Here is a 42,909-nt window from a genome sequence, read left to right as displayed (position 1 = left end):
CCCCCCCCCCCCCCCCCCCCCCCCCCCCCCCCCCCCCCCCCCCCCCCCCCCCCCCCCCCCCCCCCCCCCCCCCCCGGGGGGGGGGGTTACCCCTGCGACGGCGTGAACCGCGCGACCAGCGTGTGGCTGTCGGCCGCATAGGTGAAACGGACATGGGTGACCGGGTGCTCGGCGCTCCATGTCCGTCGTTCGACCACTAGGCAGGGGGCGCCGGACTCGATTTCGAGTGCGGTCGCAATGTGTCTGTCGGCGGCGACGGCGCGGATGCGGTGCTCGGCGGCACTCCATGGCACGCGGGCGATCAGCCACGGCCCAGGCGCGACGGCAAAAAATTCCTCGTTGGCAGCCTCGGCCACAGCGGCCAGGTTGATCAGCCGCTGTTCGTGGGCGAACGGCCGCTTGCCAGCGAAATGCCTGCATTCCAGCGCCAGCACCGGCCCGTTGGAGTCGAGTTCCAGCAAGGCGCGATCCTCGGCGCTGCTGCGCCTTTTATATCGCGCCACACGCTCATAGCGATAGGGCAGGCCGAGCGCCTCGACCTCGATCCTGATGTCATGGATTTCCAACACCGCGGCTTGCGACTGCGGCCGCCGGACAAAGCTGCCAGAGCGGCGGCGGCGCTCTATCAGCCCCGCCTTGGCAAGCTGCGACAGCGCCTTGTTCACCGTCATGCGCGAACATTTGTACTCGGCCGTCAGTTCGTGCTCGAACGGGATGCGGTGGCCGGGCGCCCAGGCGCCGGACAGGATTCGTTCGCTGATGTCGGACAGGATGCGTTGATGCAGCGAGAGGGGCTCGCCGCCGTCCGCATCCATTGTCTGGATCATGCTCATGGCGAAAGCGCCGTCATCACCTTGCGAAAACGCTCGGCAATAAAATCGCGCCTTGCATGCCTGCCACTGCTGACGAGTTTCTTGCCATGCACCCAGACACAATCGACCTTGGACCCGTTGGCGAAGATCCAGGTGTCGAGCACTGCATCGCCCGTCTTGCCGGCAAGCGACGGGTGCTTGCCATCGAGCGAGATGAAATCGGCTGGGGCGGCAGCGGCGATCCGCGAGGGGCTTGCGGCGAGCGCTGCGCTGCCGCCGTCGAGCGCGGCATCGAACAGTGCGCGCCCGGTCGAACCGCCGGCGACCGCCAGCAGGTTGCGGGCACGATGGGCGAGGCGCTGCGAATATTCGAGCTGCCGCAATTCGTCCGGCAGGCCGATCAGCACGTTGGAGTCGGAGCCGACGCCGAAGCGGCCGCCATGCTGTTTGAACAAAGGTGCTGCAAAGGTGCCGTCGCCGAGATTGGCCTCGGTGATCGGGCAGAGGCCGGCGATTGCTCCGCTTTTCGCCAAGGCCGCCGTCTCGGTCTCGGTCATGTGGGTGGCGTGGATCAGGCACCAGCGACTATCGACCCTGGCATTGGCGAGCAGCCATTCGACCGGCCGCGCCCCGGACCAGGCAAGGCAGTCCTCGACCTCCTTCACTTGCTCGGCGATGTGGATGTGGATCGGTCCGCCGGGTGCCATTGTCGCGATGTTTTCCAACTGCTTCGGTGTCACGGCGCGCAGACTGTGCGGGGCGATGCCGACGACCGCGTGATTCAAGGTGCGAACGGTTTCGTGACATTTCTCAACAAGCCGCGAGAACCGATTCATATCGTTGATGAATCGCCGCTGGCCTTCATTCGGCGCTGCGCCGCCGAAAGAGGAATGTGCATAGAAGACCGGCAGCAGCGTCAGCCCGATGCCGGTGTCGGCAGCCGCGGCGGTGATGCGGTCGGCCATTTCGGCGACGTTGGCGTAGGGCTGGCCGTCGCGGTCGTGATGCAGATAGTGAAACTCGCCGACGCGTGAGAACCCAGCCTCCAGCATCTCGACATAGAGCTGCGCGGCGACCGCCTCGACCTGATCCGGCGTCATCGACAGCGCGAAGCGATACATCACCTCGCGCCAGCTCCAGAAACTGTCGGCTGAAGTGCCGCGCAACTCGGCTAGACCGGCCATGCCGCGCTGGAAGGCGTGGCTGTGCAGATTCGGCATGCCTGGCAGCAGAATGGCATGGCGTTCGTCACCGGGCTGGGATGCGGTGTTCGGCTCGACCGTGGTGATGTGGCCATCACTGAGGACGATCCGGGCATTGGAATGCCAGCCGTCGGGCAGAAGCGCCTGTTCCGCAAAGATCGCCGTCACGTTTTTCTCTCCGATTCCCAGTGTCCCGTGCAATGATACCACTTGCAGTGCGTTTCAATATGTATATACATAACCGCGGCCGATTGAAACGGAAAAGATGATGGCTGGAGAGAGCAAAAGCCGGGCAGGGGAGATCCGCCTCTGGCGCAATGCGCGACTGGCGACCATGGCCGACAGCGCCGCCGGACTGGGTATCGTCGAAGACGGCGCGATCGTCGCGCGCGATGGTCTGATCGTCTATGCCGGCCAGGAAGCCGACATGCCGGCAGCGTTCAGCCAGAACGCCGAGATTGTCGATTGCGAAGGCCGCTGGATCACACCCGGCCTGATCGACTGCCATACTCATCTGATCCACGCCGGCAATCGCGCCAACGAATTCGAGATGCGGCTGGCCGGCGCCACCTATGAAGAGGTCACCAGGGCGGGCGGCGGCATCGTCTCGTCGGTCAAGGCGCTGCGCGCTGCCAGCCAGCAGGAATTGGTTGCGCAGTCGCTGCCGCGCCTCGACGCGCTGATCGCTGAAGGCCTCACCACCATCGAGGTCAAGTCGGGCTACGGACTCGATCTCGAAAACGAGAAGAAATCGCTGCGCGCCGCACGGCTCTTGGGCGAAAACCGTCCAGTAACGGTTACAACGAGCTTCCTCGGCGCGCATGCTCTGCCGCCTGAAGCGAAAGGCGACAAGGACTCGTTTATCGATCTGGTCGCAAACGAGATTTTGCCGGCCGTCACCGCCGAGGGCCTGGCCGACGCGGTCGATGGTTTTTGCGAGGGCCTCGCCTTTTCGCCAGAGCAGATTTCTCGCGTGTTCGACGCGGCGAAAGCAGCAGGCCTGCCGGTAAAACTCCACGCCGACCAATTGTCCAACCTGCACGGCGCAGAACTTGCGGCGCGCTATGGCGCCCTGTCGGCCGACCATCTCGAATACACTGACGAGGCGGGTGCGGCGGCAATGGCGAGGGCCGGGACCGTGGCGACGATCCTGCCCGGCGCATACTATTTCATCCGTGAGACTAAGAAGCCGCCGATCGGCCTGTTTCGCCAGCATGGCGTCAAAATGGCGGTCGCCACCGACTGCAATCCCGGCACCTCGCCGCTGACCTCGCTGCTGCTGACCATGAACATGGCGGCGACTTTGTTTGGTCTGACTGTTGACGAATGCCTTGCCGGTGTCACCCGCGAGGCCGCCCGCGCGCTCGGACGGCTCGGAAGCACCGGCACGCTGGAGGCTGGAAAATCGGCCGACCTGGCGATCTGGGACATCGAGCGCCCGGCCGAACTCGTCTACCGCATGGGCTTCAACCCGCTGCATGCCCGCATCTGGAGGGGACAATGAGTGAACTCAAACTCAAGCCGGGCAACACGACGCTGGCCGACTGGCGCGAAATCTATCGTGGCGCGATGCCGAAGCTGGACGCGGCCTGCTGGCCAAAGATCAAGGCCAGCGCCGAGGCCGTTGCCCGCATCGTCGCCAAGGGTGAGCCGGTCTATGGCATCAACACCGGTTTCGGCAAATTGGCCAGCGTCCGTATCCCCGCCGCCGATCTCGAGACGCTGCAACGCAACATCGTGCTGTCGCATGCCGCCGGCGTCGGCGAACCGATGCCGGTCGGTGTTTGCCGGCTGATGATGGCACTGAAGCTGGCCAGCCTGGCGCAGGGCGCCTCCGGCGTGCGGCCGCAGACCATTGAGCTGCTCGAAGCGATGCTCGCCAACGACGTCATTCCGGTGGTGCCGGCGCAAGGCTCGGTCGGCGCATCCGGCGACCTCGCGCCACTGTCGCACATGACAGCGGTGATGATCGGCGTCGGCGAATGTTTTACCCCGCATGGCCGGTTCCCGGCCAAGGTCGCCTTTGTCTCGCACGGGCTGGAGCCGGTCACGCTTGGCGCCAAGGAAGGGTTGGCGCTGCTCAACGGCACGCAGTTCTCGACCGCCTATGCGTTGGCCGCCTTGTTCGACGCCGAAGTGCTCTACCAGTCGGCGCTGGTCGCCGGTGCGCTCTCGACCGATGCCGCCAAGGGTTCCGACGCCCCCTTCGATCCGCGCATCCACCTGCTCAGGAGGCATCCTGGCCAGATCGAGACGGCAGAGGCGCTGCGCAACCTGATGGCCGGCAGTGCCATCCGTGAATCGCACCGGGTCGGAGACGAACGCGTGCAGGACCCGTACTGCTTGCGCTGCCAGCCGCAGGTGATGGGTGCAGCGCTCAGCGTGCTGCGCCAGGCCGCCGGCACGCTGGGCATCGAGGCCAACGGCGTCACCGACAATCCGCTGATCTTCGCCGAGGACGACACAGCACTTTCCGGCGGCAATTTCCACGCCGAGCCGGTCGCCTTCGCCGCCGACATGATCGCGCTCGCCGTCTGCGAGATCGGCTCGCTGTCGGAACGGCGCATCGCCATGCTGGTCGATCCGGCGCTGTCGGGCATGCCGGCCTTCCTGACGCCGAAGCCAGGCTTGAATTCCGGCTTCATGATCCCGCAAGTGACGGCGGCGGCACTCGTCTCGGAAAACAAGCAAAAGGCCTATCCGGCCAGTGTCGATTCGATCCCGACCTCGGCCAATCAGGAAGACCACGTCTCGATGGCGGCACATGGCGCGCGCCGGCTGATCGGCATGATCGAGAATGCGACGGCCGTCATCGGTATCGAATTGCTGGCCGCCACGCAGGGCTGCGATTTCCATGCGCCGCTGGCATCGAGTGCGCCGCTCGAAGCGGTACGCAGGCTGGTCAGGGCCGAAGTGCCGCATCTCGACAATGACCGGCATTTCCACCCGGACATGGAAAAGGCCATCGCCATGGTGCGCAGCGGCGCTGCCGTGAAGGCAGCGGGCGCGGTGGCGCTGCCGGGAATCGCGTCGTGAGGGCGCACACCTCGATAGGTCGCGATCCTTCGCGCCGTAGAGCGCCGGCGCAGGGAGACCATTCATGACTTTACCCTCCTGGCTCACTGTAACGCCCGGCACCGCCCCGCTGCTGGTCTCGATCCCGCACACCGGCATCGATCTCGTCGGCCTTGAGAACCGGCTGGTGTCGCCTTGGCTCGGCCGCCGCGACGCCGACTGGTGGATCGACAAGCTGTATGACTTTGCCGAAGACCTCGGCGCGACGGTGGTGCATACCGCGATCTCGCGCACCGTCATCGACGTCAATCGCGATCCGTCTGGAGTCTCGCTCTATCCCGGCCAGGCAACCACCGGCCTGTGCCCGACCGAGACCTTCGACGGCGATCCGCTCTATCGTGTCGGGGAAGAGCCTGATGCCTCGGAGGTCGACGAGCGCCGCGAAAAGTACTTTGTGCCTTACCATGCCGCCATGCAGGCCGAGATCGACAGGCTGCGCGCCGTGCACCGGAAGATCGTCCTCTATGACTGCCATTCGATCCGCTCGATGCTGCCGCGGCTGTTCGAAGGCACGCTGCCGGTGTTCAACCTCGGCACCAATGACGGCAAAAGCGCCGACCCGGGCTTGCAGGCAATGGTTGGCCAGATCCTCGCCGAGACCGGCGAGAGTTTTGTCGTCAACGGCCGCTTCAAAGGCGGCTGGATCACGCGCCATTTCGGCCAGCCGCACAACAACGTCCATGCGCTGCAGATGGAACTGTCCAACCGCGGCTATATGCGCGAGCCCGAGGGCAAAGGTACGCCCGACAATTGGCCGGTGCCTTACGACCCGGCATTCGCCGCGCCGATCCGCGCCACACTGAAGCGGATCCTGGAAAGCGCGATTGCCTGGGCCGGGCGCTGATGCATCGTCGCGCAGCTCATTCGAAAGGAAAAGTGACGCCATGACCGATCCTCGCCACAACCTCCGCGAAGTCCGCAGCCCGCGCGGCAGCGAGCTCAACGCCCGCACATGGCTGACTGAAGCGCCGTTGCGCATGCTGATGAACAATCTCGATCCCGACGTCGCCGAAAACCCCAACGAACTGGTCGTCTATGGCGGCATCGGCCGCGCGGCGCGCACCTGGAACGACTTTGATCGCATCGTCGCCTCTCTGAAGACGCTTGGAGACGACGAGACGCTGCTGGTGCAGTCGGGCAAGCCGGTCGGCGTGTTTCGTACCCACACCGATGCGCCGCGCGTGCTGATCGCCAATTCCAACCTCGTGCCGCACTGGGCGACATGGGAGAAATTCAACGAGCTCGATAAGAAGGGCCTGATGATGTACGGCCAGATGACGGCCGGCTCGTGGATCTACATCGGCACCCAAGGCATCGTGCAGGGCACCTACGAGACCTTCGTCGAGGCTGGCCGCCAGCATTACGACGGCAATCTCAGGGGCAAATGGCTCCTGACCGGCGGCCTCGGCGGCATGGGCGGCGCCCAGCCGTTGGCCGCAGTGATGGCCGGCGCCTGCTGCCTGGCGATCGAATGCGATCCCGACCGCATCGATTTCCGGCTGCGCACTCGCTATGTCGACGAACGCGCCGACACGCTCGACGAGGCACTGGAAAGGATCGAGCGCTGGACCAGGGCCGGCGAGGCAAAATCGGTCGGCCTGGTCGGCAACACCGCAGACATCGTGCCGGAACTGGTGCGGCGTGGCGTGCACCCCGACCTGGTCACCGACCAGACATCGGCGCATGATCCGCTCAACGGCTATCTTCCCAAGGGCTGGTCGCTCGCCGAATGGCGCGAGAAGCGCACCAGCGACCCGAAGGCGGTCGAAAAGGCGGCGCGCGCGTCGATGCGCGAACATGTCGAGGCGATGGTGGCGTTCTGGAATGCCGGCGTGCCGACGCTCGACTATGGCAACAACATCCGCCAGGTGGCGAAGGAGGAAGGGCTCGACAATGCCTTTGCCTTCCCGGGTTTCGTGCCGGCCTATATCCGGCCACTGTTTTGTCGCGGGATCGGTCCGTTTCGCTGGGCAGCCCTCTCCGGCGATGCCGAGGACATCTACAAGACCGACGCCAAGGTGCGCGAGCTGACGCCCGGCAACACCCACCTGCACAACTGGCTCGACATGGCGCGTGAGCGCATCGCCTTCCAGGGTCTGCCGGCGCGCATCTGCTGGGTTGGTCTCGGCGACCGCCACCGGCTCGGCCTCGCCTTCAACGAGATGGTGGCGAAAGGCGAGCTCAAGGCGCCGGTGGTCATCGGCCGCGATCATCTCGATTCAGGCTCGGTTGCCTCGCCGAACCGCGAGACGGAATCGATGAAGGACGGCTCGGACGCCGTGTCCGACTGGCCGCTGCTCAATGCGCTGCTCAACACCGCCTCCGGCGCAACCTGGGTATCGCTGCATCATGGCGGTGGCGTCGGCATGGGCTTTTCGCAACATGCCGGCATGGTCATCGTTGCCGACGGCACACGCGAAGCGGCCAAACGCCTGGAGCGGGTGCTATGGAATGACCCCGCAACCGGCGTCATGCGCCACGCCGATGCCGGCTATGACCTCGCCATCGACTGCGCCAGGGAGCACCAGCTCAACCTGCCAGGCATCCTCGGCTGAACCGCGCCTTGCGCATCCTCCGGGCAGCCGAATACCGGTCCATGCCGTGGAAGAACGGCGGCGGGGTGACGACGGAAATCGCCGTCTCGCCCGCAGGTGCTGCGCTCGACGATTTCGACTGGCGCGTCTCCATGGCGCGCGTCGAAAGCGGTGGGTCATTCTCCGAATTTGCCGGAGTCGACCGGAGCTTGGCCGTGCTGGAAGGCGAAGGGATCATCCTTGATTTGGCCGGCCGCCCGGCAGCTACGGTGACCAAAACGTCCGCCCCGCTTTCCTTTCCGGCCGATGTGCCGACGGAAGCGGCGCTGATCGCCGGTCCGATCGCCGATCTCAACGTCATGACACGGCGTGGACGGATGACCCATGCCGTCGAACGCCTGGTGATTTCAGCCGCGACGGACATCCAGTCAGCCGCCGATGCGACCCTCATCCTGTGTGTTGACGGCGAGATCTCGGTGGCCGGCGCGGCGCCTGTCCACATCGGACCGCGCGACGCGCTGTTGCTCGGGCCGGACGACGCTCTGTCACAGCGCCTGGAGCCTGCGCGACCAGCGACGCTGTTCGTGATCCGCATCGATCGCGTTTCGGCAAACGATTAACGCCTGTTTCGAAACATGATCACAACACCGGCGAAATATGCCGTAAGCTCAAGCCCAGATCACGAAAAAGCCTGAATCCTTCCGTCGATCAACTCCCGGCGGGAGGGAGGTGGTTCGTCTGCAGGTCTTGGTGCGAAAATAAACTTTCGGCCCTTGTTTCGATGCAACTAATTCCATTTCAATCGGTTCTAGGGACATTGCCGTGGCGGTGACGCCGCTAACGCGTCCCCCATGCGGAATTTTCAATGAATATCCAGACAGACCCCACCCAAATGGAAAAGACAAGCGCGAGCTTTCCGGCCATCACGGAAGAGCCGATACGCTCCAATTTCCTGCCGGAAGAGCGCCTGCGCACGCTGGGTGCAAGCCTCGCCAAGGGTGACGTCAAGGATCTGTTCGGCCTGGAGCCGTTCGATTTCCAGCCACGCGTCCGCGACAGCGCCAGCAAGATTCTCGAAGTCTACCGTTCGACCAATGCCGCGCAGGCGAGAGGCGAGACGATCACGCCGGCGGCGCAATGGCTGCTCGACAACAATTATCTGGTCGAAGAAACCATCTTCCAGGTCAAGCGCGACCTGCCACGCCGCTTCTATCGTCAGTTGCCGACCCTGAAACTGTCCGACGGCGCCAGCGTGCCGCGCGCCCTTGCGCTGGCCTGGACCTATGTCGCCCATTCGGACAGTTCGGTCTCGGCGACCATGTTCAAGGCGATCGTCGAAGGCTTTCAGGCCGTCGAGCCGCTGAAGATCGGCGAACTCTGGGCGCTGCCATCGCTGCTGCGCTTCGTTTTGATCGAAAATCTTCGCCGGATCGCGGTTCGGGTCAGTCGTACCCGGCAGATGCGCCAGATTGCCAACGAGGTCGCAGACCGCGTGCTGGCACTCGATGAAACCGCCGACCGTCAGGCGATCCTGTCGAACTACGTCGCCCATGCACAAGACACCACCTTTGCCACCCAATTGCTCTACCGCCTGCGCGACGGGTCGCAAAATGCCGGCAGGGCGCTGGAATGGCTGGAGGGCGAGCTTGAAAGGTCCGGCTCCGATGCCGAGGAAATCATCATCAGCGAGCATCGCACGTTGTCCAGCGGCAACGTAACCACCGGCAACATCATCCGCGGCCTCAGGCTCATCAACGATATCGACTGGACGGTTTGGTTCGAAGACGTCAGCCGCATCGACACCTTGCTGCGCGAGCGGACCGATTTTGCCGCGCTCGATTTCTTCTCGCGCGACCAGTACCGGACCGCGATCGAGGAAATGGCGCGCCGCTCCGATCGTTCCGAATTCCGCGTTGCTGAAAAGGCGATCGAACTCGCCGGCCATGCCGCTGTCGCCGATACCACCGTCACCGGTCCGACCGCTCACACGGACGTCGGGTTCTTTCTGGTCGGTCCGCGCCGGCTGGAACTGGAAAAGGCGATCGGCTATCGGCCGACGGTCAGCGTCACGATCAAACGGGCGTTCCACAAGACCGGATGGCTGGGCATTGTCGTGCCGGTGTTCGCGCTGACGGTCCTGCTTCTTGTCCTCTCCGGCAACGCCCTTGCCAGTCTCGGCCTGTCCATACCGTCGATCGTCCTGATGCTGGCGCTGTTTGCCGTGCCGGCCAGCGAAGGCGCGCTTGCCTTCTTCAACACCGTCGTATCGTTATTCCTGAAGCCGACGCGCCTCGTCGGCTACGACTATAAACGCAGCATGCCGCCCGAGGCGCGCACGCTGGTGGTGGTGCCGTCGCTGATCGGCTCGCGCGACGACGTCGAGGAGAACATCCGCAACATCGAAGTGCACCACCTGGCCAACACGGCGGACGAAATCCATTTCGCTCTGCTTTCGGACTGGCCGGACAGCAAAACCGAAATCGATGCGGCGGATATCGAGATCCTCCAATATGCTCGCGACGAGATCGCGCGGCTGAACGCCCGCTATCCCAGCGAAGGCGCGCCGCGTTTCTATGTCCTGCACCGCCGGCGGCTCTACAATGAATCCCAGGGCGCCTGGATGGGCTGGGAACGCAAGCGCGGCAAGCTCCACGAACTGAATCTTCTGCTGCGTGGCGACAGCGACACCACCTTTCTGCCGCTGGACGTGCCGTTGCCGGAAAAGGTCATCCATGTGATGACGCTGGATGCCGATACGCGCACCACCCGCGATGCCGTCGCCAGTTTGGCTGGAAAGCTTTGCCATCCGCTCAACCGCCCGCATTACGATGCGGCAAAGCGCGTCGTCACCGCCGGCTACACCATCCTGCAGCCGCGCATCACCGCTCCGCTGACCAGCGGCGACGACGCATCCTTCTTTCAGCGGGTCTTTTCTGCCAATCGCGGCCTCGATCCCTACGTATTTGCCGTCTCGGACATCTACCAGGACGTCTTCGGCGACGGCTCCTTCACCGGCAAGGGGCTCTATTACGTCGACGCCTTCGAGGCGGCGCTGAAGGGCCGCATCGAAGAAAACACCGTGCTCAGCCACGATCTGCTCGAAGGCGCGTTGGCGCGCGCGGCACTGGTCACCGACGTCGAACTGGTCGAGGACTATCCGACCCGCTATTCGGTCGACGCGTCGCGCCACCATCGCTGGGCGCGCGGCGACTGGCAGCTTCTGGGCTTCATTCTCAATCCGCGTTCCGGCGTGCCGGCGCTGTCGCGCTGGAAGATGGTCGACAATCTGCGCCGGTCGCTGACGCCGATCTTCTGGGTGATGGCCGCGATCGCCGGCTGGACGCTGCTGCCCTTCACCCAGGCGGCGCAATGGCAGGCGCTGCTGATCCTCACACTTTTCATGGCGCCCACATTCGACATCGTCCACGCCATCCTGCCGAAAAGCGGCGACCAGACGCCGCGCGGTCATTTCTCGGCGCTGGCGCGCGACGTCGTCTTCGGCACCGCCCTGGTGGCTCTGAAGATCGTGCTGATGGCGCATCTGGCCTGGATGATGGGCGATGCCATCATTCGCACGCTCTACCGCCTGTTCGTCAGCCGGAAGAACATGCTCGAATGGCGCACTGCCTCGCAGGCTCACAAGATCGGCGACAACGATCTCGGCTCCTATTACGGCATGATGTACGGCGCTGTGATCGTCGGCGTCGTCGGCCTCGCCATCCCTGTTGTGGCCGATTCCACCGGAGCTTTCGTCGCCTTCTTCTTCGCGCTGTTCTGGATCGGCTCGCCGGCCTTCGCCTTCTTTATCAGCCGCTCGGCCGAAACCGAGGACCGTTTGCGCATATCGGCGGCGGACATCCATGTGCTGCGCACGATTGCGCGGCGCACATGGCATTATTTCGAGACCTTCGTGACGGCCGAGCATCACAATCTGCCGCCCGACAATTTCCAGGAAAGCCCGGCGCCTGTCGTGGCCCCCCGCACCTCACCGACCAATATCGGCGTCTATCTCCTGTCAGTTGTTTCGGCGCGCGATTTCGGCTGGATCAGCCTGTCCGACGCCACCACCCGCATCGACGCGACGATGTCGACTATCGAGAGCATGCCGCGTGAGCGCGGCCATCTCTTCAACTGGTATGACACGACGACGCTGAAGCCGCTCTATCCGCTGTACATTTCCGCTGTCGATAGCGGCAATCTCGCCGGCCATCTGGTGGCGGTGGCGGCAGCCTGTGCCGAATGGGCGGAAGCGCCTGCAGTCCACCTTCAGGGCGACTTCGAGGGTATCCTCGATACGGTGACGATCCTCGACGAAAGCCTGGCGGAGTTGCCTGACGACCGCCGTCAGTTGCGGCCGTTGCGCCAGCGACTTGCCGATCGCCTCGATGGCATGCGACGCGCGGTCGAATCGATCAAGGCACAGCCCGAGATGGCTTCGATCCGCACCATCAATCTGGCCGTTCTGGCCGGCGAGATCCGCAAGCTCGCCATCGCCATCCATACTGAGGCCGCATCGACGCAGAGCGACACCATCGCCGACTGGGCGGCGAGACTGGAAGCCACCTGCGAAGCGCATGTCCATGACGCGCATAGCGACGACACTGCCGTCGAGGCGCTGCGGGCCAAGCTTCTGTCGTTGCGCGAGCGTACGCGCCGCTTTGCCTTCGAGATGGATTTCTCCTTCCTCATGCGCAAGGAACGCAAGCTTCTGTCGATCGGCTACCGGGTCGAGGAGCATCAGCTCGACGAAAGCTGCTACGACCTGCTGGCTTCCGAGGCGCGGCTGACCAGCCTGTTCGCCATAGCTAAGGGCGATCTGCCGACGGAGCACTGGTTCCACCTCGGCCGGCCGATCGTCGAGATCGGGTTCAAGGGCGCGCTGATGTCCTGGTCCGGCTCGATGTTCGAGTATTTGATGCCGCCGCTGGTGATGAAGGAGCCGCAAGGCAGCATCCTTAACCAGACCAGCAAGCTCATCATCAAGCGCCAGATCCAGTACGGCCGCTCGAAGGACGTGCCCTGGGGGATTTCGGAAGCGGCCTACAACGCCCGCGATCGCGAACTGACCTACCAGTACACCAATTTCGGCGTGCCCGGGCTGGGCCTGAAGCGAGGTCTCGGCCAGAACACGGTGATTGCCCCTTATGCGACCGTGCTGGCGGCGCAGTTCACCCCGCGTGAATCGGTGCAGAACCTGGCCAGGCTGCGGCGGCTCGGCGCCCTTGGCCGGCACGGCTTCTACGATGCGGTCGATTTCACGCCGCAACGCGTGCCGGAGGGCACCGACCATGTCGTCGTGCTGAACTACATGGCCCACCATTCCGGCATGTCGATCGCCGCCGTCGCCGACGCCATCTTCGAAGGACGCCTGCGCGACCGCTTCCACAGCGATCCGGTGATCGAGTCGGCCGAGTTGCTGCTGCAGGAAAGAGCGCCGCGCGACATCCCGACCGCCACCGTCAGGACCGAGGCCGACGAACGGTCGAAGGACGAAACGGAAGCCGAAAGCCCCGATACGCGCATCGTGCTCAACCCGCTCAAGGCGCTGCGTTCGACCAGCGTCATGTCCAATGGCCGCTACTCGGTCATGGTTACCGCGACCGGCTCCGGCTATAGTCGCTGGGGCGAGCTTGCCGTCACGCGCTGGCAGCCGGACCCGACCGAGGATCGGCTTGGCTCCTACATCTTCCTGCGCGACTCCGGCACCGGCGACTGGTGGTCGGCCACCGCCGAGCCGAAGCGTGCCACCCACGAAGAGGTGCGGACGCTGTTCTCCGACGACAAGGCGAGCTTCGTCAAGTCAGTGGGATCACTGCGTTCGGAGGTCGAATGCATCGTCATTTCGGAAGGAAATGGCGAAGGCCGGCGGGTGACGCTCTACAATGACGGCCCGGTCGACCGGCATATCGAAGTGACCTCGTTCGCTGAACTGGTGCTGGGCTCCGAAGCATCCGACAACGCGCATCCGGCGTTCTCGAAAATGTTCGTGGAAACCGAAATCGCTGCGAATAACGCAGCGATCTTCGCCACCAGACGTAAGCGGGAAACGGACGAGCCTGATGTCGCCATGGTGCATTTCGTCACCGACCCGTCTGGGTCGACGCGCGACGCCGAGGCCGAAACCGACCGGCGCGCCTTCATAGGCCGCGGCCGCACCATTACCGAGGCCGCCGCCTTCGATCCCGGCGCCAAGCTTGGCGGCCATTCCGGCTTCACGCTGGATCCGGTCGCGGCACTTCGCCGACAGGTGCGCGTGCCGGCCAACAAGAAGATAGCGCTGACCTTCTGGACTGCCGTCGGCGCCAACCGTGCCGAACTCGAAGAAGCCATTGCGCGGCTTGATCATCCGGAAGCCTTCGCGCGCCAGGCGATGCTCGCCTGGACCCGCTCACAGGTGCAGACCCGGCATCTCGGTCTCAGCCTTGCCGATGCCGCCAATGTGCAGAATCTGGCGCGCTACCTGATCTATCCGGATCCGTTCCTGCGGCTTCCGGCCGAATCGATCGCTTCCGGGCTCGGTAGGCAATCGGGCCTATGGCCGACCAGCATATCCGGCGACTTTCCGATTTTCCTGGTCAGGATCGGCGATGTCGCCGATCTCGAAATCGTTGCTCAGGCGCTCCGCTTCCAGGAATACATGCGCGCCCGAGGCATGATGATCGACTTTGTCGTCATCAACGAGCAGGCTTCGTCCTACGTGCAGGACCTGCAACGGGCGGTCGAGACGCTGTGCGAAAACAGCCGCCTGCGCGGCAAGGAGCTAGGACCCCGCCAGCACATCTTCGCGGTGCGCCGCGACCTCATGGACGAGGCGACCTACAAGACGCTGCTGGCCACTGCTCGCGTCGTTCTGCACACGCGCAACGGCACCATCTTCGATCAGATCGAGCGCGCCGAGGCCGCTGCGCTGCAAGCGCGGGACGCCTTGCAGCCGGCGGGTGCAGCAGCGCTTCGTGAACCGTCTCCGCCGGCGCCACAGACGTGGGCCCAAGCCTCGTTCGACGGCAGTGCCGACGGCAGCGGGCTCAACCAGTGGAACGGTTTTGGCGGTTTCGAGGGCGACGGACGCCACTATGTCGTGCGCCTTGCTGGCCGCCGCACGACGCCGCAGCCCTGGATCAACGTCGTCTCCAACGCCTCGTTCGGTTTCCACGTTTCGGCTGAGGGCGCTGCCTTCAGCTGGAGCCGAAACAGCCGCGACTATCAACTGACGCCGTGGGCGAACGACCCGGTCACCAACCGGCCAGGCGAGGGCATCTATATCTACGATCATGCCAGCGGCCGGGCGTTCTCGCCGCTGGCCGCCGTGGTCCGCGATCCCGCCATGACCTACGAAACATGGCACGGGCAGGGGTTTTCGACCTTCCGTTCGAAGCGCGGGCCGCTGTCGATGGACCTTACCCATGTGGTGGATTCCGTCGATCCGGTGAAAATCTCCCGGTTGCGCATCCAGAATTCCGGTTCGGGGCCGGCGCGCCTGCGCGTCTATGCCTATGCGGAATGGGTTCTTGGCAGCCATCGTTCGCGCACGGCGGCGACCATCGTTCCCTCGAGGGATGCCGCGACGGGCGCGTTGCTGGCGCAAAATCCCTACGGGCTCGATTTCAGCGAGCGGGTCGCCTTCCTGGCCGCCGACGGCGCGGCACACTCGGTGACGGCCGACCGCGGCGAGTTCATCGGCCGAAACGGTACCAGCGAACTTCCGCAAGCCGTGCTCAGCGGCGCAAGCCTGTCGGGCCGCGTCGAGGCGGGCGACGATCCTTGTGCGGCAATTGCACGCGACGTCGACATCCCTGCCGGCGGCGACGTGACGCTGCTCTGGCTGCTCGGCGATGCAGCCTCTGCCGAGGAAGCCAGCGCGCTGGTACAGCATCATGGCAGCAAGGATTTCGATCAGCGGCTGACTGACAATGAACGCACCTGGCGAGGGTTTCTCGACACCATCCAGGTCGAGACGCCGGACAGGGCGCTCAACGCGATGGTCAACCACTGGCTGCCCTATCAGAGCCTTGCCTGCCGCATCCGCGCCCGCTCGGCGTTTTACCAGGCGAGCGGCGCCTTTGGCTTTCGCGATCAGTTGCAGGACACGCTGGCCCTGCTTCTCCATGATCCGAAACTGGCGCGCGACCAGATCCTCAACGCGGCACGGCGGCAATTCCCCGAAGGCGACGTGCAGCATTGGTGGCTGCCGCGAACCGAGGCAGGCGTCCGCACCATGATTTCCGACGACGTGGTCTGGCTCGCCCACGCCACGGCACACTACTTGCTGGTGACCGGCGATACCGCGATCCTCAGGGAACAATTGCCCTTCATCGAAGGGCCGTCGCTGGAAGAAGGTGAGCACGACGCCTTTTTCACGCCGGAGATATCGAAGAAGACCGCTTCACTCTATGATCATTGTGCGCGCGCACTTGACCTTGCCATCAAGCGCAGCAGCCCCGCCGGACTGCCGCTGATCCTCGGCGGTGACTGGAACGACGGCATGAACCGTGTCGGCGAGCACGGTAAGGGCGAGAGCGTCTGGCTGGGTTGGTTCCTGCTGAAGACGCTGGGCGACTTTGCAGCTGTCGCCAAGGCGGAAGGCGACGCCAAGCATGCGCAAGCCTGGACAAAACACGCGGGCGTGCTGAAGCGGGCGCTGGAAAGCACGGCTTGGGACGGTGAATGGTATCGTCGCGGCAGCTTCGACGACGGCACGCCGCTGGGGTCGCGCAGCTCGCAGGAATGCAAGATCGACTCGATTGCCCAGTCGTGGAGCGTGCTGTCGGGCGAGGGCGATCCGGCGCGATCGACGACGGCGATGCAGCAGGCGATGAAAATGCTCGTCGATGACGAGCTCAACATCGTCAAGCTTTTCACGCCGCCCTTTTCCAGGACGGAACAGAACCCAGGCTACATCAAGAGCTACCCGCCGGGTGTCCGTGAAAACGGCGGCCAGTACACCCACGCGGCGACATGGTTCGTCATTGCGCTCGCCGAAATGGGGCGCGTCGACGACGCCTACCGCTGCTTCTCGATGCTCAACCCGGTCAACCATGCACCCGACGAAGCCGCTGCCGAGCACTACCGCGTCGAGCCTTATGTCGTCGCGGCAGACGTCTACGCCGGGCAAGGCAAGGGCGGCCGCGGCGGCTGGACCTGGTATACCGGCTCGGCCGGCTGGCTTTATCGCGCGGCGGTCGAAGGCATCCTCGGCATCGAGCGCAGGGGCGAGCGCATCCAGTTCAGGCCGAAACTGCCCAGCCATTGGGATGGCTATGCGGCAACGCTCAAGGTGCTGGGGGCCGAGCTCAGGGTTCAGGTTGTCCGCGACAAGAAGGCCAAAGCCGTCTCGCTCGAGGTAAATGGTAAAAAGACGAAGGCTTCGTCTTTCGAACCGAAAGCCGGCGACAAGGCCGATCTGGTCGTCAGGATACCGGCGTAGCTCCAAGGATTTGGAGCGTCTTTGTACATCTTGAGGATGTGCGTTATTTAAAGTTGCTCGAGCAATTCTATTGCGCATGAGATTTCCCAAAAGCCGATGCAGGTTTTTGGGATTCGTACATAACCAGTTGCTGATTAAAATTTCGGCAGTGCTTGCAGCCTGCCATGATTTTGCCGCAAGGCTGACATTTTACCTTTCTTGTCAAACCGTTAGCTGATCACGACAGATTTCGCAGCGTCGCCATCTTTTGTTCGCGAATTGGGAACTGAAGGGGTACGAGGGCATTGTTTCGCGACACGTCAACGAGTACGAGTCAGAAAATGATGCAGTGCACAAATAACAATTTGCCGGAGTAGCTGAAGTGTCCCTTCTGCAAATCTACTGGAGAGCGCTCGGTTATCTCGCTGCCGACAGAAAACGCGTCGCGTTTATCTGTGGGGCGAATGTCGCGCTTGCGATTATCGCCATCCTTGAGCCGATCATGTTCGGACGGGTGATCGATGCCATTTCGGATAGCGGCTCGGTCTTTTCGACGCTCGGCCTATGGGCCGGTATCGGCGTCTTCAACGTCATCGCCTTCGTTCTGGTGGCGCGCGGCGCGGACCGTTTTGCCCATGCGCGGCGCAGCGAGGTTCTTTGCCAATCATTCGAGCGCGTGATCACCATGCCGCTTGCCTGGCATCATCAGCGCGGCACCTCCAATTCCCTGCATACGCTGCTGCGCGCGGTCGAGACCTTGTTCAGCCTCTGGCTCGAGTTCATGAGGCAGCATTTGTCGACGGTTGTCGCGCTGGTTCTGCTGGTGCCGACGGCGCTCAGCATGGATATTCGCATGTCGATGGTCCTGCTGGCGCTGGGCGCGCTCTACGTCGGAATCGGCCGGCTGGTGATGCGTCGCACCAGGGAAGGCCAGGCGTCCGTGGAGCGGCACTTTCATCAGGTGTTTGCGCATGTGAGCGACTCGGTCAGCAATGTCGCCGTGCTGCAGAGCTACAATCGCATCGGCCACGAGACCGACTCCTTGAAGCGCTATGTCAAGAATCTGCTTGATGCCCAGTATCCGGTGCTCGACTGGTGGGCGATGGCCAACGCTCTGCACCGTCTGTCGTCGACCATTTCGATGATGGTCGTGTTGTTGATCGGCTCCTATCTGGTCATGCATGGCCAATTGCGTATCGGTGACGTCATCGCGTTTACCGGCTTTGCCACGCTGCTGATCGCCCGGCTCGATCAGATGTCGGCCTTCGCCAACCAGATTTCGGAAGCCAGGGCCAAGCTCGAGGAATTTTATCGCCTTGAGGACTCCGCGGCCGAGGCCGCCGAGCCGGACGGGTTGCGTGACCTGGTCAACGTCACTGGTCATGTGCGTTTCGAAAACGTCAACTTCGAATTCGCCAATTCGGGGCAGGGCGTGAACGACGTGTCGTTCGAGGTCCATGCCGGCCAGACCGTGGCCATCGTCGGCCCGACGGGCGCAGGCAAGACCACGCTTATCAATCTCCTGCAGCGGGTCTTTTCGCCGTCCAGCGGCCGTATCCTGATCGATGGCATCGATACGCGCACGGTGACCCGCAAGTCGCTGCGCCACTCGATCGCCACCGTGTTCCAGGATGCGGGCCTGCTCAACCGCTCGATCGAGGACAATATCCGCGTCGGGCGCGCCGAGGCGACCTATGATGAGGTCCACGCCGCCGCCAATGCCGCTGCCGCGCAGGATTTCATCCTGTCGAAGAGCAACGGCTACGATACGGTCGTCGGCGAACGCGGTGGACAGCTTTCGGGCGGCGAGCGCCAGCGTATTGCAATCGCGCGCGCCGTGCTGAAGGATTCGCCCATCCTGGTGCTCGATGAAGCGACCAGCGCGCTCGACGTCGAGACGGAAGACCGCGTCAAGGAAGCGATCGACGAATTGCGGCGCGGCCGCACCACCTTCATCATCGCGCACCGCCTGACCACTGTTCGCGATGCCGATCTGGTCGTTTTCATGGACAAGGGCAAGGTGGTCGAAATGGGTGGCTTCGCCGAATTGTCGATGCGCAATGGCCGCTTCGCCAGCCTGCTGCGCGCCGGCGGCCTGCTCAACGACGAGGAAGTCCGCCGCCTCAGCCGCACCATCACGGACGCGGCCGCCTAAGTTCTTCCCTTCTCCCCTTGTGGGAGAAGGTGTCGCCGAAGGACGGATGAGGGGTGCTCGCTTGGCGCCGGCCTCGCTCCGTCCAGCACCCCTCAACCGTCTTGGCGCTGCGCGCCGATCCACCGCCCGGGGCGAGTCACGGGCCTCGTCCGCCCTTCGGGCCCACAGGGGGAGAAGGGAACGCGCGCCTGCGACACGGTGCTGTAGTTGCCCCAAGCCCATCACCGGTTTATGTAAAGCCGCATGAGTGACCTGACTTCACGCCTCAGCGGCTGGATGGATTTCGCCAACCCGACGCGGTTTGTCGGGTTGGCCGACAAGGTGGTGCCGTGGCTGGCAACCATCGCCACACTCCTCCTGGCCGCCGGGCTCTACATGAGCTTCACGGCGCCGGAGGATTTCCAGCAAGGCCTCACCGTGCGTATCATGTACATCCATGTGCCGTTCGCGTGGCTGGCCATGATGTGTTTCACGCTGATGGCGGTTTCCGCATTGGGCACGCTGGTGTGGCGCCATCCGCTGGCCGACGTCGCGCTGAAATCGGCGGCACCCATCGGCGCCGTCTTTACAGCGCTCGCGCTGATCACCGGTTCGATCTGGGGCAAGCCGATGTGGGGCACCTGGTGGGTGTGGGATGCGCGGCTGACCTCGGTGTTCGTGCTGTTCCTGATGTATCTCGGCATCATCGCGCTGACGCGGGCCCTCGACGATGCCGCGCGCGCCGCCTGGGCCGCCGCAATCATCACCCTGGTCGGCTTCATCAACATCCCGATCATCAAATTCTCGGTCGACTGGTGGAACACGCTGCATCAACCGGCTTCGGTGTTCCGGCTCGGCGGGCCGACCATCGATCCCAGCCTGTTGCGGCCGTTGCTGGTGATGGCTCTGGGCTTTACCGTGCTGTTCTTCGCGCTGCATCTGATGGTGATGCGGACGGAAATCCTGCGTCGCCGGGTGATTGCCATGCGGCGGGTTGCGGCTAGGCAGGCCGAACGGCAATCAGCCTGACTCATTTCAACTTTGCCCGGCCCTTCGCAGGCTCAGGCCGTTCGAAGCTCGAAAGCCAGCAATTGGCTTTCTGTCCGCTCCGCGGACCGCTTCTCACCCCATGCGGCCGCGCGCCGCCACCGGCAGCGTCTCCAGCACCCGTTCTCCGGCGATCAGGTGGACCTCGTCGAACAGATTGGTGACGACGCAGCAATGGTCGGGCACGACGCGCACGCGCTCGCCGATACGCAGCCTGGCGTCGCCGGAAAGCGTGATGTTGCCGTGCTCCTCGCTGAGGCTGGTGACGGTGGCGCCCGGCATACCCAGCAACTCGCCGAAATCGGGCAGCCCCAGCGTGTCGCTGGACAAGGCCTTGCTGCCGGCATCGAGGATGGCCCGTGTCGACGTCGGATGGCTGATCACCGTCGACAGCACCGTCAGCGCGCAGTCGTCAAGGCTTCCGACACCTTTGGCGACCTGGTAGCGGTCGAGATAGATGTAGGTGCCGGGGCGGTACTCGGTGACGACGGAAGCCTCGCCTGCGCGCCACATATCCGGCGTGCCGCCGCTGGAGATGCGTTCGCAGGCAAGGCCGGATGCGGCGAGCGCCTGGCGCGCATCGGCGAGCCACGCCTCGGCCTCGGCGGCGCGGCCTGCCGCCGGATAGGTCATCAGCCCGCCGAAGGCGAGCCCCCTGGCCTTGTCGATCTCTCTGACCAATGCGACCGCCTCGCTGGCCGACTGGACGCCGCAGCGGCCCATGCCGGTATCGCACTCCACCAGTACCTGTAGCGGCTGGCCTGGATCGGTGAAGGTGGCGGCGAGACCCGCAAGCGTCTCCATGCTGTCTGATGTCACCGACAGCGTCACGCGGCCGTGCAGCGCCTTGAGACGCTCCAGCTTGGCCCGGCCAACAATGTTGTAAGGCAGAAAAATGTCGTTGAGGCCGGCATCGGCCATCACCTCGGCTTCACCGATCTTCTGGCAGGTGATGCCGACCGCACCGGCTGCAATCTGCTTCTTTGCCCAGTAAGGCAGTTTGTGGGTCTTGATGTGCGGCCTGAGCTTCAGCCCGTGGCGGTCGGCGTGGGCCTGCGCCCGCGCGATGTTGGCTTCGGCGCGGTCGACATCGATCAGGATCGCCGGTGTATCGAGGTCGTCTATGCTCAGCATGGATTTTCACCCTCGGATTTGCCTGGACTTATGGACCCGATCGGCCGGGATGTCATGAGGCCAGCACGCGGTTTACGTCGACACCGGATCGGTGTTCGGCTATTCGGTTTGGAGATCGCCCAAGCCGACGGGAAGGAACCACAACCATGAAACGCTCCGCTATCAACGACATCATCCGCGACGCCGATGCCTTCATCCGTTCGTTCGGCTACATCATGCCGCCCTTCGCCTATTGGACACCGGAACAGATGAAGGCGCGCCGGCAGGATTCGTCGGCCATCTTCTCCTCGCGGCTCGGCTGGGACATCACCGATTACGGCCAGGGCAAGTTCGACGAGCTCGGCCTCTTCCTGTTCACCGTTCGCAACGGTCGCTACGAGGACATGAAGAAGGGCATGGGCATGCTCTATGCCGAGAAGATCATGATCTCGCGCAAGAATCAGCTGTCGCCGATGCATCGTCACAACATCAAGGCCGAGGACATCATCAACCGCGGCGGCGGCAAGCTGGTGCTGGAGCTGTTCATGCACGATCGCGATGGCGGCATCGACCCGAAGGCGGAAGTATCGGTGCCGGTCGACGGGACCATTCACCGGCTGCCGGCGGGCGGGCTCTTGAAGCTCGATCCGGGCGAGAGCGTCACGCTGCTGCCGGGCGTCTGGCACGCGTTCTGGGCCGAGGGCAAGGACGTGCTGATCGGCGAGGTTTCGACCGTCAACGACGATCTCACCGACAATGTCTTCCGCGAGCCGATCGGCCGCTTCGCCGACGTCGACGAGGACGTCGCGCCGCTGCACCTCCTGGTGTCGGACTACGAGAAGTGGGTGGGGTAAGGCAGCCCTTCGGTCCTAGCGCTGATGCTTGTCTTCCTTTCGCTTGCCCAGCAGCAGCTTTCGCTCGAGATGGGCTCGCAGGTCGCCGTAATACGCGGTCAGGAACGGGCGGGCATCATACGCCTGCGGCGTTGCGCCGATCTTGCGTCCGATCGTCTCAGCCACCGCCCGCAGCGCGAAATAGTCGTCGCGGCGCAGCACCTCCTCCAGCTTGTGCAGTTCGGCGATGCCATAGGCATCGAGCTGCGCGTGGCTGAACTGAAAAGTTCTGGCGACCGGATCTTTTCGTGCCGACAGATCCTCCATCAGCGTGCGCTTAGGCGCCTCGACGACCCAGGTTCCCGCCAGGAGGTCGCCAATCCGCAACCGGTCGCGATTGAAGAGCGGGAATAAGGCGAACAGCAGCGCCCATATCAGTCCGAAGACTGTCGTCAGCGTATCGGCGACGCCCATTCCACTCCGTCCGGCGATAATCGACAGCGGCAGAAAGACTTCGATCTCGCGCATCAGATTGCGGGCGATGACCTGATCGACCGACAGGCCGGCTCCGTTGCGTGATGCCACCCTGATGCCGATGATCCGCTTGCCGGGCGTGGACGCACGCCGGCCCGCCTCGAAGGCGATGAAGTAGACGTTTCGCAGAAAAAAGATCACGATGATCCAGACGATGAAAAGCGGCTGCAATTTATCGGTGCCGAAACCTGTTACTCCGAACAGCGCAACTATCGTGACCGCGATTGCAGCCGTGGCGATAAACACGACATCGAGCAGGAAAGCGGCAGCGCGGGTGCCGGCGTCGGCCAGCTTTATCTGGAGATCGACACCTTCAGGCGTGATCAGCGAGCGCATCGTCGCCAGCGCAGCGCGCCTAGCGGTCGCCATTGCGCACCACCTGGAACAGGTAGAAGTAGCCGATCCACAGTGCGAGCATGCCGGTGCCAATGGCATAGCGGGTGACGTCGCTGGTGATCGTCTGCCTGCCGATGCCCTCGAGCAGTCCGGCAAACAGCAGCATGACCGAAACGCCAACCATCGCGGTCGCCGCTATGCGTCCGGCATGGGCGGCTGCCGTCATGCGGGTCAACTCGCCGGGAAAGGCGATGCGCGTGCCGATCCGCATGCCGGCAGCGCCGGCCAGTGCGATGGCGAACAATTCGGTGGTGCCGTGAATGGCCAGCCAGCCGCCAAGCTCCATGCCAAGCCCCTTTGCCCAATAGACCTGGAACAGCGCACCCAGCATGCAGCCGTTGAACAGCATCAGCAGCACCGTCGGCACGGCGAAAGCAAATCCAAGCGCGAAGGCGAGGATTGCGACCTGGACGTTATGGGTGAAAAGATAAGCGGCAAAGCCTGAGAGAAAGCCATTGTCGCCATCATAAAGCATGCTGCGCAGTATCTCGGCCGAAGCGTCGGGACCGCGGCCGGCAGCCAGGCCTGACGGGATGATCGCGTCGAACCAGCCCTTGTCGGACGCTACCAGCCAGGCGCCGGCGCCGATGCCGACAATCATCAGCGCCACCGACACCAGCGTCTCGCGCCACAAATCGCGGATGGCACCCGGCCAGTCGTGCAGGAAAAAATCGGCGATGCGCTGGCGCAGCCCGCGGCGTGCCCCGTAGAGATAAAAATAACCCCGCAGCGACAGGGATTCGAGATAGGCGATCAGTGCGCTGTCGAGGGATGTCGCTCTCGCCACCGAAAGCGAAGATAATGCCGACCGGTAGAGCAGCGGCAGCGACAGCAGCTCTTCTTCCGACAGTGTTCGCGGCGCGCGTTTCTCGACGCGGGCGAGTAGCGCCTCGAACGCCTTCCAGTCGGCCTCGCGCTCCCGACGGAAGCTGGCCAGCGACTGGCGTACGGCATCACCGCGTCCAGCATCGCCGGGAACTGGCGCAGTCACAACAAATCCTCGCGCTTGAACTGCAGGTAGCGCTCGACCAGCGCCGGCCCCAGCCTGTGATGGTCGGCTTCGATCACATGCGCGCCGAGCAGCCGCAACCGGCCGATGACGACCTGCCTTTCGCGCAAAAGCCCGCCGGCGACGACGGCGCGGGCGACATCCTCGCCTGATGAAGGCGGCATGTCGGCCAAGCTCTCCAATTCGACATCTCTGATCATCATGAACAACACCAGATGCCGCTCGGTGAGCCGGCCGACGGTACGCAGCATCAATTCCGCGCTGATCGGATCGACGAAGTCGGTGAAGATGATCACCAGAGAGCGCCGGTCGAGCCGTGCCGCAAGCGTGGTCAGCGCTAGGGTGAAATTGGTCTCCTCGTTGGAATAGTCGATCTCAACCGCCCGCTTCTGGATCATTGCAAAGCTGGCCGAGCCGCGCACCGCGCCGCTGGCGACGCGCGGCCGCGCATCGAAGCTGAACAGGCTGACCATGTCGCCGCCCTTGAGCGCAATGAACGCCGACAGCAAGGCGGCAGCCACCGCCCGGTCCACCTTCGGGAGGCCGTCGACCGGCTCGCACATCAGGCGTCCGCTGTCGATGGCCAGCACGATGTTGTTGTTCTCCTCGATACGGAACTCGCGCGCCAGAAGCCTGCCGTGGCGGGCGCTGCGCTTCCAGTCGATCATCCGCCGGCCCATGCCGGGCTGATAATCCTTGAGCGCCTCGAATTCCCGGCCGTGGCCGGCCCGGCGCTGCGCATGCCCGTCGGGCAGGGCGTTGCGCTGCAGCAGCGTGATCGCCTGGTCGCGGGCGCTGCGGACGTCGGGCAACACTGCCACCTTGCTTTCCATCGGCAGGACGACCTGGTTCCAGACCAATCCGAACGGCCCGCGCCAGCGCAGCCACAGACGATCGAAGCTGGCGATGCCGCGCCGCAGCGCCTGGAACCGCAGGTCGAGAGATCCGCCATCTCCGGTGGCAGCCAGGGGACCGCCGGTACCGCCGATCGGCGCCAGGCGCGCATCATGACCGACGCGCGCCTCCAGGGTTGGCATCCGGCCTGAAAAACGGGCGGCGACGTGGACGGTGAACTGGCCGCCGACGCCGACCTGCGGCGGCGCGTGGAGGCTGGCGGCCAGCGATTTCCGCCCGCGTCCCGCCGCGGTGTCCACCGCCAGGAAGGCCAGCAGCAGGCAGATCCACAGCAATCCGAGATACCACAGCGACGGCAGCGCCAGCGCGACCAGGAAGGCCGGCACCGCGCCCGCCGCTGCCGCCCACACCGCTCGGCCGCTGGGATAGATCAACGCGGCGCTTCCGTCTGGTCGACCAGGTCGGAGACGATCTGCTCGACCAGCCGGCCATCGATCTGCGCGGCCGGCGACAGGATGACGCGATGGCGCAGCGCCGGCACCGCCAGCGCCTTGACGTCGTCTGGGATCACATAGGCGCGCCCGTCGAGCGCTGCCCGCGCCCGCGCCGCCCTGGCCAGCATGGCGCCCGCGCGTGGACTGGCGCCAACCTCCAAATCGGCGGTGTCGCGTGTGGCGCGCACCAGCGCCGCGATGTAGCCGACGACGTCGTCGACGAGGGTGACGGAGCCGACGGTTTCGAGTGCCTTCTCCAGCGTCTTGCGATCCGTCTGGGCCTTGATGCCGTATTGCGCGATGTCGTGCGAGGCGGAGCCGCCGCCGTGATGGATGATGATGGCCCGTTCCTCCTCGGGACCGGGATAGCTGACCCGATGCTTGAACAGGAAGCGGTCGAGCTGTGCTTCGGGCAGGGGATAGACACCCTGATGCTCGATCGGGTTCTGGGTCGCGACCACCATGAAGTTGCGGCCCAGCGAATGCGTGGTGCCGTCGAAAGTGACCGCATGCTCCTGCATCGCCTCCAGAAGTGCTGCCTGTGTCTTGGGCGGCGTGCGGTTGATCTCGTCGGCAAGCAAAAGATCGCAGAAGATCGGACCGCGCGTCAGCGTGAACTGTCCAGTCTGGAAATTGTAGATGTTCGATCCGACGATATCGCCAGGCATCAGGTCCGGCGTGAACTGGATGCGCCCGTAGGCGACACCCAGAGCCTGCGCGAAGCAGCGAGCGGTCATTGTCTTGGCCGTGCCCGGAGGGCCTTCCAGCAGGATATGCCCGTCGGCGAACAGGGCGGTCAGCATCAGGTCGACCGTGTCGTGCTGTCCGGTGATCGCCTTGGCCACTTCTTCCCTGATCCGTGTCGCCAGGGCCTTCACATCACCGACGTTCACCGAGCCTCCTTGCCGTCCAATCGTGCAGCCGCTCGGCTGCCTCGTGCATTTGTGTCAGGTTTTTCGCCTCGCCGGCGGCTTGCGCCCGCGCGGTGAATCCGCTGACTTCGTCCTTATCGCGAGAATCGAGCCAGCGGTCGAGCGCTTCGCCTTGCAGCCCCTGCGGCGCTCCCAGCAGTGCGCCGGCGCGCACCCGCATCAAGGCCGCGTAACGGCCTCCCAGTTCCTCGAGCCGCCCGGCGCGCCGCAACAGCATGGCCGTCGTATCCACCAGCGCACGCTTGCCGAAGGCAATGGCGCGCTGCTCGGCGCGCGGCGGGCCGAAACGGCCGAGGCCGCGCAGGAAAGCCAGCGCCGCCGCGGCCAGGATCGTCAGCGTCAGCGCCAGAAACGGCGGTTCGACCAGGAGCTTGGCAAGGTCGTATTTTCGCCCCGCGCCATGCAGCGTGAGATCGAACATGACCTGGCCCTTCTCGGGTTGCAGCAATGCAATCAGGTCGAGCGCGGCTGCCGCCTTGTCGGGATTCCCAATCGCGGCGTTGTTGATCAGGTCGGGGTCAGTCAGGACATAAAAGGGCTTGCCGTCCACTTCGGTGAGCACAGCCTTGTTGTTGCCGGCTACTATGATTGGATGCTCGTCCGCCACCCACTGCAATTCATCGGGGGCGGCAACAAGCTGGCCCTCGATGTCGAGTTGCTGCACCGTGCTTTGGCCGACGCCGATCTTTGCATTGGCGATCCGGCCGAGCCATTGGTTCACCACGGGATCGGGCAATCGCCCGAATTTCATCTTCCAACCTTCGTGCTCTTCCAGCGGCAGGGTTTGCCATTTCGGCAGCACGAAGAGGGTATTCAGGTCCTGCCGAAGTTCGAGGATGTGGTCGAGCGCGGCGGGATCGCTCTCTGGCGAAATGGTGACGATCAGCAGCATGTCGGTGCCGAGATCCTGATCGGTCCGCGCCATGGCTGGCGTCTCGCCGGTGAGCCGCAACCATTCCGCCAGGCCGGCATAGCCGACGCCGCTTTTCGACAGCGGCGTGGCGCTGCCATTGCCGGGTTGCCGGAAGTCGGGCGCATAGGTGGACAGCAGGAAGAAACCCGCTGCCGCAAGCAGGCTGGCGAAAATGCCCCAAAACAGCGTTCTTCGATTGAACGGTTCCTGTGCCGCTGGTTCGACCGTCGCAGCGCTCATATCCAGGCATCCCGGAAGACGAACCGCTCATAGGCGCCGCGTGCTTGCCGCCAGCCTTCGGCGCCGACCGGCCGGCGCGCGAACAATGCGGCTTCAACGATGCGTGCGATCTCGGCAAACGCCGCGCGGGCCTTGGCGGGAACCGAAGCAGCAGCGGCGATGTCGCGCGCCGTGAGCGACGGGCGCAAAAAATCCGGCAGCCGGCCGGCAATATCGGCGACACTGCGGCGAAGCAGGAGATGAACCGCTTCGTCATAGTCGCCTCGCGCGGCCAGCGCGTCGGCTTCCGACAGCAGGATCTGCGCGGCGCCGGCGTCGGGACGCCATGCTTCCTCCGCGTCGGTTTCGCGCCGTGCGCGCTGCCAAGGCAGGCGCCAGGCGATACCTTTCATCTCGAGGAAGACCAGGAGCAGGATAATCGCGACACCTGATAGCACCGCGCCCCAGAACAGATAGATCATATAGGGACCGAGCGACGACAACAGGTCCAGCAGCGGCTTCAGCCAGTCAGGCGGCTGAGGCGGTACATAGGCCGGCAGGTCGAACTGGATCGACTTATCCGAGATCAACTGCTCATGCGCTCTTGCCAGCCATTCGGCTTCCGCTGTGCCTGGCTGTGCCACTGCCAACTGTCCCCTGCAACCTGTGGTCCCCAGTCGACACTGGCAATGCACAACGGCAATTGCAAGTGGGCTAGACGTCGATCTCCAATGTTGGCACATTTGATGCGGGGATCACCAGCCGATATGCGGTGATTAAGCGGGGGACGCATCATGGTTTCAACGACATTGGAACGGCCGGACAAGTTTCGCATCGGCAGGGTTTTCAACGACAGCTTTGCTGTCATCAGCCGCAATATCGGTCTGTACCTTGGACTCGCGCTGCTGTTCTCAGGTCTGCCGGCGACAGTTCTCCGACTCTGGACCGAATCGACCTTGAGCGGGACTGCACTGGGCGACCCGACCGCGGTGGCCGATCCTAGTATGATGTTTTGGAATTCTTCCGTCGGCATTGCCGCCGGATTAGTATCCTTTATCCTGTCGCTGCTGCTCCAGTCGGCACTCGTGCGGGCGACGATCGAGGATTTGAACGGCAAACGGCCGTCCTTTGGCGACTGCATCCAGATAGCCATCCGCTATTTGCTCCCAACCCTGGGGATCGGCCTGCTCGTAGTGCTGGGGGCGGGCCTTGCTTCATTAGCTCTGCTGGTCCCCGGAATCATATTGTGGCTTGGTTGGTCGGTGGCTATTCCAGTTCTGATACAGGAGCGCCTAGGTGTGCTCGGCAGCATGTCGCGCAGCCGCGTCCTGACCAAGGGCAGCCGCTGGGCGCTATTTGGTCTTTTCCTTATCCTTATGATCATCACGATGGTCATTCAGTCGGTGATGGCGGCTATCGTTCTCCTGCTAGACGGAATTGTCGCCGATGTGGCGGCAACCATGCTGTCGACCGTGGTTTCTATGGTGCTGTCGGTAGCCACGGCGGTCAGCTATGTCGAACTGCGTCAGGTCCAGGAAGGCACCAGCGTCGACGAACTGGCGGAAATCTTCTCATAGCGGCAAGGCCGCGTTCATCGCATCAGGATCCGCCTGGACTGGACGGGTTACATCATGTCTTCAACGACACTGGAACGACCGGACAAGTTTCGCATCGGCAGGGTTTTCAACGACAGCTTGCCGTCATCGGCCGTAACGCCGTTCAGGCGTCACTGGTGCGCGCCACCATCGAGGACCTGAACGGCAAGCAGCCTTCGTTCGGTGACTGCATCGCGAGAGCAGTCTCCTTCCTCCTGCCGACGTTCGCCATTGCCCTGTTGGTTGGTTTAGGCGTGGGCCTCGGTTTTATCCTGCTGATTGTGCCTGGCATCATGTTGGCGCTCCGTTGGTCGGTCGCGGTGCCGGCACTGGTGCAAGAGCGGCTCGGCGTATTCGGCTCGATGGCCCGCAGCCACGATCTGACCAAGGGAAGCCGCTGGGCGCTGTTCGGCCTGTTCATTATCCTGATCATTATCGCCATTGCCATCGAGTTGGCGCTCGGCACTGCAACCGCGCTGTTTGGAGGGGGGATAGTGGGTGCGGTGGTGGATGCATTGGTGACGAGTGTAACGTCTATGGTGATGTCGATCGCCACCGCAGTCAGCTATGTCGAGCTGCGGCAGGTTAGGGAAGGCACCAGCGTCGACGAACTGGCGGAGATCTTCTCCTGACGCGAGAGGTCGCCTACCACATCATGAACGAACCGATCCGCGTCGGAGACCTTGCCGGCGCTCACGTCGGCGATTGCCTGATCGACGATGGCCGCGCCCTCTCTCCCGGATGTCCACAACGATTACCCGGTGCTGCTGTCGGAAATGACCCCGACGAGCCGAGCGACCTGTTCGGGATGCTGCTCAGGGCGGCATCGGCGAAGACTGCGCAGCCGGCGTTGTAGTGCCGGCGGGTAGCATTCCCGGCGGCAGGGGTGACAGCAGCAGACAAATCCCGTATACTCACATAAAGATGTCTTTATGTCGCTTAAGCGCGACCGTCGCCCTGAGGACGAAATATGTCGCAAAACCCATCGTCGTTGGACGACCTGTTCGGCCCCGTCGCGGCCAAGCCCGACGGTTCGGAAGTGCTTGCTGCGCTGACGGCGGCGGCGCGCGAACGCATCCTCATCCTCGATGGCGCCATGGGCACGCAGATCCAGGGCCTGGGCTTCGACGAGAACCATTTCCGTGGCGACAAATTCGCCGAGTGCGCCTGCCACCAGCAGGGCAACAACGACCTGCTGATCCTGACGCAGCCCAAGGCGATCGAGGAGATTCACTATCAATACGCCATCGCCGGGGCGGACATTCTTGAAACCAACACCTTCTCCTCGACCTCCATCGCCCAGGCGGATTATGGCATGGAGGACGCGGTCTACGCTCTGAACCGCGACGGTGCACGGCTGGTGCGCAGGGCAGCGGCAAGGGCCGAGCAGGAGGACGGCAAGCGTCGTTTCGTCGCCGGTGCGCTGGGACCGACCAACCGCACCGCCTCGATGTCGCCCGACGTCAACAATCCCGGCTACCGCGCCGTGACATTCGACGACTTGCGCCTTGCCTATGGCGAGCAGCTGCGCGGTCTCATTGACGGCGGTGCCGACATCATTCTGATCGAGACCATTTTTGATACGCTGAATGCCAAGGCGGCAATCTTCGCCTGCAACGAGATCTTCATCGAGAAGGGCGTGTATCTGCCGGTGATGATTTCCGGCACGATCACCGACCTGTCCGGCCGCACGCTGTCGGGCCAGACGCCGACGGCTTTCTGGCATTCGGTCCGCCACGCCAACCCGTTCACGATAGGCCTCAATTGCGCGCTGGGCGCCAAAGCCATGCGCGCGCATCTGGACGAAATATCCGGCGTCGCCGACACCTTTGTTTGCGCCTATCCGAATGCCGGCCTGCCCAACGAATTCGGCCAATATGACGAAAGCCCGGAGTTCATGGCTGCGCAGATCGAGGATTTCGCGTGCGACGGCCTGGTCAATATCGTCGGTGGCTGCTGCGGCTCGACGCCCGACCACATCCGCGCCATCGCACAGGCCGTGAAGAAATATCCGCCGCGCGCTGTTCCCGACATCGAGCCGCAGATGCGCCTTTCGGGGCTCGAGCCGTTCACGCTGACCGACGAGATTCCGTTCGTCAATGTCGGCGAGCGCACCAATGTCACCGGCTCGGCGAAATTCAGGAAGCTGATCACCGCGGGCGACTATGCCGCGGCGCTCGAAATCGCCCGCGACCAGGTCGCCAACGGCGCGCAGATCATCGACATCAACATGGACGAAGGCCTGATCGATTCGAAGCAGGCAATGGTCTGTTATCTCAACCTGATCGCCGCCGAGCCGGACATCGCCCGCGTTCCCGTAATGATCGACAGTTCCAAATGGGAGATCATCGAAGCCGGCCTGAAATGCGTGCAGGGCAAGCCGCTGGTCAATTCCATCTCGATGAAGGAGGGCGAGGAGGCTTTTCTGCATCATGCGAAGCTCGTCCGCGCGTATGGCGCGGCGGTGGTCGTCATGGCCTTCGATGAGGACGGCCAGGCCGACACCCAGGCGCGCAAGGTCGAAATCTGCACCCGCGCCTACAGACTTTTGACCGAGCAGGCCGGATTCCCGCCCGAGGACATCGTTTTCGATCCGAACATCTTCGCCATCGCCACCGGCATCGACGAGCATAACAATTACGGCGTCGACTTCATCGAAGCCGCTAGGCAGATCACCGCGACGCTTCCGCATGTCCACATATCGGGCGGCGTGTCGAACCTCTCCTTCTCGTTTCGCGGCAACGAGCCGGTGCGCGAGGCCATGCATGCCGTGTTCCTCTACCATGCCATCCAGGCCGGCATGGACATGGGCATCGTCAACGCCGGACAGCTTGCCGTCTATGACACCATCGATCCCGAACTGCGCGAAGTCTGCGAGGACGTCGTCAACAATCGTCAGCCGAAGGGCGGCGGCAGCGCGACCGAACGCCTGCTGGAACTCGCCGAACGTTTTAGGGGCACGGCGGGCAAGGAAGCGCAGGAACGCGATCTCGCCTGGCGCGACTGGCCGGTCGAGCAGCGCATTTCGCACGCACTGGTCAACGGCATCACCGAATTCATCGACCAGGACACGGACGAGGCGCGGCGCGCCGCCGAGCGTCCGCTGCATGTCATCGAAGGTCCTCTGATGGACGGCATGAATGTCGTCGGCGATCTGTTCGGCGCGGGAAAGATGTTCCTGCCGCAAGTGGTGAAATCCGCTCGCGTCATGAAACAGGCCGTCGCCGGCCTGCTGCCGCACATGGAGGCGGAGAAGCTGGCGAATGCCGCCAAAGGCGTCGACACCGGTGAACGCCAGACCGCCGGCAAGATACTGATGGCGACGGTGAAGGGCGATGTCCACGACATCGGCAAGAACATCGTCGGCGTGGTTCTGGCCTGCAACAATTACGAGATCATCGACCTCGGCGTCATGGTGCCGGCGGCAAAGATCCTGCAGACGGCGCGCGAGCTAAAGGTCGACATCATCGGCCTGTCCGGCCTGATCACGCCCTCGCTCGACGAGATGGCGCACATGGCCGCCGAGATGGAGCGCGAGGGTTTTGACATTCCGCTGTTGATCGGCGGTGCTACGACCAGCCGCGTGCATACCGCAGTAAAGATCCATCCGCGCTATATCAGTGGCCAGACCGTCTATGTCGCCGATGCCAGCCGCGCGGTCGGCGTGGTGTCGGCACTTTTGTCGAACGAGACCAGGGGCGGTTATGTCGACAACGTTCGCGCCGAATACAAGAAGGTCGCCGATGCGCATGCGCGCAGCGAAGCCGACAAGCAGCGCCTGCCGCTGGCCAAGGCGCGGGCCAACGCCCACCGGATCGACTGGTCGGCCTACGCGCCGCCAAAACCGTCCTTCCTTGGCCTGAAAACCTTCGAAGCCTGGGATCTGGCAGAGCTCGCGCGCTATATCGACTGGACGCCGTTCTTCCAGACCTGGGAGCTGAAGGGGCGTTTTCCCAAAATCCTCGAGGACGAGGCGCAAGGGCCGGCGGCACGCCAGCTCTTCGAGGACGCCCAGGCGATGCTGAAAATGATCATCGCGGAAAAATGGTTCGCGCCGAGGGGCGTCATCGGCTTCTGGCCGGCGAATACCGTCGGCGACGACATCAGGCTGTTCACCGATGATGCCAGGTCGCAGGAACTGGCGACCTTCTTCACGCTGCGCCAGCAGCTGACCAAGCGCGACGGCAAGGCGAACGTCGCGCTGTCGGATTTCGTCGCGCCTCTGGACAGCGGCAAGGCCGACTATCTCGGCGGCTTCATCGTCACCGCCGGCATCGAGGAAGCGGCGATCGCCGAGCGCTTCGAACGTGCCAACGACGACTACTCGTCGATCATGGTCAAGGCGCTGGCCGACCGTTTCGCCGAGGCCTTTGCCGAGCGCCTGCACGAACGCGTGCGCAAGGATTTTTGGGCCTATGCGCCGGATGAGGATCTGGCGCCGGACGAGCTGATCGGCGAACCCTATCGCGGCATTCGCCCGGCGCCCGGCTATCCGGCGCAGCCCGACCACACCGAGAAAGCGACGCTGTTCCGCCTGCTCGACGGCGAGCGCAACGCCGGCGTTAGCCTGACCGAGAGCTTTGCGATGTGGCCGGGCTCCTCCGTGTCCGGCATCTACCTGTCGCATCCCGAAAGCTATTATTTCGGCGTGGCCAAGGTCGAGCGCGACCAGGTCGAGGACTATGCGCGCCGCAAGGCCATGCCGCTCGCCGAGGTCGAGCGCTGGCTCGGCCCTATACTCAACTATGTACCGACCCCCTTCGCCGAAGCCGCGCAGTAAGGCAGCAGCTTTGATCTGGCATCGCGGTCGATGACCAGGTGCATCGCTTCGAGAGCACCGGCCTGGCCCGCTCATCATGCGATGAAAGGAGAGGCTTGCCGAATTCGCTGACCAATCGATCAGCCCCGGTGGTGCACCGTACCGCCACGGATTGACGCGCGACACTTTAGCTGCAAGGTATATTAACGTTCTGTTTACCATATATATTGGTCTCGGCAGGGACTTGAGGGGGCAATTTGGAACCGTTTCTGGGCGCGAACCGCCTTAATTGGGATGATCGAGCCGAACTGCATTCGACCGACACGACGGGCAGCTACCACATAGAAAATGTGCTGGCTGGCGGATCCAATCTCTATGAGCTGGAAACGCGCGAGGTCGGTGATATTGTCGGCAAGGATATCGTTCATTTGCAATGCCATATCGGGCTCGACACAATCAGCTTGAAGAATCTGGGCGCCGGCAGCGTGACCGGCCTCGACTTTTCACCGACGGCGATCGCAGCGGCGCGGGATTTCGCTGCAAAGGCAGGCACTGACGTCCGCTTCGTGGAGGCGCCACTGTTCGAGGCAGTCGAAGCGCTTGGCCGGACCTTTGACATCGCTTACGTTACCTGGGGTTCGGTAAACTGGCTTGACGACGTGTTCCGTTGGGCGCGGGTGGTTGCCGATCTCCTGCGGCCCGGCGGCCGGCTCTATCTCGCCGAGGGCCATCCGTTGATGTTCCAGTGTGACCGCAAGGCTGCGGCGCTGGAGTTCAAGCATGACTGGCGAACGCCAATAGCTCGACCACTCGCATGGAACGAGGAACTCACCTATACCGGCGACGACCGCATCTTGAAACATCCGCGCTACTATGAGTGGATTCATCCGGTCAGCGACGTGGTGAACGCGCTGATTTCAGCTGGGCTGACGCTGGATTTTCTCAATGAGCATGACACGGTTTCGTGGCAGCACTTTTCATTTGCCGTGAGGGCCGGCAAGGATATGTACGGCCTGCCAGAGAACTCTCCCAAGATCCCAATGGCCTATTCCATTGGCGCGACGAAACGTAGCGTCGGCAAGATACCCTACCTGGTTACCGCCAAGGCGATTGAGGGCCACTAATGCATGTCGCGCAAAAGCATGCCCTCGGGCTTGAACCGAGGGTATGCGGCGGTTTTGCAGTAACGACATGCATAAAACAAAACTTGAAGCGCGTCGCATGAATCCATTCAGCCGCGACGCGCTTTAAGGCGTCAGCCGGAGCCGCAGGTCCGTGTCAGCCACTCCGGCCACCTCAGGAGGTTGGAGGGTGCAAAATTTTTTAGGACCCGTGAAGGTCAAAATTAAACATTGATAGCTAATATACCTTGGTCGGGTTGGCCCAGAACCTGAATAGTATCTGAGGAATCGCCTATTGGCTCCTTTCCGCGCTAGGTTCGGCGGTATCAAGAAGGCCGTTTTCTCGTCGGCAAATATCCCGGCGGCAATGGCGGTGATCGTTATTGCCGTTGGCGCAGCGTTCGCGGACCACCAGAACAAAGTCGTCTCGGATCAAGCCGCCCGAGCGGATGTCCTGGCCAAGGTCAATCTTATCCGCGCCAAGCTTGAAGGCAACATCAACGGAAACCTTCAACTGGTGCAGGGACTGGTCGCGGCGGTCGTGACTGAGCCCTATATGGGACAGCAACGCTTCGCCTCGCTGGCGAGCAACCTGTTTGGCAGGGGCTCGCAATTGAAGAATATTGCTGGCGCGCCCGATCTGGTCATTTCTCTGATGTACCCGATGAATGGCAACGACAAGGCGATAGGCCTCGATTACCGCAAGGACGAGCGGCAGCGTCTGGCCGCGCTAAGGGCGCGAGACAAGCGCGAGCTAATTCTTGCCGGTCCCGTCGACTTGAGGCAGGGAGGGCAAGGCTTCGTCGGCCGTATTCCGGTCTTTGTACGCAGTGCGGGCAACACCGAAAGGTTCTGGGGCATCATTTCGGCCGTTGTAGACGTTCAGCGCCTTTATAAGGCGAGCGGCCTGCTTGACGATGATCTCGGGATTGACATAGCGCTGATCGGTAAGGACGCTCTCGGTCCAACCGGAGAGCAATTCTTCGGCAATGAGCGCGTCGCAAAGAGCAATCCGGTGACAGCCGACGTCCTGCTCCCGTCCGGTTCGTGGCGGATCGCAGCCATTCCCAAAAACGGCTGGCCTTCGACGCCCGACAACGCGTGGTTCTTGCGCGCCATCATGGCGGTGGCCGGGGCGTTGGTTGTGATCCCATTCCTGGTGACCGGTCGCCTGATTGGCGAGAGACAGCGCAACTATGCGGAACTGAGTCGATTGTCGAGACGCCTAGAACTCGCTCTGGAAGCGTCGGCTATTGGCGTTTGGGAACACGATCTCGCGACCAACGAACTGACGTGGGACGACCGCGTCAATGAAATATACGGCAAACCAGCTGGGGAGGGCCGCGGCTACCTGGACTGGGCGGGAGCAATCCACCCGGATGATTTGGCTGGCGCCAACGCCGATTTCGACCGCGCGATGGCCGACGGCGGGCCATATTTGTCGGAATACCGGATTATTCGGCCGGATGGCGAGATACGTCATGTCCGATCCAAGGCGATAATTTACCGGGCCGCAGACGACACCCCAAAAATGATTGGCGCCGAATGGGATGTGACAGCCGATGTCCTGTTGAACAAGGACCTGGTTCGCGCAAAACAGCTTTCCGAGTCGAAAAATGCAGAACTCGAGTCGGCCAAGGCGCGCATAGAGCACATTGCGCTCCACGATTCGCTGACCGGTTTGCCCAACCGGCGTTACCTCGACCGGGTGCTGGAAGACTACGCGGCAAACGCCAGGCGGACCGGCGGGTATGCCGCACTGCTCCACATAGATCTCGATCGGTTCAAGCACATTAACGATACGCTTGGCCACGCCGCAGGCGACGCAATGCTTGTTCACGCCTCGACCGTGCTCCGATCCAAGGTCGATGGCGAGGGATTCGTCGCTCGGATCGGAGGAGACGAATTCATCGTCCTGTGCGCGGTGCATGACGATATCGAGCAACTGGCGCTGCTCGCTGACCGCGTCATCAGCCAGATGCGGGAACCGGTCTACTATCAGGGCCATCGATGCCGTTTTGGCGTGAGCGTGGGAATTGCAGTCGATAACGGAAAAGATGTCGAAGCCAAACACCTGCTGGTCAACGCTGACATCGCGCTTTACCGGGCAAAGAGTCGTGGGCGCAATCGATACGAGTTCTTCACCGAGGCGATGCAAAGCGAGATCGTCGAGACAAAACGGATTGCCGACGAAATTCTCGGCGGCCTTGAGCGCAACGAGTTCATTCCCTTCTACCAGCCGCAATTTGACGCAAAAACCCTTGAAATTGTTGGGGTTGAGGCGCTGGCGCGATGGCGGCATCCGGAGAAGGGCATTTTGGCGCCCGACGTCTTCCTAAGGATTGCGGAAGAATTGAATGTCGTCTCGATCATCGATCGAAACATATTAGAGCAATCGCTTTTGGATCTCGAAGGGTGGTCTGCTGCGAATCTCCATATTCCGCGGGTGTCAGTCAATGTTTCGGCACGCCGCCTTCAGGATGAGGAACTCATAAAGAGTCTTAGGGAACTAAATATCAAGAAGGGAACAGTTGCCTTCGAGCTCGTTGAGTCAATTTTCCTTGACGAAAATGATGATTTTGTTACCTGGAATCTTGAGCAGATAAAAGAGCTCGGCATTGACATAGAAATAGACGATTTTGGCACGGGCTACGCCTCTATAGTCAGCTTGCTCAAGCTGCAGCCTCGCCGGTTGAAGATAGATCGCCAATTGGTCATTCCTATTGTCAAATCGCCGCAACGAAGGCAGGTCGTCTCATCGATCATTGAAATCGGCAAATCCCTGGGTATCGAGGTCGTAGCCGAGGGTGTCGAGACGATGGAGCACGCACAGACACTCAAGAGCTTGGGCTGCGACATATTGCAGGGTTATGCCTTCGGGCATGCGTTGGATGCCGACGGACTAAAGGCATTTGTTCGATCTCGGCGTCTGCGCCCGAAACGGGTTTTGGATGAACCGCTCCGGTTGGGTAGAGTATAAGCGCATAAGCCTCACGTCACAGAGTAGCGCTTCGCTTTGAGTCTTAGGATTTGGAGATTGGCCGATCACGGCAGCGAAGTTCTGGGGGCCTATGCACCCGACCAGACCTGGCCCCGGACAAGCTGATCGGCGATCCCTATCTCGGCATCGGCCCGGCGCCGGAGGCAGGACCAAACGCACAATGGCAGCCTTGGCGGTTGTCCAGGCAATGGCGCGGATATGTCGGCAGACGATCGATGATCTACCAGATTAACTGGGAACTAGTCGCGATGTTGCTCGCCGGTTGCGAAGGGGCGCTGTCCTTCATCATGAGGGGGATGTGAAACGTCCGGCTCTTCTGCAGGACGTCGTCGCCGATCGCCCGGCAATCGCGGCGGCCGGCGAAGCAGGCCGAAGTGCACTTGTCACTGACCAGGGAACGATATCGGTCCCCATGTGTTAGAAATCCATGGACACTTTGGAACCCCAGGGTCACGGGACGGTGGCCGACATTTTGACGTCGGAAGTTGCCAATGCCAGGCAGCGCATTCACCGGACCGAGCTCGCGCTTCAACGCACTGAAGAAATGCTGGCCGAGAACCTGGCGCTGCGCAACAGGATACGAACTGCGGTCGAGGCCGCAGACCGCTTGGTGAAGATCGATCCCCCCAGCTTTGAAGGACGTCGCGCGGGTTGAACTGGGCCGGCGTTTCATTCGTCGCGCCCTTCAGGCCACCGGCGCCACGACTCTCGCTCCAGAACTTTGCCAACCACATCTACGTCTGGGCTGCACGCTCGCGAACAGCCGGAACCAACGGCGACCACAAGCGGTTTACCAATCAAAGGGACCGCAATGGATTCGGAATAATGGAACTTTTAGATATGGAACTGGCGCGAGCCCGACAGCGGCTTAATCGGGCCGAGCGCTCCCTTGAGCGTGCGAACGAGATGCTGGATGATGACTGCGGTGTCGGCATCAATATCGCGCTGTGCAGCAGGATACGGGCTGCGCAACAGCGCGTAATTGAGGCCAGATCGCGGTTGACGAAGATCGATCCCACCAGCGCTGACGGAATTCGCACGGGTTGATCCGGCCCGTCGACGTGCCGCCTCGGGCATATAGGACGATCGGTTCGGCACTCCGGCGGTCGCGCATCAAGCAAGCCAACGCACTGCTCGAGGCGACGCGTTCGGTCCTAAGGCCAACCATTTTGCTTGGCGATCTCAACGAATGGCGGGTGCACAGCAGATCCTCGTTGCTGGCGCTACTGCCGCATTTTGGTCCAATTCACACCGTGCTGTCCAGTTTCCCTTCGCAATTCCCTTTGCTTGCGCTCGATCGGATCCTGGCCAAACCACCAAGTCTGATTTCCAGCCTCGAAGTGCACCATACATCGCTATCTCGGATCGCCTCCGATCATCTACCGATCATGGCACGATTAAATCTCCAGGGGATTCGACAGCTACATTTGCAACCAGATTACCTTTGAAGGGTTCTTGCTACGATTTTGAGCGAGGCCGGGTTTCTATCGCTGAAGGGTAGAAAATTTTATGGAAGTATCCATTACGCGGATTGCACACGACAACATCAAAGCAGGCAAGAGCGGCTTGCTGCTGGTCCCGGACAATTATGACGCCTTCGCCGGGCGCGTTCTGGCGGCAAGGAGTGCCGTTCGCAGTCTCGATCTCATGTACTACCTTTGGCACGATGACCACACTGGCCGCTTGCTCTTGCAGGAAGTTTTCCGGGCCGCTGAGCGCGGCGTGCGAGTTCGCATGCTCCTTGATGACGCCAATCCGCGAAAGAACGATGCGGCCTATCTGGCCTTGAGCAATCATCCAAACATCGAGTTGAAGTTGTTTAATCCGAGCGGCGTCAGGCAACGCAGCGTCATGCGCGCTGTGAAAATTGTATTGCGACTATTTGCGTTGACCCGGAGGATGCACAACAAGGCATGGATCGCTGACGACAACGTTGCTATCGTAGGCGGGCGCAACGTTGGCGATGCCTATTTCGACGCAGCAGAAACCAATTTTCGCGACTTAGACGTGCTGCTCCTCGGTCCTGCCGTGCAGCAAACCGCCGAAATATTTGAGGCATTCTGGGCTTGCGAGGACGCGAAATCAATCAGTGTCCTGGGTCCAGCCGCGGGGAACGAGCATTCCGATTTGTTTTCAGGAAGCGATCTCGAAACCGAATCAATGCTTTTGAACGGGATCGGTGACCGAGGGTCCATCGCAGAGTTCATCGCGGCCAGCAACGACGTGCATTGGGTGGATCGAGTTCGGGTGATTTCCGATCCTCCAGAGAAGGTGAGAGGTTGGAGACGTCGCAGCTGGCTTACCAAGGAGTTGCTTCCCCTCATAAAGTCGGCGCGCAACAATCTGGAAATTGTATCTCCCTATTTCATCCCTGGCAAAAGGGGCTCCGCGGTCCTGATGGATCTCGTCAGCAATGGGGTTGACGTTTCCGTTTTGACCAATTCCTTGGCCGCTACAGACGTCGCCGCGGTTCATGGGGCTTATGCAAACTATCGCAAGCGATTGCTGAGGAATGGCGTAAGACTGTTCGAGCTCCAGCCCTTCACTCGCGGTCAGGGAATTTCGGTGTTTGGCTCCAAGGGTGCCAGTCTGCACACCAAATCGTTCACGGTTGACGACAGGGCTGGGTTCGTCGGTTCCTTCAATTTTGATCCCCGGTCAGTGTCTTTGAACTCGGAGATGGGCGTGCTCTTTGAGGATGCCGAATTAGTCGGTGAACTTCGGCGCTTTTTTCAAGCGGAGATATCACTAGAAACCAGCTATCGGCTGGAACTAAAGAACAATGTGCTGCACTGGCATGGATGCGAAGAAGGCAAACTCCAAGAATACACACACGAACCAGAGGCCGGAATTTTTCGCCGGGTTCTGGCGGCCTTGGTCCGCCACCTTCCGGTTGAGTCTCAGCTTTAGCCAGACCCACTAAGATAGCATAGGTGCTAACGGCGGGATCGACGCGGCGTTCTTGGCGCGCCGGGTACGGCATACCTGAAGAACGGCGACGTGAATGTGCCAAGCACAGCGCCCCGGGGCCGCGGTGGAAAGGCCGGGAGCATGCAGCATCCGCCCTCTGGCAATTGTCAGCTTGCTGCCGCCGATCGCGTGAAGACGATGGTGACCTTCGTCCCTTCGCTGGCGCTCGAGGCGACGTTGAACTTTGCCTTGGCGTTCTCTGTCAGCGAGCGCGCGATCAGCGCGCCGAGCTTGCCGGGCTTGGGCCATGTCTCCCCTTCCGGCAGGCCGATACCGTCGTCCGCAACTATCACCAGGCAGCCGTTGCCATCGGCGATGCTGTGCAGCTTTATCGTCCCGCCTTCACGCCCTTGGAATGCATGCTTGAGTGCATTTGTGAGCAATTCGTTCACGACCAGTCCCGTTGGCATGGCGACGTTGATCGATACCGGATAGGTATCCACCTTCATGTCGAGGCGGATCCCCTCAACTGCATGCGACCCCATCACCGCGGAGGCGATCTGGCTAAGATAAACGCCGAGATCGACCTCATCCTTCTGCTCGTCTGCCGATAGCGTCTGGTAGAGGATCGCCAGAGCGTCGACGCGGCCGGCGAGCCTCTCAAATCTTTTCTGGTCGGGCTCGGTCGCGTTACGGGTTTCTAGACGGATCAATGCGGTGATCATCTGTAAGTTGTTCTTCACCCGGTGCTGCAGTTCGCGCAACAGGGTGTCCTTCTCACGGACGCGCTCCTCCACCAAGCGCGCTTCTTCAGATTCGCCATGGGATGAGACGTCGACCAGAGCCACCAGTCGGAAGCAGTTCGTGCCGTTATCGTCCACGATGATGTTTGAATAAACGTCGACAAGAGCCGGGTTGGCCCCGATGGGCTCCAGCCGGAAAGTGCCGACGAAATCGGTTTCCTCGACCAAGGCCTCGGGCAGAGGCCGGCCCTTCTGCTGGTGGATGCCAATGCCGGAAAGTGCTCCCCAGTTTTGCCGGGTAAGCTCGGCTGCCTTCAGGCCTGACACTTTTTCGAATTCTGGATTAGCATAGACGACGCGCTCCTTCGCGCCTAAGTCCGACACGGCGATAGCGATCGGCATCTGGTCAAGAAATTTTTTGAACTGCTCGCTTTCCAGCGCGGTGGCAAGGTCCGGTGTATCGAGCAATTGCTCAACTGCCTCAGCCTTGTCTGAATCTGATGTCATCTTGGTCGCCTGTGCTTTGCGTGGGAGCCTCAGTCTCAGTCATGCACTTTGCTCGACACCGACAACGCTGGAAGCGGCTGCGCGATGTCAGGAGTAGGACGAGCCCGCGTCACGGAGCGGCAGAGCCATGGCCAACACAGGCCGTCTTGCTGAGAGTTCAGTCAACCTTGCGTCACTTTGCACGGCCACGACCTTTTTTCCAACAGCGTTGTGCCAAAATCCCGTCTCTGCCAATCGAAATTGACGATCTGCACGTCGCCGGAACTGCCGACATGATATTTCCGCCATTTGCAATGGGCTCACCTGGCAGCGGCGGCGCCGGTGGCGGCATGCGGTGGCCAAACCGCTCCGCATGTGCTCATCCAGGTCTGGCTGCTTCGCCGCGACACGATCGGGCGAAACGGTATGCTGCGCCGGTTCCGGCCGCCTTGGAGTTGCCGGGGTTGGCTCGCGGGACCTATCGGGTCATCGCCTGAGATACCGCGGCCGGCAGGCAAACGGGGGAATGGCAAGCGAATTCCGACATGGCTGAAACTTGATGTGCCGCCGTTCTCTGCCAATGTCGCGCTTGCCATTCGCCGAACCTGAGCAGGATGGAGACTGCGCCTGAAGGTATTCATTTGCTCGCTGATCTGACTTGTCATTGCCCAAGGTCTTTGCAACTTCGTCGCCAATGCCGATGTCAGTGATCTGCGCCAAGCGAAGTTGCGGGGAGACGCAAAGTAAGTCGCTACAGTTTGCGCTCGCCCGAACGCGACTGCTGGTTGG

The 42,909-nt window shown here is 62.5% G+C and carries 29 protein-coding genes; 19 read left to right on the top strand and 10 right to left on the bottom strand.

Going from position 1 to position 42,909, the window contains the following annotated elements; all coding sequences use genetic code 11:
* Positions 1-86: 86 nt before the first annotated feature.
* Together hutC and AC0L2K_RS32065 are read right to left on the bottom strand one after the other, a co-directional pair.
* Entirely contained in the window at positions 87-827 is a 741-nt protein-coding gene (gene hutC, locus AC0L2K_RS32070; protein WP_473533273.1) for a histidine utilization repressor, read from the bottom strand.
* Between the two features lie 2 nt (positions 828-829).
* Positions 830-2,182: a formimidoylglutamate deiminase gene (locus AC0L2K_RS32065; RefSeq protein ID WP_473533272.1), complete on the bottom strand. Its 1,353-nt coding sequence runs from the start codon at positions 2,180-2,182 to the stop codon at positions 830-832.
* Between the two features lie 100 nt (positions 2,183-2,282).
* Here AC0L2K_RS32065 and hutI point away from each other — a divergent pair, with 100 nt between their 5' ends.
* The 8 genes from hutI to AC0L2K_RS32025 all read left to right on the top strand — a co-directional run bounded on the left by hutI (position 2,283) and on the right by AC0L2K_RS32025 (position 20,189).
* Positions 2,283-3,518 (top strand): imidazolonepropionase, encoded by a 1,236-nt coding sequence (gene hutI, locus AC0L2K_RS32060; RefSeq protein ID WP_473533271.1) that lies wholly within the window; start codon positions 2,283-2,285, stop codon positions 3,516-3,518.
* The gene (gene hutH, locus AC0L2K_RS32055; protein ID WP_473533270.1) at positions 3,515-5,050 is read left to right on the top strand and encodes a histidine ammonia-lyase; all 1,536 of its coding nucleotides are present in this window, start codon (positions 3,515-3,517) and stop codon (positions 5,048-5,050) included. Before hutI ends, hutH begins: the two co-directional genes overlap by 4 nt.
* Before the next feature lie 64 nt (positions 5,051-5,114).
* Complete coding sequence (gene hutG, locus AC0L2K_RS32050) at positions 5,115-5,933, top strand: N-formylglutamate deformylase (protein WP_128247824.1); 819 nt, start codon at positions 5,115-5,117, stop codon at positions 5,931-5,933.
* A gap of 40 nt (positions 5,934-5,973) precedes the next feature.
* The gene (gene hutU, locus AC0L2K_RS32045) at positions 5,974-7,644 is read left to right on the top strand and encodes a urocanate hydratase (RefSeq protein WP_473533269.1); all 1,671 of its coding nucleotides are present in this window, start codon (positions 5,974-5,976) and stop codon (positions 7,642-7,644) included.
* Positions 7,645-7,652: 8 nt separating this feature from the next.
* Positions 7,653-8,243 carry a HutD/Ves family protein gene (locus AC0L2K_RS32040; protein WP_128247822.1) on the top strand — a complete coding sequence of 197 codons (591 nt, stop codon included), beginning with the start codon at positions 7,653-7,655 and terminating at the stop codon, positions 8,241-8,243.
* 245 nt (positions 8,244-8,488) lie between these two features.
* The gene (locus tag AC0L2K_RS32035; protein ID WP_473533268.1) at positions 8,489-17,047 is read left to right on the top strand and encodes a glycoside hydrolase family 94 protein; all 8,559 of its coding nucleotides are present in this window, start codon (positions 8,489-8,491) and stop codon (positions 17,045-17,047) included.
* A 361-nt stretch (positions 17,048-17,408) separates the two neighbouring features.
* Positions 17,409-19,181, top strand: coding sequence for a glucan ABC transporter ATP-binding protein/ permease (locus AC0L2K_RS32030; protein ID WP_287055369.1), 1,773 nt, complete (start codon positions 17,409-17,411; stop codon positions 19,179-19,181).
* A 243-nt stretch (positions 19,182-19,424) separates the two neighbouring features.
* Positions 19,425-20,189 (top strand): heme ABC transporter permease, encoded by a 765-nt coding sequence (locus AC0L2K_RS32025; protein ID WP_473533267.1) that lies wholly within the window; start codon positions 19,425-19,427, stop codon positions 20,187-20,189.
* Positions 20,190-20,282: 93 nt separating this feature from the next.
* Here the strand turns inward: AC0L2K_RS32025 and AC0L2K_RS32020 are convergent, their stop codons facing one another.
* Positions 20,283-21,341: a D-TA family PLP-dependent enzyme gene (locus tag AC0L2K_RS32020; protein WP_473533266.1), complete on the bottom strand. Its 1,059-nt coding sequence runs from the start codon at positions 21,339-21,341 to the stop codon at positions 20,283-20,285.
* A gap of 146 nt (positions 21,342-21,487) precedes the next feature.
* Here AC0L2K_RS32020 and AC0L2K_RS32015 point away from each other — a divergent pair, with 146 nt between their 5' ends.
* Positions 21,488-22,174: a D-lyxose/D-mannose family sugar isomerase gene (locus AC0L2K_RS32015; protein WP_287212678.1), complete on the top strand. Its 687-nt coding sequence runs from the start codon at positions 21,488-21,490 to the stop codon at positions 22,172-22,174.
* Between the two features lie 15 nt (positions 22,175-22,189).
* Here AC0L2K_RS32015 and AC0L2K_RS32010 read toward each other — a convergent pair whose 3' ends face one another.
* From AC0L2K_RS32010 to AC0L2K_RS31985, 6 genes are read right to left on the bottom strand one after another with little or no spacing between them, the layout of a single operon-like run.
* The gene (locus AC0L2K_RS32010; protein ID WP_473533265.1) at positions 22,190-23,056 is read right to left on the bottom strand and encodes an RDD family protein; all 867 of its coding nucleotides are present in this window, start codon (positions 23,054-23,056) and stop codon (positions 22,190-22,192) included.
* Positions 23,043-24,074, bottom strand: coding sequence for a stage II sporulation protein M (locus AC0L2K_RS32005; RefSeq protein WP_128176938.1), 1,032 nt, complete (start codon positions 24,072-24,074; stop codon positions 23,043-23,045). The genes AC0L2K_RS32010 and AC0L2K_RS32005 overlap by 14 nt, the downstream gene beginning before the upstream one ends.
* Positions 24,071-25,381 (bottom strand): DUF58 domain-containing protein, encoded by a 1,311-nt coding sequence (locus AC0L2K_RS32000; protein WP_023803194.1) that lies wholly within the window; start codon positions 25,379-25,381, stop codon positions 24,071-24,073. Before AC0L2K_RS32000 ends, AC0L2K_RS32005 begins: the two co-directional genes overlap by 4 nt.
* Positions 25,378-26,334: an AAA family ATPase gene (locus AC0L2K_RS31995; RefSeq protein WP_473533264.1), complete on the bottom strand. Its 957-nt coding sequence runs from the start codon at positions 26,332-26,334 to the stop codon at positions 25,378-25,380. The genes AC0L2K_RS32000 and AC0L2K_RS31995 overlap by 4 nt, the downstream gene beginning before the upstream one ends.
* A complete protein-coding gene (locus tag AC0L2K_RS31990) occupies positions 26,321-27,526 on the bottom strand; it encodes a DUF4350 domain-containing protein (protein ID WP_287239464.1) in 1,206 nt (401 codons plus the stop codon). The genes AC0L2K_RS31995 and AC0L2K_RS31990 overlap by 14 nt, the downstream gene beginning before the upstream one ends.
* Positions 27,523-28,149 carry a DUF4129 domain-containing protein gene (locus AC0L2K_RS31985; RefSeq protein ID WP_287174317.1) on the bottom strand — a complete coding sequence of 209 codons (627 nt, stop codon included), beginning with the start codon at positions 28,147-28,149 and terminating at the stop codon, positions 27,523-27,525. The genes AC0L2K_RS31990 and AC0L2K_RS31985 overlap by 4 nt, the downstream gene beginning before the upstream one ends.
* Positions 28,150-28,299: 150 nt before the next feature.
* On the opposite strand from AC0L2K_RS31985, the gene AC0L2K_RS31980 reads away from it, so the two are divergent.
* From AC0L2K_RS31980 to AC0L2K_RS31935, 10 genes are all read left to right on the top strand, one after another.
* Entirely contained in the window at positions 28,300-29,082 is a 783-nt protein-coding gene (locus AC0L2K_RS31980) for a hypothetical protein (RefSeq protein ID WP_023803190.1), read from the top strand.
* Positions 29,083-29,237: 155 nt separating this feature from the next.
* Complete coding sequence (locus AC0L2K_RS31975; RefSeq protein ID WP_128170268.1) at positions 29,238-29,732, top strand: glycerophosphoryl diester phosphodiesterase membrane domain-containing protein; 495 nt, start codon at positions 29,238-29,240, stop codon at positions 29,730-29,732.
* 23 nt (positions 29,733-29,755) lie between these two features.
* The gene (locus tag AC0L2K_RS31970; protein WP_023803189.1) at positions 29,756-29,956 is read left to right on the top strand and encodes a hypothetical protein; all 201 of its coding nucleotides are present in this window, start codon (positions 29,756-29,758) and stop codon (positions 29,954-29,956) included.
* A gap of 114 nt (positions 29,957-30,070) precedes the next feature.
* Positions 30,071-33,880 (top strand): methionine synthase, encoded by a 3,810-nt coding sequence (gene metH / locus AC0L2K_RS31965; protein WP_473533263.1) that lies wholly within the window; start codon positions 30,071-30,073, stop codon positions 33,878-33,880.
* A 236-nt stretch (positions 33,881-34,116) separates the two neighbouring features.
* The gene (locus AC0L2K_RS31960) at positions 34,117-34,983 is read left to right on the top strand and encodes a class I SAM-dependent methyltransferase (protein WP_023803186.1); all 867 of its coding nucleotides are present in this window, start codon (positions 34,117-34,119) and stop codon (positions 34,981-34,983) included.
* A gap of 364 nt (positions 34,984-35,347) precedes the next feature.
* The gene (locus AC0L2K_RS31955) at positions 35,348-37,960 is read left to right on the top strand and encodes a bifunctional diguanylate cyclase/phosphodiesterase (protein ID WP_128170279.1); all 2,613 of its coding nucleotides are present in this window, start codon (positions 35,348-35,350) and stop codon (positions 37,958-37,960) included.
* Between the two features lie 481 nt (positions 37,961-38,441).
* Positions 38,442-38,636, top strand: a complete 195-nt coding sequence (locus tag AC0L2K_RS31950) for a hypothetical protein (RefSeq protein WP_031256726.1) — start codon at positions 38,442-38,444, stop codon at positions 38,634-38,636.
* Complete coding sequence (locus AC0L2K_RS31945) at positions 38,633-39,028, top strand: hypothetical protein (protein WP_473533262.1); 396 nt, start codon at positions 38,633-38,635, stop codon at positions 39,026-39,028. The genes AC0L2K_RS31950 and AC0L2K_RS31945 overlap by 4 nt, the downstream gene beginning before the upstream one ends.
* A gap of 14 nt (positions 39,029-39,042) precedes the next feature.
* The gene (locus tag AC0L2K_RS31940; RefSeq protein ID WP_353842980.1) at positions 39,043-39,429 is read left to right on the top strand and encodes an endonuclease/exonuclease/phosphatase family protein; all 387 of its coding nucleotides are present in this window, start codon (positions 39,043-39,045) and stop codon (positions 39,427-39,429) included.
* Positions 39,430-39,490: 61 nt separating this feature from the next.
* Positions 39,491-40,891 (top strand): phospholipase D family protein, encoded by a 1,401-nt coding sequence (locus AC0L2K_RS31935; RefSeq protein ID WP_287239451.1) that lies wholly within the window; start codon positions 39,491-39,493, stop codon positions 40,889-40,891.
* A 167-nt stretch (positions 40,892-41,058) separates the two neighbouring features.
* On the opposite strand, the gene AC0L2K_RS31930 is transcribed toward AC0L2K_RS31935, so the two are convergent.
* A complete protein-coding gene (locus AC0L2K_RS31930; RefSeq protein ID WP_287239449.1) occupies positions 41,059-42,141 on the bottom strand; it encodes a sensor histidine kinase in 1,083 nt (360 codons plus the stop codon).
* Positions 42,142-42,909 lie beyond the last annotated feature (768 nt).

The sequence above is a fragment of the Mesorhizobium sp. WSM4817 genome (assembly GCF_055811135.1).
This window is presented reverse-complemented; position numbering and strand designations above follow the sequence as displayed.

Bases quoted from the DNA above. Each gene is read 5' to 3' on its own strand.
- hutC (WP_473533273.1), bottom strand. From the start codon at position 827: ATGATCCAGACAATGGATGCGGACGGCGGCGAGCCCCTCTCGCTGCAT.
- hutI (WP_473533271.1), top strand. From the start codon at position 2,283: ATGGCTGGAGAGAGCAAAAGCCGGGCAGGGGAGATCCGCCTCTGGCGC.
- hutH (WP_473533270.1), top strand. From the start codon at position 3,515: ATGAGTGAACTCAAACTCAAGCCGGGCAACACGACGCTGGCCGACTGG.
- hutG (WP_128247824.1), top strand. From the start codon at position 5,115: ATGACTTTACCCTCCTGGCTCACTGTAACGCCCGGCACCGCCCCGCTG.
- hutU (WP_473533269.1), top strand. From the start codon at position 5,974: ATGACCGATCCTCGCCACAACCTCCGCGAAGTCCGCAGCCCGCGCGGC.
- AC0L2K_RS32035 (WP_473533268.1), top strand. From the start codon at position 8,489: ATGAATATCCAGACAGACCCCACCCAAATGGAAAAGACAAGCGCGAGC.
- AC0L2K_RS32025 (WP_473533267.1), top strand. From the start codon at position 19,425: ATGAGTGACCTGACTTCACGCCTCAGCGGCTGGATGGATTTCGCCAAC.
- AC0L2K_RS32020 (WP_473533266.1), bottom strand. From the start codon at position 21,341: ATGCTGAGCATAGACGACCTCGATACACCGGCGATCCTGATCGATGTC.
- AC0L2K_RS32015 (WP_287212678.1), top strand. From the start codon at position 21,488: ATGAAACGCTCCGCTATCAACGACATCATCCGCGACGCCGATGCCTTC.
- AC0L2K_RS32010 (WP_473533265.1), bottom strand. From the start codon at position 23,056: ATGGCGACCGCTAGGCGCGCTGCGCTGGCGACGATGCGCTCGCTGATC.
- AC0L2K_RS31990 (WP_287239464.1), bottom strand. From the start codon at position 27,526: ATGAGCGCTGCGACGGTCGAACCAGCGGCACAGGAACCGTTCAATCGA.
- AC0L2K_RS31980 (WP_023803190.1), top strand. From the start codon at position 28,300: ATGGTTTCAACGACATTGGAACGGCCGGACAAGTTTCGCATCGGCAGG.
- AC0L2K_RS31970 (WP_023803189.1), top strand. From the start codon at position 29,756: ATGAACGAACCGATCCGCGTCGGAGACCTTGCCGGCGCTCACGTCGGC.
- metH (WP_473533263.1), top strand. From the start codon at position 30,071: ATGTCGCAAAACCCATCGTCGTTGGACGACCTGTTCGGCCCCGTCGCG.
- AC0L2K_RS31955 (WP_128170279.1), top strand. From the start codon at position 35,348: ATGGCGGTGATCGTTATTGCCGTTGGCGCAGCGTTCGCGGACCACCAG.
- AC0L2K_RS31935 (WP_287239451.1), top strand. From the start codon at position 39,491: ATGGAAGTATCCATTACGCGGATTGCACACGACAACATCAAAGCAGGC.
- AC0L2K_RS31930 (WP_287239449.1), bottom strand. From the start codon at position 42,141: ATGACATCAGATTCAGACAAGGCTGAGGCAGTTGAGCAATTGCTCGAT.